Source organism: Hyphococcus sp. D3-15 (assembly GCF_055809375.1).
Genome location: NZ_CM147910.1, coordinates 1,513,054 through 1,569,925, shown reverse-complemented (window position 1 = coordinate 1,569,925; position 56,872 = coordinate 1,513,054). Strand labels below are relative to the sequence as shown.

General features: G+C 59.3%; 56 protein-coding genes and 2 pseudogenes (1 of these 58 cut by a window edge). 17 read left to right on the top strand and 41 right to left on the bottom strand.

Annotation, left to right across the window (positions count from 1 at the left end):
- Window positions 1-35: 35 nt before the first annotated feature.
- From AC0L8G_RS07735 to AC0L8G_RS07710, 6 genes are all read right to left on the bottom strand, one after another.
- Window positions 36-659 carry an N-acetylmuramoyl-L-alanine amidase gene (locus AC0L8G_RS07735; protein ID WP_473388146.1) on the bottom strand — a complete coding sequence of 208 codons (624 nt, stop codon included), beginning with the start codon at window positions 657-659 and terminating at the stop codon, window positions 36-38.
- A 4-nt stretch (window positions 660-663) separates the two neighbouring features.
- Window positions 664-1,566: a DMT family transporter gene (locus AC0L8G_RS07730; RefSeq protein ID WP_473388145.1), complete on the bottom strand. Its 903-nt coding sequence runs from the start codon at window positions 1,564-1,566 to the stop codon at window positions 664-666.
- A 133-nt stretch (window positions 1,567-1,699) separates the two neighbouring features.
- A complete protein-coding gene (locus AC0L8G_RS07725) occupies window positions 1,700-1,915 on the bottom strand; it encodes a hypothetical protein (RefSeq protein ID WP_473388143.1) in 216 nt (71 codons plus the stop codon).
- A 108-nt stretch (window positions 1,916-2,023) separates the two neighbouring features.
- Window positions 2,024-2,707: a TerB family tellurite resistance protein gene (locus AC0L8G_RS07720; RefSeq protein ID WP_473388142.1), complete on the bottom strand. Its 684-nt coding sequence runs from the start codon at window positions 2,705-2,707 to the stop codon at window positions 2,024-2,026.
- 62 nt (window positions 2,708-2,769) lie between these two features.
- Window positions 2,770-3,105 carry a hypothetical protein gene (locus AC0L8G_RS07715; protein WP_473388140.1) on the bottom strand — a complete coding sequence of 112 codons (336 nt, stop codon included), beginning with the start codon at window positions 3,103-3,105 and terminating at the stop codon, window positions 2,770-2,772.
- Window positions 3,106-3,117: 12 nt separating this feature from the next.
- A complete protein-coding gene (locus AC0L8G_RS07710; protein WP_473388138.1) occupies window positions 3,118-4,074 on the bottom strand; it encodes an ArsR/SmtB family transcription factor in 957 nt (318 codons plus the stop codon).
- Window positions 4,075-4,286: 212 nt separating this feature from the next.
- On the opposite strand from AC0L8G_RS07710, the gene AC0L8G_RS07705 reads away from it, so the two are divergent.
- Complete coding sequence (locus tag AC0L8G_RS07705; RefSeq protein ID WP_473388136.1) at window positions 4,287-5,084, top strand: MlaA family lipoprotein; 798 nt, start codon at window positions 4,287-4,289, stop codon at window positions 5,082-5,084.
- A gap of 28 nt (window positions 5,085-5,112) precedes the next feature.
- Window positions 5,113-5,745: an MlaC/ttg2D family ABC transporter substrate-binding protein gene (locus AC0L8G_RS07700; protein WP_473388134.1), complete on the top strand. Its 633-nt coding sequence runs from the start codon at window positions 5,113-5,115 to the stop codon at window positions 5,743-5,745.
- 10 nt (window positions 5,746-5,755) lie between these two features.
- Here the strand turns inward: AC0L8G_RS07700 and AC0L8G_RS07695 are convergent, their stop codons facing one another.
- The 12 genes and pseudogenes from AC0L8G_RS07695 to AC0L8G_RS07640 all read right to left on the bottom strand — a co-directional run bounded on the left by AC0L8G_RS07695 (window position 5,756) and on the right by AC0L8G_RS07640 (window position 18,080).
- The gene (locus tag AC0L8G_RS07695) at window positions 5,756-6,529 is read right to left on the bottom strand and encodes a hypothetical protein (protein WP_473388132.1); all 774 of its coding nucleotides are present in this window, start codon (window positions 6,527-6,529) and stop codon (window positions 5,756-5,758) included.
- A 145-nt stretch (window positions 6,530-6,674) separates the two neighbouring features.
- Window positions 6,675-9,662, bottom strand: coding sequence for a TonB-dependent receptor domain-containing protein (locus AC0L8G_RS07690; protein WP_473388130.1), 2,988 nt, complete (start codon window positions 9,660-9,662; stop codon window positions 6,675-6,677).
- A gap of 34 nt (window positions 9,663-9,696) precedes the next feature.
- Window positions 9,697-9,879 carry a hypothetical protein gene (locus AC0L8G_RS07685; protein ID WP_473388129.1) on the bottom strand — a complete coding sequence of 61 codons (183 nt, stop codon included), beginning with the start codon at window positions 9,877-9,879 and terminating at the stop codon, window positions 9,697-9,699.
- A 282-nt stretch (window positions 9,880-10,161) separates the two neighbouring features.
- Window positions 10,162-10,779, bottom strand: coding sequence for a 30S ribosomal protein S4 (gene rpsD, locus AC0L8G_RS07680; protein ID WP_473388127.1), 618 nt, complete (start codon window positions 10,777-10,779; stop codon window positions 10,162-10,164).
- Between the two features lie 195 nt (window positions 10,780-10,974).
- Window positions 10,975-11,538, bottom strand: coding sequence for a VPLPA-CTERM sorting domain-containing protein (locus tag AC0L8G_RS07675; protein ID WP_473388125.1), 564 nt, complete (start codon window positions 11,536-11,538; stop codon window positions 10,975-10,977).
- A 183-nt stretch (window positions 11,539-11,721) separates the two neighbouring features.
- The gene (locus tag AC0L8G_RS07670) at window positions 11,722-13,233 is read right to left on the bottom strand and encodes a flavin-containing monooxygenase (RefSeq protein ID WP_473388123.1); all 1,512 of its coding nucleotides are present in this window, start codon (window positions 13,231-13,233) and stop codon (window positions 11,722-11,724) included.
- Window positions 13,234-13,326: 93 nt separating this feature from the next.
- Window positions 13,327-13,923, bottom strand: a pseudogene (locus AC0L8G_RS07665) (malic enzyme-like NAD(P)-binding protein); the annotation flags it as partial.
- Window positions 13,812-14,708, bottom strand: a complete 897-nt coding sequence (locus tag AC0L8G_RS07660) for a hypothetical protein (RefSeq protein ID WP_473388122.1) — start codon at window positions 14,706-14,708, stop codon at window positions 13,812-13,814. The pseudogene AC0L8G_RS07665 and the gene AC0L8G_RS07660, both read right to left, overlap by 112 nt.
- Window positions 14,709-14,753: 45 nt before the next feature.
- The gene (locus tag AC0L8G_RS07655) at window positions 14,754-15,503 is read right to left on the bottom strand and encodes a queuosine precursor transporter (protein ID WP_473388121.1); all 750 of its coding nucleotides are present in this window, start codon (window positions 15,501-15,503) and stop codon (window positions 14,754-14,756) included.
- A gap of 23 nt (window positions 15,504-15,526) precedes the next feature.
- Entirely contained in the window at window positions 15,527-17,245 is a 1,719-nt protein-coding gene (locus AC0L8G_RS07650) for an N-acyl-D-amino-acid deacylase family protein (protein WP_473388120.1), read from the bottom strand.
- Between the two features lie 36 nt (window positions 17,246-17,281).
- On the bottom strand, window positions 17,282-17,629 hold the full coding sequence (locus AC0L8G_RS07645; RefSeq protein ID WP_473388118.1) for an RNA methyltransferase: 348 nt from the start codon (window positions 17,627-17,629) through the stop codon (window positions 17,282-17,284).
- Between the two features lie 7 nt (window positions 17,630-17,636).
- Window positions 17,637-18,080 carry a TrmH family RNA methyltransferase gene (locus AC0L8G_RS07640; RefSeq protein WP_473388116.1) on the bottom strand — a complete coding sequence of 148 codons (444 nt, stop codon included), beginning with the start codon at window positions 18,078-18,080 and terminating at the stop codon, window positions 17,637-17,639.
- A gap of 162 nt (window positions 18,081-18,242) precedes the next feature.
- On the opposite strand from AC0L8G_RS07640, the gene AC0L8G_RS07635 reads away from it, so the two are divergent.
- The 3 genes from AC0L8G_RS07635 to AC0L8G_RS07625 all read left to right on the top strand — a co-directional run bounded on the left by AC0L8G_RS07635 (window position 18,243) and on the right by AC0L8G_RS07625 (window position 21,003).
- Window positions 18,243-19,457: an NADP-dependent isocitrate dehydrogenase gene (locus AC0L8G_RS07635; RefSeq protein WP_473388115.1), complete on the top strand. Its 1,215-nt coding sequence runs from the start codon at window positions 18,243-18,245 to the stop codon at window positions 19,455-19,457.
- Window positions 19,458-19,626: 169 nt separating this feature from the next.
- A complete protein-coding gene (locus AC0L8G_RS07630) occupies window positions 19,627-20,298 on the top strand; it encodes a GIN domain-containing protein (protein ID WP_473388114.1) in 672 nt (223 codons plus the stop codon).
- A gap of 54 nt (window positions 20,299-20,352) precedes the next feature.
- Window positions 20,353-21,003, top strand: coding sequence for a head GIN domain-containing protein (locus tag AC0L8G_RS07625; protein ID WP_473388112.1), 651 nt, complete (start codon window positions 20,353-20,355; stop codon window positions 21,001-21,003).
- Between the two features lie 13 nt (window positions 21,004-21,016).
- Here AC0L8G_RS07625 and alaS read toward each other — a convergent pair whose 3' ends face one another.
- The 4 genes from alaS to AC0L8G_RS07605 all read right to left on the bottom strand — a co-directional run bounded on the left by alaS (window position 21,017) and on the right by AC0L8G_RS07605 (window position 26,703).
- Complete coding sequence (gene alaS / locus AC0L8G_RS07620) at window positions 21,017-23,674, bottom strand: alanine--tRNA ligase (RefSeq protein WP_473388110.1); 2,658 nt, start codon at window positions 23,672-23,674, stop codon at window positions 21,017-21,019.
- Window positions 23,675-23,867: 193 nt separating this feature from the next.
- Window positions 23,868-24,242: a VOC family protein gene (locus tag AC0L8G_RS07615; RefSeq protein WP_473388109.1), complete on the bottom strand. Its 375-nt coding sequence runs from the start codon at window positions 24,240-24,242 to the stop codon at window positions 23,868-23,870.
- A 186-nt stretch (window positions 24,243-24,428) separates the two neighbouring features.
- Window positions 24,429-25,511 (bottom strand): recombinase RecA, encoded by a 1,083-nt coding sequence (recA, locus tag AC0L8G_RS07610; RefSeq protein WP_473388107.1) that lies wholly within the window; start codon window positions 25,509-25,511, stop codon window positions 24,429-24,431.
- A 268-nt stretch (window positions 25,512-25,779) separates the two neighbouring features.
- Window positions 25,780-26,703, bottom strand: coding sequence for a hypothetical protein (locus tag AC0L8G_RS07605; RefSeq protein WP_473388105.1), 924 nt, complete (start codon window positions 26,701-26,703; stop codon window positions 25,780-25,782).
- Window positions 26,704-26,939: 236 nt separating this feature from the next.
- Between AC0L8G_RS07605 and AC0L8G_RS07600 the strand changes: the two genes are divergently transcribed.
- Window positions 26,940-29,036, top strand: coding sequence for an AsmA family protein (locus tag AC0L8G_RS07600; RefSeq protein ID WP_473388104.1), 2,097 nt, complete (start codon window positions 26,940-26,942; stop codon window positions 29,034-29,036).
- A 67-nt stretch (window positions 29,037-29,103) separates the two neighbouring features.
- Here AC0L8G_RS07600 and AC0L8G_RS07595 read toward each other — a convergent pair whose 3' ends face one another.
- The gene (locus AC0L8G_RS07595) at window positions 29,104-29,478 is read right to left on the bottom strand and encodes a hypothetical protein (RefSeq protein ID WP_473388102.1); all 375 of its coding nucleotides are present in this window, start codon (window positions 29,476-29,478) and stop codon (window positions 29,104-29,106) included.
- A 230-nt stretch (window positions 29,479-29,708) separates the two neighbouring features.
- On the opposite strand from AC0L8G_RS07595, the gene AC0L8G_RS07590 reads away from it, so the two are divergent.
- The 8 genes from AC0L8G_RS07590 (at window position 29,709) to AC0L8G_RS07555 (ending at window position 38,154) form a co-directional block, all read left to right on the top strand.
- Window positions 29,709-30,335, top strand: coding sequence for a YfbR-like 5'-deoxynucleotidase (locus AC0L8G_RS07590; protein WP_473388101.1), 627 nt, complete (start codon window positions 29,709-29,711; stop codon window positions 30,333-30,335).
- 122 nt (window positions 30,336-30,457) lie between these two features.
- Window positions 30,458-30,949, top strand: coding sequence for a hypothetical protein (locus AC0L8G_RS07585; RefSeq protein WP_473388099.1), 492 nt, complete (start codon window positions 30,458-30,460; stop codon window positions 30,947-30,949).
- 18 nt (window positions 30,950-30,967) lie between these two features.
- Window positions 30,968-31,981, top strand: a complete 1,014-nt coding sequence (locus AC0L8G_RS07580) for an NUDIX hydrolase (protein WP_473388097.1) — start codon at window positions 30,968-30,970, stop codon at window positions 31,979-31,981.
- 276 nt (window positions 31,982-32,257) lie between these two features.
- Complete coding sequence (nadA, locus tag AC0L8G_RS07575) at window positions 32,258-33,370, top strand: quinolinate synthase NadA (protein ID WP_473388096.1); 1,113 nt, start codon at window positions 32,258-32,260, stop codon at window positions 33,368-33,370.
- Between the two features lie 103 nt (window positions 33,371-33,473).
- Window positions 33,474-35,015, top strand: coding sequence for an L-aspartate oxidase (locus AC0L8G_RS07570; protein WP_473388095.1), 1,542 nt, complete (start codon window positions 33,474-33,476; stop codon window positions 35,013-35,015).
- Window positions 35,012-35,869, top strand: a complete 858-nt coding sequence (gene nadC / locus AC0L8G_RS07565) for a carboxylating nicotinate-nucleotide diphosphorylase (protein WP_473388094.1) — start codon at window positions 35,012-35,014, stop codon at window positions 35,867-35,869. Before AC0L8G_RS07570 ends, nadC begins: the two co-directional genes overlap by 4 nt.
- Before the next feature lie 70 nt (window positions 35,870-35,939).
- The gene (locus AC0L8G_RS07560; RefSeq protein ID WP_473388093.1) at window positions 35,940-37,151 is read left to right on the top strand and encodes a phage tail sheath family protein; all 1,212 of its coding nucleotides are present in this window, start codon (window positions 35,940-35,942) and stop codon (window positions 37,149-37,151) included.
- Window positions 37,152-37,197: 46 nt separating this feature from the next.
- On the top strand, window positions 37,198-38,154 hold the full coding sequence (locus tag AC0L8G_RS07555) for an MBL fold metallo-hydrolase (protein ID WP_473388091.1): 957 nt from the start codon (window positions 37,198-37,200) through the stop codon (window positions 38,152-38,154).
- An 11-nt stretch (window positions 38,155-38,165) separates the two neighbouring features.
- On the opposite strand, the gene AC0L8G_RS07550 is transcribed toward AC0L8G_RS07555, so the two are convergent.
- From AC0L8G_RS07550 to ppdK, 3 genes are all read right to left on the bottom strand, one after another.
- On the bottom strand, window positions 38,166-38,900 hold the full coding sequence (locus tag AC0L8G_RS07550) for a DUF2490 domain-containing protein (protein ID WP_473388090.1): 735 nt from the start codon (window positions 38,898-38,900) through the stop codon (window positions 38,166-38,168).
- A gap of 18 nt (window positions 38,901-38,918) precedes the next feature.
- Window positions 38,919-39,659: a cell wall hydrolase gene (locus AC0L8G_RS07545; protein WP_473388089.1), complete on the bottom strand. Its 741-nt coding sequence runs from the start codon at window positions 39,657-39,659 to the stop codon at window positions 38,919-38,921.
- Between the two features lie 283 nt (window positions 39,660-39,942).
- Entirely contained in the window at window positions 39,943-42,633 is a 2,691-nt protein-coding gene (gene ppdK, locus AC0L8G_RS07540) for a pyruvate, phosphate dikinase (RefSeq protein WP_473388088.1), read from the bottom strand.
- Between the two features lie 300 nt (window positions 42,634-42,933).
- On the opposite strand from ppdK, the gene AC0L8G_RS07535 reads away from it, so the two are divergent.
- A complete protein-coding gene (locus AC0L8G_RS07535) occupies window positions 42,934-44,406 on the top strand; it encodes a hypothetical protein (RefSeq protein ID WP_473388086.1) in 1,473 nt (490 codons plus the stop codon).
- Window positions 44,407-44,422: 16 nt separating this feature from the next.
- Here AC0L8G_RS07535 and AC0L8G_RS07530 read toward each other — a convergent pair whose 3' ends face one another.
- The 15 genes and pseudogenes from AC0L8G_RS07530 to AC0L8G_RS07460 all read right to left on the bottom strand — a co-directional run bounded on the left by AC0L8G_RS07530 (window position 44,423) and on the right by AC0L8G_RS07460 (window position 56,053).
- Window positions 44,423-45,001, bottom strand: coding sequence for a hypothetical protein (locus AC0L8G_RS07530; protein ID WP_473388085.1), 579 nt, complete (start codon window positions 44,999-45,001; stop codon window positions 44,423-44,425).
- 101 nt (window positions 45,002-45,102) lie between these two features.
- Window positions 45,103-45,555: a DALR anticodon-binding domain-containing protein gene (locus tag AC0L8G_RS07525; protein WP_473388836.1), complete on the bottom strand. Its 453-nt coding sequence runs from the start codon at window positions 45,553-45,555 to the stop codon at window positions 45,103-45,105.
- A 54-nt stretch (window positions 45,556-45,609) separates the two neighbouring features.
- Window positions 45,610-47,333, bottom strand: a pseudogene (gene glyS, locus AC0L8G_RS07520) (glycine--tRNA ligase subunit beta); the annotation flags it as partial.
- Between the two features lie 116 nt (window positions 47,334-47,449).
- Window positions 47,450-47,896 (bottom strand): PaaI family thioesterase, encoded by a 447-nt coding sequence (locus tag AC0L8G_RS07515; RefSeq protein ID WP_473388083.1) that lies wholly within the window; start codon window positions 47,894-47,896, stop codon window positions 47,450-47,452.
- A 5-nt stretch (window positions 47,897-47,901) separates the two neighbouring features.
- Complete coding sequence (locus tag AC0L8G_RS07510; protein ID WP_473388082.1) at window positions 47,902-48,450, bottom strand: DUF6438 domain-containing protein; 549 nt, start codon at window positions 48,448-48,450, stop codon at window positions 47,902-47,904.
- Between the two features lie 52 nt (window positions 48,451-48,502).
- On the bottom strand, window positions 48,503-48,826 hold the full coding sequence (locus AC0L8G_RS07505; protein ID WP_473388081.1) for an antibiotic biosynthesis monooxygenase: 324 nt from the start codon (window positions 48,824-48,826) through the stop codon (window positions 48,503-48,505).
- A gap of 9 nt (window positions 48,827-48,835) precedes the next feature.
- Window positions 48,836-49,588, bottom strand: a complete 753-nt coding sequence (gene mtgA / locus AC0L8G_RS07500) for a monofunctional biosynthetic peptidoglycan transglycosylase (protein WP_473388079.1) — start codon at window positions 49,586-49,588, stop codon at window positions 48,836-48,838.
- A 93-nt stretch (window positions 49,589-49,681) separates the two neighbouring features.
- Window positions 49,682-50,089 (bottom strand): DUF1761 domain-containing protein, encoded by a 408-nt coding sequence (locus AC0L8G_RS07495; protein ID WP_473388078.1) that lies wholly within the window; start codon window positions 50,087-50,089, stop codon window positions 49,682-49,684.
- Window positions 50,090-50,210: 121 nt separating this feature from the next.
- Window positions 50,211-50,681, bottom strand: a complete 471-nt coding sequence (locus tag AC0L8G_RS07490) for a GFA family protein (RefSeq protein ID WP_473388077.1) — start codon at window positions 50,679-50,681, stop codon at window positions 50,211-50,213.
- Between the two features lie 3 nt (window positions 50,682-50,684).
- Window positions 50,685-51,623, bottom strand: coding sequence for a glycine--tRNA ligase subunit alpha (locus AC0L8G_RS07485; RefSeq protein ID WP_473388076.1), 939 nt, complete (start codon window positions 51,621-51,623; stop codon window positions 50,685-50,687).
- A 70-nt stretch (window positions 51,624-51,693) separates the two neighbouring features.
- Window positions 51,694-52,977 carry an APC family permease gene (locus AC0L8G_RS07480; protein ID WP_473388075.1) on the bottom strand — a complete coding sequence of 428 codons (1,284 nt, stop codon included), beginning with the start codon at window positions 52,975-52,977 and terminating at the stop codon, window positions 51,694-51,696.
- Window positions 52,978-53,085: 108 nt separating this feature from the next.
- Window positions 53,086-53,883 carry an arginine deiminase family protein gene (locus tag AC0L8G_RS07475; RefSeq protein ID WP_473388073.1) on the bottom strand — a complete coding sequence of 266 codons (798 nt, stop codon included), beginning with the start codon at window positions 53,881-53,883 and terminating at the stop codon, window positions 53,086-53,088.
- 18 nt (window positions 53,884-53,901) lie between these two features.
- Entirely contained in the window at window positions 53,902-54,516 is a 615-nt protein-coding gene (locus AC0L8G_RS07470) for a glutathione S-transferase family protein (RefSeq protein WP_473388072.1), read from the bottom strand.
- Between the two features lie 84 nt (window positions 54,517-54,600).
- Window positions 54,601-55,593, bottom strand: a complete 993-nt coding sequence (locus AC0L8G_RS07465) for a tetratricopeptide repeat protein (RefSeq protein ID WP_473388070.1) — start codon at window positions 55,591-55,593, stop codon at window positions 54,601-54,603.
- 163 nt (window positions 55,594-55,756) lie between these two features.
- Window positions 55,757-56,053 carry a hypothetical protein gene (locus AC0L8G_RS07460; protein ID WP_473388069.1) on the bottom strand — a complete coding sequence of 99 codons (297 nt, stop codon included), beginning with the start codon at window positions 56,051-56,053 and terminating at the stop codon, window positions 55,757-55,759.
- A 6-nt stretch (window positions 56,054-56,059) separates the two neighbouring features.
- Here AC0L8G_RS07460 and AC0L8G_RS07455 point away from each other — a divergent pair, with 6 nt between their 5' ends.
- Both AC0L8G_RS07455 and AC0L8G_RS07450 read left to right on the top strand, forming a co-directional pair.
- Complete coding sequence (locus tag AC0L8G_RS07455) at window positions 56,060-56,845, top strand: hypothetical protein (protein ID WP_473388067.1); 786 nt, start codon at window positions 56,060-56,062, stop codon at window positions 56,843-56,845.
- Window positions 56,823-56,872 carry the beginning of a hypothetical protein gene (locus tag AC0L8G_RS07450; protein ID WP_473388065.1) on the top strand. It continues 139 nt past the right edge of the window, so only the first 50 of its 189 coding nucleotides appear in the window; the start codon lies at window positions 56,823-56,825; its stop codon lies beyond the right edge, outside the window. The genes AC0L8G_RS07455 and AC0L8G_RS07450 overlap by 23 nt, the downstream gene beginning before the upstream one ends.

Here is a 56,872-nt window from a genome sequence, read left to right as displayed (position 1 = left end):
CAGCGCCGCGCGCGTGCGCGGATCAAATCCCTGCCCTAACGATTGCGGACAAAACCGCCGCTGAAAAGCAAGCAGCCCCGCTGCGTAATCGCCGAGATTTGCGTCATAGCCGATATCTGACAGCGCCTGCAGCGCGTCCTCGAATGACACGCCTTCTCCGGATTTCGGATCGCCGTCGAATGGCGCCAGCGCCAGCCCTTCATCGGCGAGTTTTTCCAGGGAAATTTTTCGCCCGGATCTTCCTTGCGGCGTGGCGCCACATCGGAATGGCCGATGACCCGCGCTGGCGCGATATTGTGGCGTGTGCAGACTTCTTTCACCAGTTCGATCACCGATGCGATCTGCGCGTCGGGAAAATCGCGATAGCCCAGTTGATGGCCCGGATTGACAATCTCAATCCCGATGGAGCGCCCGTTCACTTCAATATCGCCGCCCCAGAAAGAAACCCCCGCATGCCATGCGCGTTTTTCCTCTGCGACGAGCTGGTAGACATCGCCATTTTCCTCAACGAGGTAATGGGCGCTGACATGGGCGTCCGGATCGCGCAGGCGCGCCAGCGCCGCTGCTCCGGTCGCCATGCCCGTATAATGCAGGAGCAGCAGGTCAATCGGGACCTTGCGGTCGTCGAAATTGGGCGACGGCGCGTCAATGACTTTCATGGGTCTACCCTTGGGGCTCGATCAAGGCATTATTATCAGCCTGTTTCTTTACATTCCGCAAAAGCACCAGACCAACGCCCGCAAGCGTCATCAATCCCCCGATCACCATGCGCATGCCAATCGGGTCGCCCAGAATGAGCACGCTGGAAAAAACCGCTATCACCGTCGTAAACAGGACGCTTGGCGCGACCACGCTGATCGGCAGCCGCTGCAGCAGCCAGTAATAGGCCGTATGCGCATATAGGGACGCCCCCAGCGCCGAATATAACAGCGCGCCAACCATCAGCGTCGGGTCCGCCGCCTGCCATGCCGCCCCCTGCCCCTCTTCCATGACGAAAGACAGGATGGACAGCATGATCACCCCGACCAGAGCGAACCACGCCAGCAATTCATGGGGCCTTAGCGAGGTTGTACGCTTGACGATCACCGCGCCCATCGCCTCGGAAAAAGCCGCCCCGGCGACCAATCCGACGCCAATGCCGATGCGGGTGTCATCACCCATGCCGGAACCGCCAAGCGCGATCACCGCCACGCCGGCGAAAGCCAGCGATATGCCGAGCAATCGCCGCCAGCCCGGCCGGTCGCCCAAAAATACGACAGCGAGAATAGTCGCGAATGGGACATTGAGCTCAATCGCAATCGCCGCCGCAGACGCCGTCGCATATTTCAAGCCGCTGAACATCAATGCGTAATTGATGGCGCCAAGGCAAAGCCCGCCGAGCAGCACAATCTTCATTTCGCCTTTTCGCCATTTAAGGAACGGCGACAGGATCAGCGCCACCAACGCCATTCGTAATGCCGCGTAGAAAATCGGCGGCACGGTTTCGACCACCACTTTCATGACGACAAAATGCATGCCCCAAAGCAGGCATATTGAAAACAGAGCTGTGAGTTCGCGTACAGACAATTGAACGTCGCCTTTTATGGGGGGCCGAAGGGAAGGACGTGCCTACCGCCATAGAACCCGTTGTCCATAGACGGCAATCGAATTTATCTCATATGAGGAAGTGAATTTTGGCGACTTCGCGCCAGCGCGTCGCCTAGGCTTCGGCGGCGCGCCATGCGCGCGGCGCTGCGCCCTTGGTGAACAACCCGGCAAGCGCTGAAAAACACAGTACAAATGGCGCCGCGAGCGCCACAGCGATGAGCGCGAAACATGAGAACAAGACGACGCCGATGAATAGCGACGCTTCACCAAGGGCCTTGGCCAGGCGCCGAATTAACGGCGCGGGCGCCCCCGATTTCTCAGATTTCACGACCAGCTTTTCCAACAGAAACCCACTCAACGCGACTTAACATCGGCCATCAGATCAAATTCCGGGCGCGCCGTCCAGAGACCGGCGCACACGATGCGCTGTAAATGCCTAGCGATATTCCGTTAACATCTGCTCATAGGCGTTGTTGATCGCCGCCATCCGGCCCTCGGCGATTCGCACGAGATTGGCGGGCACCCCCCGCGCAATCATGGCGTCAGGGTGATGATTGCGGGAAAGCGCCCGATAGGCGGATTTGACCGCCTCAAGGCTCGCCCCCGGCTCGATTCCCAAAATGAGATGCGGATCCTCGGCGCCAAGCCCCAAATGAGTCGCCTTGAGGCGATGGTAAGCGGGCTTGGAGATATTGAAGGCGGTCGCGGCCTGGTCCAGCAATTCCAGCTCGCGCGGATGCGCAACGCCATCGGCGACCGCCACATGGAACAGGCAATCGACCACATCCTCAAGGACTTCCGGCGCATCTTCGAAAATTCGCCCGACCTGCCGCAAATATTCGCCAAATCCGGCAACATCCTGCTGGGCGAGCTGGTAGACCATGCGGACTTTTTCGGCTTCTTTTTCCGGAAACTGGAAAAAGTCCCGAAACGCGCCGATTTCATCATCTGTGACGACGCCGTCGGCTTTGGCCATTTTCGCCGACAAAGCAATCAGCGCGATCGAGAACACAGCCTCGTTGCGGCGCTGTTTTTGGGCGGCGAACGCTTCCAGCAGCGCTCCCAATGTGCGCTTGCGGGCCTCGGCGATGCCGGCCTCAATTCGGTCCCATATAGACATGGGCGGGGTACATAAGTCCCGCTGACCTGAAAATCCACCTCACGCGGCATTTATTGCCGTTTTCATGTCGGAATATTGTGGAAAAATAGCCGGGAAAATTTTTTCCCGAACCAGAGCAGGCTCTTACCCCCCATCGCGCGCACTCGATGCGCTGATGTGCAGCCGTTGCGCTTTGCCAAGTGCGCTTTTTCATAGTCAAAATTCAGTCGCATTAACCATCGGGCGATGGACCGACAGGCGGGGGCTAAATCGGGATGGGGCAGACAGTTCAACAGCTGGGCGTTTTGGTAAGCGGACTTTGCTGCGGCGTTGCCTTCACGGTGATCCTGCTGGCGATCGCCGGCGTGTTGAACTAACCGCGCCGCCTCACTCACGCATTGCGAAAGCCTGATCGGCAATCGTCACGCCAGTCAGGCGAGACAGCGCCAGATCTTCACTGTCAGTTTTTGCTTTTCGCCCGAGGCCGGCGACAGCGTTTCCACCTTGTCGAGCTTGAGACCCGACGCCGCACACCATCCCTTTACTTCCGCATCGGAAAACCCGAGCCGGCGATGAGCGTGTTCTTCACGCAGGAACTCCAGCTCATGCGGCGCAAAATCCGAAATGATCAGCACACCATCCTTTTTCAAAATGCGCGCAGCCTCGCCCACCGCCGCACCCGGCTCTCCCAGAAAGTGCAGAACCTGGTGCAGACAGACTGCGTCGGCGCAGTTGTTCTCCAGGGGCAGCGCAAACAAATCGCCATGGCGGACCTGCGCGCCGGGAATGCCCGCGCGGTCGAGATTGGCGCGCGCAATAGACAGCATGTCGTGGGAAAGGTCATAGCCGATCGCCGCCAGATAGCGCCCGGCGAAAATCTCAAGCATGCGCCCAGTGCCGGTGCCCATATCGACAAAAAGCTCCATCTTCTTGTCGCCCGCAAGCGCCAGAATGTGAGCTTCGATATCCTGCTCGGGCAGGTGCAGACTTCTCAGCCGGCTCCATTCCTGCGCATTGGCTTCAAAATAGGCGCCGGCCTGAGCCGCCCGGGCCTGACGCGTCTGTTCAAAGCGCTCGCCATCGCGCGCCAGCAGCCGGTCGCCTGAGGCCGCCAGCGCTGCGGCGGCCTCAACCACCGCCTTCCGCGCGGCTTCGTCCTCTCCGGCGGCGGTCGCCCGGTAGAACATCCAGGCGCCTTCCCGGTGGCGCTCAGCCAGCCCCGCATCCGCTAGAATTTTCAAATGCCGGCTCACACGCGGCTGGCTCTGCCCGAGAATGGTGGTGATTTCGCTCACGGTCAGCTCCCCCAGAATCAGGAGCACCATGATCCGAAGCCGGGTTTCCTCGCCGATGGCGCGAAATACGTTGAGCGCAGCGTCTAGCGCCATGACAGCCCTTTGCAGAATGAATCAGACAATGCCTTGAAACATAAAGATATATTTATGCCCCGGCAATTGAGCCATGCCGCCACAGGGCGCAAACTGGGGTCGATCTAACGTGTTTGTTCATTGTTCCGCCGCGCCGAAGCCTTATATGGTCTTCGCGTTTAGACATAAGGCCGGGCCGGCAAGGCCCGCATGCGCCAGGGGGCGTCCGTATTATGAGAGTTTTTGGGTTAATCGCCGCTTCCTGTCTGCTCCTCGCCGGCAGCGCCCACGCGCAGCTATCGGGCGATCCGGACGAGGTCGCCCGTGAGCTTGAGGCGACAGAGCCTGTCGCTTCGGACGCTGACGCTGACCCATGGGAAGGCTTCAACCGGAAAATGTTCTCGCTGAATGACGGCCTCGACCGGCATGTCATGGTTCCGGCGGCAAAGGCCTATCGCGCGGTGACCCACAAAAAGCAGCGCAAGGGCCTCAGGAATTTCTTCGCCAATCTCAGAACGCCGGTGATTCTCGTCAACGACATTCTACAGGGCGAATTCGGCCGCGCCGGTGAAACCATGAGCCGCTTTGTCGTCAACTCGACCATTGGCTTTGGCGGCATGGGCGATCCTGCCGAACGGCTGGGTATTGAACAGCATTCTGAAGATTTCGGTCAGACGCTCGCTGTCTGGGGCATCGACTCCGGCCCCTATCTGGTGCTGCCGCTGATGGGGCCAAGCACGGTTCGTGACGGGTTCGGCTCTGCGGTCGATCTTACCGCCGATCCGGCGTTCTGGATCAGAACGGACCCCGCTCTTTATTACCGGTTGTCGCGCGCCAGCGTAAATCTGCTCTCCGTGCGCGAACCGCTGATCGAACCCTTGGCCGACATCAAAACGGACTCGCTCGACTATTACGCGTCCATCCGCAGCTTTTATCTGCAGTCGCGCAAGCGCGAGATAAATAACGGGCGCACCAATTTCGACGACTTGCCGGATATTGGCGAGTTCGAAGAATTCGACGAGCTAGAATAGTAATCCCCGCCCCCGCAGGAGCCATGTGATGCGCAATTTCACCCGCCGTTCCGCTTTTCATCTCGCCGCAGCCTTCGCCAGCGCCAGCATGCTCGTGCTCGCTTCGCAGCCGGCCGCCGCCGACCAGGCTTCCGAAACCTATATGCAGTCGATCCTCGACGAAGCCGAACCGCTATTAGCGCTTGGCGATCACGACGCCATGCTCGATGGCATTGAAAAATTGGTGGGCGAATATGTGGATATGCGCCGCATCGGCCGCTTTGTGCTCGGACAATATGCAAGGCAGATGACGGACGAACAGGCGGCGCAATATTTTCCGCTCTTCACCCGTTATGCAACGCTGATCTATCGCAACACCCTCTCCGACTATGCGGGCGAGCGCCTGACGGTGACGGGCTCTGTCGACCGGTCCGAGCGCGACATCATCATCAACTCGAAACTCGCCAACCCGGAACCGGGCTCGGCATACGCAAACACAGTGATCCATTGGCGCATCTATCGCAGTCGCGACGGGGAATTGAGCGTCGTTGATGCCGGCGCTGACAATGTCTGGCTCGCTATTGAACAGCGCAGCCAGTTCGCCTCAATCATTTCCAATAATGGCGGCGGCGTAAAAGGCATCGATGCGCTGATTGCGGAAATCAGGGACCGCGTAGAATAGCAGCGGCGCCTTATTCGTAGCCCAGAATCTTGCGCAAGCCCGGCGCCATGAATTCGATCAGCTTTTTCTGATGGTCCGGCAGCTCATTCGGGATCTCGACTGAAAGGCCGGACAAGTTTTCGCGCGCCGTTCCGCTCTGTTTGCGGTCGGCGCCCACCTTGATGCGCTCACGCCAGTCATCAGGAATCGGATCAATGCCGCAGGCGCCGAGCAGCTTGCGGAAGTAGACTTCGGCTTCCAGCGTATCCACGGTTTTCACCGCCTGTATGAGTTCCTCATATTTCACCATCGCATCGACGGTGCCGATCCATGCAACCGCATTATGGGTGTACAGATCGAGCATGGACGGCACCTTCTGATAGATGCCGACAATCATCAGATTGAGCAGTTCCTCAACGGATATCCGCCCGCCCTTCACATGGTCGATATTGCCGGAGAACTCGTCCGACAGGAAAAACCGCGCCCGCGCCAGCACCCAACTATAAGGGTCGCGATAAAGGACAAGTTTTCTGACGCCGGTCAGTTCAATGGCCGATGCGTCCGAGAACAACAAATGCCCCCAGCTCAACTGGCATTTCTGCTGATCGAAGGCCTCGAGATGTTGTTGCAGGTTTGGGTGCTGAATGAACTGCTCATGATATTGCTGCTCGACGGGCACGAACATCCGCACGATATTGCGGAGGAGATGCGTGCCGCTTTTGGGGACCGAGTTAATGAAAGCCGGCTGACGCAAGGACGTCTGCGGGAATTTCCGGTTTTCGATATTCAGCGTGTCCGGTTTCATGGAAACTCTGGGCATAACTGAACCTCTTCATCTCTAAATTCTCGGCGAATTGCAGGTCTAATTCCTGCGCCAGCCTGGGGCAAGGTTAAAAAAAACGGGCGATGGATTGCGCCATCGCCCGTTTCTGCATGATTTGGGCCGCTAGCTAGAACGACGCTTTTAGGTTCAGGAACGCCCGGCGCCCGACAAAGTCATATTGCGACGCATAAGGCACCGACCCGAGATTGGTGATCGAGCCGTAGTTCGCCCCATATTCGGAAACGCGCGGCGGCTCTTTGTCAAAGACGTTCGCGACGCCAAAAATAACCGTGAACTTCTCGTCGCTAAAGGTCTTGGAGAGCGAGACGCTATGGTAGATCGTTCGTTCAGCGACCAGATCAACGCAGTAAGGCCCATCATGAAGAACGTCTGTTAGACCACAGGCGCTATCAAGGCCGGTCTCGTTACGGAAGTCTTCGAGATCGCTGGTCTGGCCGAAATAGTCAATCGACCAAAGGAAGGACCAGTCGTCTTTGTCCCAACGAACATTGAGATCGCCGGTGAACTTCGGCTCTCCCTCTTCGCCATTGACGTCTTCGACCGTTCCTTCAAAGAGCGCAATTGTATCTTTCAACTGCACCGTCATCTGCGACATGATCTGAAGATCGCCCAGCTCGCCCGGAAGCTCTTGATCAAACCGCACGGTGAAGTCGAGGCCACGGTTCTTCTGACTGTTCACGTTGATGAACTGGTCAGTTACAGTCGCGATATTGCTCGGACTACCCTGACCGTTGCGTTCGAAAAGATCGCATAACGGATCGTCCGGAAAATAGTCCGATGTCAAACACCCGTAGATAATGTTCGCCGGGCCAAGCTGCGCAATTTCGCCGTTGACCTCAATGTCGAAATAGTCAGCCCGGATGCTGAAGCTTGTGGACTCCGGCAAGATCGGATCGAAGAACACCGTGACACTGGCTGTTTTCGCCTTGGATGTCTCCGGATCAAGCGCGCCGAGCCCGCCGCTGGTGATAATGGTCGAGGAGATGGGACCAGCGATGTGATTGTCCGGTACGCCTTGCGCCGCGCAGTTATCCGCAAGCCGTTGCGAGATGCTGCCGTTGGCAAGCGCCGCGCCCCAACCCGCGCACGGCTCAAGGAGGTGTTGACTCTCGTAAGATGTCTGGTTCGCCAGATAGAGCTCGAACAAGGCTGGCGCACGGAACGAAGTACCCATTGTGCCGCCGAGGCGCAACCAGTCGGTGACCACCCAGTTGGCGCTGACTTTCCATGTCTGCGCCGTGCCGGACACCGTGCTCACATCCGTATGGCGACCGGCGACGCCGACTTCGAAAAACTCGACGCCTGGCAGGTCTTTCAGCAGCGGAATGCTCAACTCACCGAAAAATTCCAGCGTTTTACTTGATCCCACCGTGTGCCCGGAGGCGCTGCCGGTCCAGGAGTTGTTGATAAAGGGCTCGGAGTCCGGATCAGACGGATCATAGTACGGATTTTCCGAATAGGTGATGTCGCCGGGAATGTCGTCAAGCGAGTCCCGTCGATAGGTCGCGCCGAACGCCGCGCCGAGTTTGCCCGCCGGCAATTCCATCACGTCGCCGGTCAGGATCGCTTCAACATAGGCTTGCGTATAGACGGTTTTCCCTTCTTCCGTGCCGAAGAGGTAATCGCGGACATTCTGCGGGATGTTCCCGCGCAACAGTTCCGGATCCCACCAGTCGATGGTCACGCAGTCTTTGCCGCTGACCGGCGTGACGTTGCCTTCGCACCCGTCCGGAAAGTAGCCGTAGCCGACATAATATTGGTAATCGATCGAGTCCTTGTAGATTTGATCGTTGCGATAAAGGCCTTTCGACCGGCTGTATTGGGAGTACACATCCCACGCCCATCCATTGAGGCCGCCACCTTCAAACTCACCACGAAAACCGCCGACACCGCGGAAGTAATCGACCTGTTGCGACGCATCCGCATGGTTGGTGATTGGCGTCGCGCTGGTCAGATAAGGGCCCGTCGCTGCATTGAACGGGTTAGGTCCCGCCACGCCGAGATAAGGAGAATTCAAAACCACCGGCCCGGGATCGGACGTGACGCTGAAATCCCAGAACTGGACCCAATTGTTCTGATAGGTTTCGCGGCGGTTATAGAGGAACTCCCCATAGGCCTCGATATTGTCGGTGATTTCGTAAGAGCCTTCGACATAGGCGGTGTAGCGCGTTGTCTCCGGAATGACTGTTACTTCCGGTATGAACGGCGATTGCTGATTGAACAGGGCGTAAGAAATCGGATCATATTCGACCGGGAAGAATCCTTCCGGAACGGTCAGGTCAGATCCGTCGCGCGCCGCTGCAAGCGCCGGGATGTAGTCCTGGAGGTTGTCGCCAGCATAATTGTACTGGAACTTGGTCACGACGCCTGGGCCACTGCCGGGAATGTTCGAGTTGGGGTTGTTCGTCAGACCGCCATAATTGTAGCCGTAGTTGTAATCATAATAATGCAGGTCGTAGATCCAGATGTGCCCCCAGGGCAGGTCATCGGAACATTTGTAATTTCCCGTACGCGGATCAATCAGATCGACGCGGTTGCCGCCTGGCGAATCGAAAATGCGCTCTTCACCACATTCAAGATATTTGGGGCGCTGGCCGCGCGCCAATTCCTTGCGCTTGTAGTAGTCGCCGGAGACAAGCAGATGGCCGCGATCGAAGGTTTTGCCCCAGGTGGCGCTGGCGCGATATTCTTCGCCGCCCGACGTGAAAGGCTGCGATGCGAAGGCGTCGAACTCGATGCCGTCCGTGTCGCGCTTGGTGATGATGTTCACAACGCCGGCGACAGCGTCGGAGCCGTAGATCGAAGAGGCGCCGTCTTTCAAAATTTCGATATTGCCGATGATCGAGGTCGGCAGCACGTTCAAGTCAAAGGAACTGACCGCACCGCGCGTCCCGGCCGGGCCGGCGCGGCGGCTGTTGAGCAGGACCAGCGTGCGTTCTGCGCCAAGACCGCGCAGTGATACGGTGGCGGCGCCGGCGCCGCCATTGGAGACGAAATTGGAGGAAATCGCGGATGTTGTCTGCGCCGAGCCCGAGGCGACGGAGGAAGACTGAATCAACGAGGCTGCGTCAATCGTCCCCTGCAGTTCGCCCAATCGCGGATCAATGACCTGGACCGGTCCGGCGCTGCTAAATTCGTCGCGCCGGATCTCGCGAGCCGGTGACCACGACAACGTCGCGCTCAGCATCGTCATCTTCAACCGCGTCGGGAATCGTTTCCACATCCTGCGCATATGACGCCGACGTGATCGCTCCCGCCGAGGCGCTCGACAGCAACGCAATCAAGCCTTTGCGCATCAATTTCTTCGACATTTTATGCTCCCATTGCCCAAAATCAGACCGATGAAGGAGCGCCCCTCGCCTACCGCTGGCAGAAAATCTCCAGCACGCCCCTTGCTGACGCGCCGAGGCTATATCGCGCTTGCGGAATTCTCACGCGAAATTGTGATCACGGCGTACTAAACGGGGCATTGAGCGCGCTCCTGTTGCTGCAAAGCAACAAGATTGCAAAAAAGAATACTGTAATTCCAATGCCTTATGACAAAAAAAGGCCGCCCCAAGGGCGGCCTTTCCGGTAAGTCCTGTGTCGCCAGCTTATGACGAGTAATATTCGACGACCAGATTCGGCTCCATCGTGCACTGGTACGGAACCTCGGCGAATTCCGGCACTCGCAGGTAAGTCGCGGTCATTTTCTTCGGGTCAACCTCAATATAATCAGGAATGTCCCGCTCGGCGCTCTGCAGCGCTTCGAGCACCAGCGCCATGTTTTGCGACTTCTCTTTAATCTCGATCACATCGCCCGGCTTTACGCGGACCGAAGGAATATTGGTGCGCACGCCGTTCAGCTTCACATGGCCATGATTGACGAATTGGCGCGCAGCGAAAACCGTCGGCACGAATTTCGCGCGATAGACGATGGCGTCCAGACGGCTCTCCAGCAGGCCGATCAGCAGCTCTGCAGTGTTGCCTCGGCGGCGCACAGCTTCGTTATAGGTGCGCTCGAAATGCTTTTCGGAGATGTTGGCGTAGTAGCCTTTCAGCTTCTGTTTCGCCATCAGCTGCAGACCGAAGTCCGAGGTTTTGCCCTTCCGGCGCTGGCCATGCATGCCCGGGCCGTAATCGCGCTTGTTAATCGGAGATTTCGGCCGGCCCCAGACGTTTTCGCCAACCCGGCGGTCAAGCTTATGCTTGGCCTGAATACGTTTAGACATGAGTATCCTCAAATTCTGGCGCGGCCCGGCGCGCGAGGCCAATCCCCGGCGCAATCTCAACGGCGGTCCACGCGCCACCCGTTAGAAGCGGCGGGAAGTACTCAAGCGGGCCGGAGCTGTCAAGAAAGCCCCGGCCCGAAATACAAAAAACCCGCCTGAACAGGCGGGTTTTTGCAAATAATCGGATCAAGCGGCCTATTCGGCGGCTTTTTTCCGTCCGGCGAAGCCGAGACCGCCAATGCCTGCAATCATCAGCCACGCTGCGGCCGGGAGCGGCACGTCGGAAACGCCGCCGAACTCGGTGTAATGGCTGAGGCCAGAGCCAGCGCCCGGGAAAGATGTGTAATCAATGGTCAGCGATCCGCCAGACGTGTTTTTCACGAAAATGGCGACTTGTCCGATCTTCAAAACCACATATTCCGCAAGTGTCGAGAATGACATGCTGCCGCTATTGCCAACGGTGCGGGTACCGTCCGTGCCGGCGAACAGACCCGTTGACCCGGTAGCCAGAATGCTGAGGCGGTTTGCTTCCGCTGTTTCGTTGGACGGCGTGCCGTCATAATAGTCCGCTAGCGTACTGGAAAGGACGCCCGCGCCCGTGGGTTGCGCGCCGTCGCCGCCGGCGCCGGTAAACGCTTCACAGCTGGCTGTGCATTCAATAGTGCCGAGACCGTCATCGATGGTGATGACATTGGCGTTCGCCGCACCGAAACTAAGCGCCGCGACCGCAAAAAACGCAGATACAGACTTGATAATCACTTCAGTCCCCCTTGGACAGTTACTTGAATTTGCGGGTGGAAAAAGCACGATGTGATAATGTTCGCAAGCGGGTTTGTCATCGCGCGCCCAAGAATCTTTGCGACCTGCATGCAAAAGCAATTTTACGCGGCGCGCGCCAAACGCGCACAACCACAGCGGGAATTGAAACCGCACGCCGCCTGCTCAGCCTGTCATCGCGTGAATGCTATATTCTGAATAGTCAGGCGATTTCATCTCTTTGAGATAGGTCCGCACATCATGGGGATAGAGCGTGAAATTCCGTCCATGCTCATCAACATACCAGGCGCCGCATCGGGCGGCCCAGACTTTTTCCTGAAGATCGTGCTGCACTTTGTTGTCATAGGCCTTGGCCGCCTCCGGGCGCGGTTCGATCAAGGCGCCCTCGCCGGCTCTGCGAATAAGGTCGATGACGTAGTTCACCTGCGCCTCAATCATCAGCACCACCGAATTATGCCCAAGCCCGGAGTTTGGCCCGAGCAGCAAAAAGAAATTCGGAAATCCGGGGACAGCAATGGTGCGATGTGCTGCGATGCCGTGGCTCCAGACATCGCGCAGGCTTGTGTTCGAAGGGCCGGTGACATCGATAGATTCGAGAATGTCAAAAACCTTAAAGCCGGTCGCATAAACCAGAATATCGGCCTCGCGCAGCGTACCGTCTTTGGTGCGTACGCCCGCAGGCGTAATTTCGGCAATGGGGTCCGTCACCAGATCCACATTGGCTTTCTGGATGGCCGGGAAATAGTCATCCGAAATCAGAATCCGCTTGCAGCCCACCGGATAATCCGGCGTCAATTTTGCGCGCAATTGCGGATCGGCCACATGGGTTTCCAGATGTTTTTGAAAAATCCGGCGCACCATCGCCTTGACGCGGTTTTCGTCTTTTTTGAACGCGCCAAAGCGCCATTCTGCGAGCGTAAAATAAAAACCGCGATAGGCGCGCGCGAGCAAAGGCGCCTTTTCGAACAGCGCTTGAAGCCATTTCGGATAAGCGTAACTCTGGCGCGGCATCACCCAGTTTGGCGTGCGCTGATAGACATCTAGATGGGCGACTTTGCTGGCTATTTCTGGGATCACCTGAACCGCGCTCGCCGCTGAGCCGATCATTGCGACGCGCTTTCCGGCCAGGTCCACATCGTCGCGCCATTGCGCGGTGTGGAAGGCCGGCCCTGAAAACTGCTCCTTACCCGGAATATCAGGAAAGTTTGGTTCATGCAGCCCGCCGAGTCCGCTGATGACGTAGTCTGCCGTCACCGCGGCGCCGTCACTGAATTCAACTGTCCATTCCTTGCCGTTATGGCGGACCGAGGTGACTTTTTTGCCGAAACAAATTTTTGGATAGAGATCATATTTGCGGGCGCAGTGCTTCATGTAGTCCCAGATCTCGCCGCCCGGAGAATAACGCCGGGACCAATGGGGATTGGCTTCAAAGGAAAAGGAATAAAGATGCGACGGCACATCGCAGGCGACCCCGGGATATATATTCTCCCGCCAGGTGCCGCCGACTTCGTCAGCCTTTTCATAGATGGTGAAGTTCTCGAAGCCTTCCTGACGCAAGCGGATCGCCATCCCCATGCCGGAAAATCCGGCCCCGAGTATTGCAATGCGCGGCCCCTTGCCGCCCCCGGTCGAGAGCGGCGCTGGATTGTCGAGAGTCGCTCGGTGGTCGTCAGCCATAGGGCCCCGCTGGGTTGGTGGGGCTTTACGCGCCCGCCACTACACTGACCAGTTTACTGTAATGGCGCCCCAACCATCAAGGGCGTCCGGCAGCTATAGCGCCTGTAGCGAAAGAGCGAGTTTTTCGAGCCGCGCCCGGTAGGCCGCCATGTCCTTGATCGGCGCTTCGGCGACCCCTTCAGCGATGGCCGCTTCCGCCACCGCGCTCGCTACTTCCGGCAGGAGGCGCGGATCAAAGGCTTTGGGAAGAATATATCCCGGACCAAACTCAAACTTCTCATCCGGATAGGCCGCCCGCACAGATTGGGGCGTCTTCATTTGCGCGACCGCGCCAATCGCCCTGGCGGCGGCAAGCGTCATGCCCCGCGTAACCGTCTTTGCGGCCACGTCGAGGGCCCCGCGAAACAGGAATGGAAAACAAAGAACGTTGTTGACCTGGTTTGGATAGTCGGACCGGCCCGTCGCGATGATTGCATCGGGCGCGGCGGCGGCCGCATCTTCCGGCCAGATTTCAGGCTCGGGATTGGCGAGCGCAAAGATAATCGGATTGGGGTTCATGGTTTTGACCATGTCCGGCGTCAGCAGACCCCGCCTTGAAACGCCAAGAAAGAAGTCTGCGCCCTCCACCGCATCGGCGAGCGTGCGCTTGTCAGTCTTGACCGCGTAATTGGCTTTCTGGCCCGACAGGCCGTCCTTGCGGCCCTGATAGACGACGCCGGTACTGTCCGTAAGCAGAATGTTTTCTTTTTGGCGCCGCCGGCGATGAGCAACTCAACGCAGGCGATCGCCGCCGCGCCAGCTCCCGACACGGCGATCTTTATGTTGGAGATCTTGCGGCCGCTTAGTGTGAGCGCATTCAACAATCCCGCCAGCACGCAAACACCCGTGCCGTGCTGATCATCGTGAAACACCGGCACGCTTGCGCGCTCGCGGGCCAGCCGCTCGACTTCAAAACATTGCGGCGCCTTGATGTCTTCGAGATTGAAACCGCCAAAGCCCGGCTGCAGGGCGACAATCAGGTCAGCGAGTTTTGCGGGGTCTTTTTCGTCGACGCATAAATCCACAGCATCGACCCCGGCGAAGCGCTTGAACAACGCCGCCTTGCCTTCCATGACGGGCTTGGCAGCCTCGGCGCCGATATCGCCAAGCCCAAGAACCGCCGTGCCATTGGTGACGATTGCGACAAGATTGGAACGGTTGGTGTAAAGGCGCGACGTCGCACTGTCTTTTTCGATCTCGCGGCAGGCGGCGGCGACCCCCGGAGAATAGGCGAGCGACAAATCGCGCTGCGTCGACATCGGCTTGGTCGGCAAGCATTCCATTTTGCCCGCGGGCGCTTGGGCGTGATATTCAAGCGCAGCTTCATCCAGTGAGCGCGATGGCGGCGCTTTTTCCTTCGCCCGCGCATCATAAAGGCTCGCATATGACGCTTTCGCCTCACCCTTGCGACCTGCGCCAAACAGTTTTCTGAACATGGAACGCCCCCAACTCTCCGCGTCATCCCCCGCGGCCGGCGCCAGTTAAGACCGAATGGAGAAGGGCGTAAAGGCCGTATCCGTATCATATACGTCAACGCCCTCGGCTTTTTTGAGTGCAGCGACGACCCGATAGGTCACAGGCGTCAACACCGCTTCCCACAATACTTTCAGAACGTAATTGGTGATCAGAACTGTAAACACCTGCTCAAGCGACCAGACGCCCAAAAATGCGATGGGATAGAAGAGGATGCTGTCGACACCCTGCCCGACTACGGTGGAGCCGATCGTTCTTTGCCACAAATGCTTGCCGCCCGACGCGACTTTCATGCGCGCCATGACGAAAGCATTGGCCAGCTCGCCCGCCCAGAACGCCATGATCGATGCGAGCACAATGCGCGGCGTAAGGCCGAACACCGCTTCATAGGCGCCCTGCCCCTCCCAGCCGGGCGCCGGCGGCATGGAGACCACCGCCCAGGCCATGAAGGCCATGAACAGGACAGCGGCAAAACCCGCCCACACGACCCGGCGCGCACGAGCATAGCCGTAAACCTCGGTCATTACGTCGCCGAGCACGTAAGACAGTGGAAAGAAGAGAATGCCGGCGCCGAACATGCCGACATTCCAATCGCCGATCCTGAATTCGAAAAACTGCACAAGCTTTGCAGCGCCAATCAGGTTGGAGCAAATCAGGATCGCGACAAACGCCGCCATGGCGAAGTCATAATATTTGAACCGGTGCAAGCTCAATGCATCCGGATGGTCAATGCGTTCAATAGTGTCTTTCGCCGTCAAGGAATCGCCTTTCCGAAATTTGTTTACTGACTGGCCGCTTCGTTCCAGCCTGTCCAGCCGGGCCCGCGAACGACGCGGCCGGCTTTGACGCCGGTATGCACGCCATCTTCTATCGTATGCGCGCCATTGACGAATACCTGCTCGACGCCAACCGCAAGCTGGTGAGGTTCGGCGAATGTCGCTTTGTCCTGAATGGTCGCCGGGTCGAACACGACGATGTCGGCATAGTAACCCGGCGCCAGCATGCCGCGGTCTTTGAGTTTCAGATTTGTCGCAGGCAGCGAAGTCAGTTTGCGAACCGCCTCTTCGATGGTCAGCACATTTTCGTCGCGAACGTATTTGGCGAAAATGCGCGCGAAGTTTCCGTAAGCGCGCGGGTGCGTGCTTTGTTCAAGAAACACGCCTTCCGGCGCCATGGAGCCGCCATCAGAGCCGAAACTGACCCATGGCAGCGCCGCTTTTTTTGCGATGTTGGCTTCCGACATGGAGAAATAGACAACCTGCACGCGGCTGCCGTCTTCTATAACCAGATCCATCGCCGTGACCGGGTAAGGCGTGCCGCGCTCTTCGGAGACTTCCGCCAGCGTCTTGCCGATATATTTGCGAAGCTCCGGATTGCGGAAGCCGACCAGCAACACGCCCTCCGGCCCGCCGGCATTGGTGATTCCGCTGACGAATTCGCCCGATCCGTTGAGAATTTCATCGGAAACTTTGGCGCGGGTTTCGGGATCCATCAGCCGTTCGGCCCATTTTTCATAGCCGCCTTCCTGCACCCAGAGCGGCATCGCCGCATCGAGACCTGTTGAGCTTGCCGGATAGGCGTACATATCGGCGGTGACTTTCAGGCCTTCCGCCTGCGCCGCCTCAACCTTGGCGATCACGTCGTCGAGCTTGCCCCAATTCGCCCTACCGCTCGCCTTCAAATGATAGATCTCCGCCGGCGCATCGCTCGCCCGTGCGATTTCGATAAGTTCATCGACCGCCTCAAGCAGCTCCTCATCTTCAGAGCGAATGTGAGAAATATACATGCCGTCATATTCGCTCGCAGCGCTCATCAGCGCGATCAGCTCTTCGGTGTCAGCGAAATTCGCCGGCGCATAAATCAGCGACGAGCCAACGCCCATGGCGCCCTCGCGCATGGCCTCGCGCACCATTTCCTGCATTTCGCTGAGTTCATCCGCCGTCGCCTGCCGGTTGTCATAGCCAATGACCGACGCGCGCAAAGTCGTGGCGCCGACGAAAGACGCGACATTCGGCGACACGCCGCGCCGCTCCAACGACTCCAGATATTCCCCCAGCGTTGTCCAGTCGATGTCATATTGAATATCGCTCTGACGCTCTTTCGCCTGGCGCTTTATTTCATCCGACCACGGACCATAAGATATGCCCTCGCCGAACACTTCGAGGGTGACGCCCTGAGAAATATCCCCAAGGCTGCGCCCGTCTTCGATCAGATCCTCGACCGCCCAGCTCAACATGTTGATGAAACCCGGCGCCACGGCGAGCCCTTCTGCGTCAATGACGCGAGCGGCGGCGCCCTCATCGAGATCGCCAATCGCGGCAATGCGGTCGCCGGAAATCGCGATATCGGCGACTTCACCCGGCGCGCCCGATCCATCATAGATCGTCCCGCCGCTAATGATCACGTCATAAGACGGCTGATCGGCGGTCTTGCCTTCAGGACTGCCGCCACAAGCCGATATAAAGGCGGCCATCATCAGGGCGGCCAAAAATCTCTTCATGCTTTCATCCCTCGCTTCAAACGCCGTCAGCCGGCTCTACTGTTTGGGCCCCTGGACAAGCGCCTTGATGACCCCGCGAAAGGTGCGCACTTCCGCCTCGGTCATGCCCGCACGCATCAGAGCGGCCTTGATATTGCGCTCAACCGTAGGCCGCTTTTCGGGAACCAGGAAATACCCCGCTTTATCGAGCTCGGTGATCAGGTGGTCGATGAGCCGTTCGAAGTTTTCTTTCGCGGCGGGAATGGCGGAATAAAGTTCCGACGCCAGCGCGGTTTGCCCCTGCGCCTTGGCCCATTCATAGCCGATGATCAGCGCCGCCTGGCCGAGATTGATCGAGGCGAAGGCGGGATTGACCGGAATCGAGACAATCGCGTCCGCGCGCATGACATCTTCATTCGCAAGGCCGGACCTTTCCCCGCCGAACATCACTGCGCATTGCTCGCCGCGGTCGATTCTGCGCCTTCAGCGCCGCGGCCGCTTCTGCAGGCTCCAGAACCGGCAGTTGGGCCTCGCGCGGGCGCGCAGTCGTCGCCAGCACATATGTGCAATCGGCCAAGGCCTCCCCTGACGTCTCAAATACCCGCGTCTGGTCGATGACCATGCTCGCGCCAGCCGCCATCGCCCCGGCCTTCTCATTGGGCCAGCCATCGCGGGGATTGACCAGCCGGAGCCCTGAAATCCCGAAATTCAGCATCGCCCGGGCCGCCGCGCCGATATTCTCCCCCATTTGCGGCTCAACCAGCACGAAGAGCGGCGCCGGGCCCAGGGCGCTTCGCCCATCCCGGCGGGCGATTCGGGCGGGCGACGGGACGCCCTGGTCAGATTTTTGGTTCATATTGCTGTTTTCACTTCATCGGCGATGTTGGTGGCGAAGTTGGGCCGGCAGCCTCTTTTCATTAGCCCCCGCCCGATGCTAAGAGCCCCGCAACACCCATTCAGATTAGTCTCTCGCGTGCATCTGTTCAAAGCGCGCTCAATAGGTCCGGTAGGAAATTCCATGCAAAAAATCAAAGTCGATAATCCCGTCGTTGAAATGGACGGGGACGAGATGACCCGGATCATCTGGCAGATGATCAAGGACAAGCTCATCCACCCCTATCTCGATCTCGACCTTAAATATTTCGACCTAGGCATGGAGGCCCGCGACGCCTCTGACGACCAGATCACTATTGATGCGGCGGAAGCCACCAAAAAATACGGCGTCGCTGTCAAATGCGCCACCATCACCCCGGACGAAGCGCGGGTTGAGGAATTCGGCCTGAAAAAGATGTGGCGCTCGCCCAACGGCACGATCCGCAATATTCTTGGGGGCGTCGTCTTCCGCGAGCCCATCATCATGCGCAACGTGCCGCGCCTGGTGCCGGGCTGGACCCAGCCGGTGATCATCGGCCGCCACGCCTTTGGCGATCAGTACCGCGCCTCGGACATGCTGTTCCCCGGCAAGGGCAAGCTGACCATGAAATGGGAAGGCGAGAACGGCGAAGTGCAAGAGCAGGAAGTCTTCGACGCGCCTTCCGCCGGCATCTACATGGGCATGTACAATCTTGATGAGTCGATCAACGATTTCGCCCGCGCATGCTTCAACTACGCCTTGCAGCGCAAATTCCCGCTCTATCTGTCGACGAAGAACACGATCCTCAAGAAATATGACGGCCGTTTCAAAGACCTCTTCGCCGACATGTATGAAAACGAATTCAAAGAAAAATTCGCCGAGCACAATCTGACCTACGAACACCGTTTGATCGACGACATGGTCGCCGCCTGCCTCAAATGGTCCGGCGGATATGTCTGGGCATGTAAAAACTATGATGGCGACGTGCAGTCGGACACCGTGGCCCAGGGTTACGGTTCGCTGGGGCTGATGACGTCTGTGCTGATGAGCCCGGACGGCAAGACGGTGGAAGCCGAAGCCGCCCATGGCACGGTGACGCGCCACTTCCGCGCCCATCAGCGCGGCGAGGAAACCTCCACCAACTCCATCGCCTCGATCTACGCCTGGACGCGCGGCCTCGCCCACCGGGGCAAGCTCGACAGCAATGACGCGCTGATCAAATTCGCCACTACGCTGGAGCAGACCGTGATCAAGACGGTTGAGAGCGGCTATATGACCAAGGATCTGGCGCTCCTCATCGGGGCGGAGCAAAAATGGCTCACCACCTCCGGCTTCCTTGAAAAGGTTGACGAAAATTTCCGCAAGGCGATGTCGGCCTAGCAATTTCTCCTCTAGCCCGGGCGCAGTAAAAGCGCCGGAAAATGACGGCGCACCGCCCTTCCCCGCAAATTCGGGGCGGTTCGCCGCATATGGCTCGCTTTGGCGCGCTCTGCGTGGCAGCATGGACAGCTCAGGGGCGTTGCGTATTAACCCCTTCGAGGAGCTCAAAATGACACGACCCGCTTCCGCGTTGCGCCTTGCCGCATGCCTGTTCGCACTGACCGTTTTCGCCCAACCGGCCATGGCGGAAACCAAGACATATGATCTGGACAAATTCGAACGCATCAAGGTGTCGACCGGCCTGCGCCTCACCGTTACGGCAGGCGCTGCGCAAACCGTGACGGCGGAAAGCGATAGCGGCGACTTCAGCGAACTTGACATCAAGGTGAAAGACGGCGTCCTCGTGCTGTCGCGCGACTGGAATCGCCTGAGCTGGCATCAGAAAAAAAACGACTACAAGATTTCCGTAACCGCGCCAAAGATCGAGGCCATTGATGCGTCGGCGGGCTCACATTCGACGCTTACGAAAATCGATTCCGGGCGCTTTATTCTCGATTTGTCGAGCGGCTCCCATGTCGCCATTGACGGCCGCAGCAGCGACTGCCGCGTCGACATTTCAAGCGGCGCCAATCTGTCTGCGCGCGCGCTGAACTGCGAGGTCGCGAATGTTGAGGTTTCAAGCGGCGGCCATGGCGAATTATCGGTGCTGAAGGCGCTTGTGGGGGATGCATCAAGCGGCGGCCATTTGGCGGTGTTTGGCGCCCCGGAGCGGGTGAACATTGACCGTTCCTCCGGCGGCCGCATTAAAATCGTCGCGCCGGCCACGGCGACGCGCGACTAAGCCGCTTCAAAACAAGAATGCCGGAAAGCGGCACAGACCGAAAGAAAGGGAAAAATGATGAACCGGACAATGAACACCCTTGCGTTGACGGGCGCGGCGACAATGCTCGCTCTTGGCGCGGCGCATGCCGAATCAAACAGCTACGACCTGAGTGGTTTTACGGTGGTTGAAGCTTCCGCCGGGGTCGATGTGGAAATCACCGTCGGGGGTGATTACGCCGTGCGCGCCGAGGGCGATGCGGATGCGCTTGAGAATCTGCGCATTGAACTCGACGGAGAAACGCTGGAAATCGGCCGCGAAAATAGACGTGGGTTTTTTAGCGGCATGCGCCGGGGGAAACTGACCATTTATGTAAGCACGCCGTCGCTAAACGGCGTCAGCGTCTCCAGCGGCGCGGACCTCGAGGCGAGCGGTATTGATGCAGGCGACTTCAGCGCTTCCGTTTCAAGCGGCGCAGATGCGGAATTGAGCGGAACCTGCGGCAAGCTGAAAGCCGACGGCAGCAGCGGCGCCGATCTGGACGCGGAAAATCTGCAATGCACGGATGTGGCCGCCAGCGTGTCGTCCGGCGCCGATCTGATTGTCTACGCTTCACAAAGCATCAATGCGAGCGCCTCCAGCGGCGGCGATGTCGTCGTCTTCGGCGACCCGCAAAACACAAACGTAAGCAAGTCGTCCGGCGGCGGCGTTTCAATCAACAAATAGCGTCAGCCGGGCATCAGGCGCCAAGCGCGCGTTCGATCGATTTGATCGCATCGGCCGCGCGCGACCCGTCCGGCCCGCCGGCTTGCGCCATGTCCGGGCGCCCGCCCCCGCCCTTGCCGCCAATCGATTCAGCGCCGGCGCGCACCAGATCAACCGCGGACAATCGGTCCTTCAAATCATCGGTGACGCCAACGGCAAGCGCAGCCTTGCCGTCATTGACGCCGACAAATGCAGCGACGCCCGAGCCGATTTTCTGTTTCGCCTGATCCACCAAACCGCGAAGATCTTTCGCCGCGACACCGTCGAGCACGCGGCCGATGAATTTGACGCCGCCGATTTCGGCGACTTCGTCATCTGCAGCCGCCGCGCCGCCACCGCCCAAAGCCAGTTGTTTTTTCGTTTCCGCCAATTCTCGCTCAAGTTTTTTGCGCTCGGCGACAAGCGCTTCAATCCGCGCCGGCAATTCTTCCGTCGTGGTTTTCAGCGCGTCTGACGCCTTACGTGCAAGCGTCGCCTGGGTTTCGAGATAACGCCGCGCAGCTTCGCCGGTCAGCGCCTCAATGCGGCGGACGCCAGCCGAAACGGCGCTCTCCCCGATAATCTTGAACAGCGCAATATCGCCGATGCGGCGCACATGCGTGCCGCCGCAAAGCTCGACCGAATATGGTTTGCGCGCATCGCTCAATGACTGTCCCATGGTCAGCACACGAACGTCGTCATCATATTTTTCGCCGAAAAGCGCGATGGCGCCCGACTCGACCGCATCATCATAAGACATGACGCGCGTTTCGACGGGCGTGTTCTGGCGGATGACGGCGTTCACCCGGCGCTCGACTTCTGCGATTTCGTCGGCGCTGATGGCTTTGGGATGGGTGATGTCAAAGCGCATGCGTTCCGGCGCCACAAGCGAACCTTTTTGCGCCACATGCGATCCCAACACGTCTCGCAGCGCTGCGTGCGCAAGGTGCGTGACCGAATGATTGGCGCGGATACGGTCGCGGCGCTCAACATCAATCGCAAGATGGACCGTGTCGCCGGCCCGGATCTCGCCCTTTTCAACTTTGCCAATATGCCCATGCAGCACGCCAGCGCGCTTTTTTACATCCTCGATGACGATCACGGCGCCCTCATCGGTGGTGATGCGCCCCGCATCGCCGACCTGCCCGCCGGACTCCGCGTAGAAGGGAGTCTGATTGACGATGATCTCGACCTTGTCGCCAGCTTTTGCGGCGTCCGCAGGTTTGCCGTCGACGACAACAGCCTGCACGACGCCTTCCGCAACATCGTGAATGTAACCGAGGAACTCGCTGGCGCCGTGCTCTGAACGGAGGTCGAACCAGACGCTTTCATCAGCGGCGTCGCCAGACCCGGCCCAGGCGGCGCGCGCCGCGGCCTTTTGCGCCGCCATGGCTTTATCAAATCCGTCGACATCAACGGCGCGCCCATCGCGGCGCAGCGCGTCCTGCGTCAGGTCGAGGGGGAAGCCGAATGTGTCATAGAGCTTGAACGCCGCTTCGCCGGGCAGCGGCGCGCCAGCGGGAAGATTAACGGTTTCCTCTTCAAGCAGCTTCAAACCGCGCTCAAGCAGGGAGCGGAATTTTTCTTCTTCCGACTTCAAGGTTTCAACGATCAAGCCTTCCGCGCGAACAAGTTCGGGAAAGGCGCCGCCCATTTCACGCACCAGCACCGGCGCGAGACGCGCCATAAGCGGATCGCGAACCCCCAGGCCATGCGCATACCGCATGGCGCGGCGCATGATCCGCCGCAACACATAACCGCGGCCTTCATTTGACGGACCGACGCCATCGGCGATCAGGAAACTCGTCGCGCGCAAATGGTCTGCGATCACGCGATGGGCCGGCTTGTCGGCGCCTTCCGCTTTGCGGCCGGTCATGTCCACCGATGCGGCGATCAGCGTCTTGAACAGATCCACGTCATAATTGTCGTGCACGCCTTGCAGCACCGCAGCGATGCGCTCGAGCCCCATGCCAGTGTCAATGGATGGCTTCGGCAGGTCAGACTGCTTGCCGCCAGCAAAACGCTCATATTGCATGAAGACGAGGTTCCAGATCTCAACGAACCGGTCGCCGTCTTCATCGGGCGAGCCCGGCGGTCCGCCGGGGATATGATCGCCGTGATCATAGAAAATTTCAGAACACGGTCCACATGGGCCGGTTTCGCCCATCGCCCAGAAATTGTCATTCGTCGCTATGCGGATGATCCGCTCTTCGGGCAAGCCGGCGATCTTGCGCCAGAGGTCAAACGCCTCATCGTCAGTGTGGTACACGGTTACGGTCAGGCGGTCGGCCGGCAAGCCGAAATCCTTGTGGACCAGCGTCCATGCTGCGTCGATCGCCTCTTCCTTGAAGTAATCGCCAAAGGAAAAATTGCCGAGCATCTCGAAAAAGGTGTGATGGCGAGCCGTGTAGCCGACATTGTCGAGATCATTGTGCTTGCCGCCAGCGCGCACGCATTTCTGCGAAGACGCGGCGCGGACATAGTCGCGCTTTTCGACGCCCGTGAACACGTTCTTGAACGGCACCATGCCCGCATTGACGAATAACAAGGTCGGGTCGTTTTGCGGCACAAGCGGCGCTGACGGCGCGACGACATGATCGCGCGCGGCGAAGAAATTCAAAAATTGCGACCGAATGTCTTTCAACGACGTCATTTCTGGGCCTGCCTGTTTCATTCCCGCAAAATATTGTTCGGGAACCGCCAATATAGAAACCGCGCCGGCTCAATGAAAAGAGCCGGCGCGGCAAGGTCTTAAGCTGTGGAAGGCCGCCCGTCTAGGCGGGCCGGACCAGGGCGCTGCGTCCTGCAGGGGATGGCTTTGGCCCGAGGCCCGGGCCGCCTCCGATTTAGCCTTGGGTCATGCAGAAAGCATTGAGCTTGTTGCCGTCGGGATCGCGGAAATAGCCCGCGTAAAAGGTATCGCCGCGCGGGCCCGCCGCGCCCTCATCCTTGGCGCCGAGTTCGATCGCCTTTTTGTAGAGCTTGTCGACGGTTTCCGGCTTGTCACAGGCAAGCGCGACCATGGTTCCATTGCCGATCGTCGCGACCTTGCCGTCATGCGGCTTGATGACGCCCAGGCCCGGCGTATCCATGCTCGCCCCCCAGGCGATGAATGTCTCGCCTTCCATTATGCGCTTGGCGCCAAGCTCGGCGAGCAGCGCATCATAGAATTTCGCGGCCTTGTCCATGTCATTCGTGCCGACAGTCACATACCCAATCATCTCTCTCTCCCATAATGAATGTTTCCACGACGCCGGCCCGTGACGGCTTCTCATGACGGCCGGCATTCAACAGCTGGTCGAACGCACTGCCGGCAAATGATGGCCGGCTGACGGCGCGCATGAAAGCCTCATCGGCAGTCAAAAGCGCGACGTCACAGTGAAGTGAATGTACGAACCATCTGACGCTTACGCTTCAGCGGCGATTCCGTCCTCATCATCCTCGCTGGTTTCGCCAGTGAGCATTTCCTCAGCAACGAGGCCGGCATTGGCGCGCACGGCCGTCTCGATCGACGCCGCCATGTCAGGATTTTCCCGCAAGAACTGCTTGGCGTTTTCACGGCCCTGGCCGATGCGTTCGGAATTATAAGAGAACCAGGAACCCGATTTTTCGACCACATTGGCTTTGACGCCAAGATCGATCAGTTCGCCCATTTTCGATACGCCTTCGCCATACATGATGTCGAATTCGACCTGCTTGAATGGCGGCGCGACCTTGTTCTTCACGACTTTGACGCGGGTCTGGTTGCCCACCACCTCGTCGCGATTCTTGATGGCGCCGATGCGGCGAATATCGAGGCGCACGGAGGCGTAGAATTTCAGCGCATTGCCGCCAGTGGTGGTTTCAGGCGAACCGAACATGACGCCGATCTTCATGCGAATCTGGTTGATGAAAATCACCAGCGTATTGGATTTGGAAATCGACCCGGTGAGCTTGCGCAAAGCCTGACTCATCAGGCGCGCCTGCAATCCAGGCAGTGAGTCACCCATTTCGCCTTCAAGTTCAGCGCGCGGCGTCAGCGCGGCCACGGAATCGACGATCAACACATCAACCGCGCCGGAGCGGACCAGCGTGTCAGCGATCTCAAGCGCCTGCTCGCCCGTATCCGGCTGGGAGATCAGGAGATCATCAAGATTGACCCCGAGCTTTTGCGCGTAAATCGGATCAAGCGCATGCTCTGCGTCGATAAAAGCGGCGGTCCCGCCCTTCTTTTGAGTTTCGGCGGCAACATGCAGCGCCAGCGTCGTCTTGCCCGAACTTTCCGGCCCGTAAATTTCAACGACCCGGCCCTTGGGCAGTCCACCGATCCCAAGCGCGATGTCGAGACCGAGTGAGCCGGTCGAAATCGATTCAATATCGACAACCTCGCGGTCGCCCAAGCGCATCAGCGAGCCTTTGCCGAAGGCCTTATCAATCTGAGAAATCGCCGATTCCAGCGCTTTTGACTTATCCATGCCGCCCGTCTCCACTACCCGCAATCCGCTTTTCATTACCGCCGCCTCCGTTGCCTACAGGGACCCGCCCTGTCAATGAGGCGCATATGTACGCTATTTGTTCTCGTTTTGCAATATCGATAGTAAACTGATTTTATTACAAATTTCACATTTGTTCTATTTATGTGCCCGCCCGTAACCTATCGGGATTATACCCGCTCAGCAAAACCGGACTGAGGGCCGTCTGCGTAAGAATACCGATTCGGCCGGGCCCCGCGACAGCTTGTTTTCACTCCCCCTCCTGCTTGCGCCTTGAAATGGCGGCTCAGGCTCCCCGCCCGCGCTCCTGGCCGGAAAGGTAACGATAAGCGACGCCGCCCGCGACGCTCGAAAATGAAATGCTGATGATCATGTAAAGGTAAGTGGCGATGGAATAGGTCCAGAAGCCGGGCTTGGACATGTCGTAAAGCTCCATCTGCATCTCAAGCATGCGCTGCTCCAACTCCTTCATCATCGCCTCATCCGTGCCGGCCGCGATCACTTCCGGCAGCATGGCGAGCATGTTTCCGGCGCCGAAGACCGCGTAGATACCGGCGATAAAGGCGAGCACCACGCCCCACAAAATCCAGTAAAGGAACAGGCTCCAGACCGCGCCTTTCGTCACCTGCCAGGAGCGTCCGATGCCGATTTCGCGCTCCGCCACAGTGGCGGGAAAAATCAGGGACATGCGCAAGGCGAACCATAACAAAGCAATGAAAAACACCGCCGTAAGCAAGGCGATCACGATTCCGCCAACCGCCGGCGCCGCCAGGGAAGACGCCAATCCCGCGACGATAACGCCCAGCATCCCGGCAAAGCTTGCGACCGAGAGCATGACCACCCAAATGATGTAGCAGGCCAACACGCGAAACTCGTCGGCGCCGAACCAGAGATAAAACGGCAGGAAGCGCGGACCATCGCCGCGCATGACATGGCGCAGCACGCCGGCGACAAGCATCGGGTACAAAATCGCCGACGCCAGATAGACATAGCCGGAGGATTTTACGCTCTGACCGAGCGTCACCAGCACCGCTTCATCGCCGTCGCTTGCCGCGAGGCTCAACTGCGCCTCAAGCATTGTCGGCATCACATACGCCATCACCGCCATCATCAGCAGCGCCGGCAGCCAGGTGATGCGCAACAGGGTCAGGAAATGCGCTGCGATATAGGAGATCGACGCCCCAAAGGCGGTGAACACAGGCAGTTTCATGGCTCGCCCCTCACGTCGCTTGGCGCCGCTATTACGGCCCCGGATCGCCAGTGATGCGGGAAGCCTAGCTTGGAAGATCGTCACAAAACAACCGTAAAAAAAACGCAACAAATACGGGCGGAAACGCTAAAACGCCCCTATCTATGCCGCAGTGCAAACCGGTTCTCCTGGACCGAAAAATCCGCTATGACGCGTGCGTTGCCGTCATACCCTGCAAATGAGTTTTGGAAGGCGCTATGAACCGTTTTTTCTTCGTGATTATTGCTTTGATCTCCGTCGCGCTGGCGGTTGTCGTTTTCATGCCGGGCCTGCTTCCCGTCGCCGCCTTCAAGGGGCAGATCGAAACCAAGGCCTCTGAGGCGCTTGGGCGCGAGGTCACGATCGGCGAGAACCTGTCCTTCCGGATTTTTCCGCGCACGGCGTTTCACGTTGAGAATCTCGAAATCGCCAATGCAGATGGATTTGACGGCGACTATCTCGCCCGGGTCGAGGAAGCCGATATCGGCGTGAAGCTGTTGCCGCTGCTGTCGCAAACCGTCGAGATCGACCGGTTCGTGCTGACCCGCCCTGACATCCGCCTCATGCGCGCGAAAAGCGGCGCCATCAACTGGAACCTTGCCCGCGAAGAAAGCGCAGGCGATGCGGGGCAACAAAGCGGCGAATTGCGCGAGTTGAAGCTCGGGGATGTGCGTATTGTTGACGGCGCTGCGCGCTATCAGGACGGCGCGTCGGGACAAAATTATGCGGCGAGCGACATCAATCTCGCTGTCGTGCTGAAAAGCCTCGCCGAACCGCTCGAAGCAAAGGGCGCGATGATCTTTCAGGGCGAACCGACCGAAATAGATATTGTGCTGACCAGCCTCGCCAACATCATGGCGAAGGAGCCGAGCAATCTGAAGCTCAACCTCAAAGTCGGCGACGCTGTCGCCGGCGCCGATCTCGCCATCGCTACCAAAGACGGACTGCGCTATTCCGGCCCGGCGACGCTGAACGCGCCAGACCTGCCTGCATTCGCGGCGCTGGTCGGCGCTGAGCTTGCAGACGCGCCGGGCTTCGACAACCTGTCGGTTAAGGGCGATCTTGACGGCGACGACGCCAGCTTGCGCCTGAACAACTCGTCAATCGTCTTCGACGCAATCGCCGCACAGGGCGCCGTCTCGCTCAATTGGGCCGGCGCGCGCCCGAAAGCCAGCGGCGTTCTGTCTACGGACAAACTTGATTTGCGTCCCTATATGCCGCCGCCATCGCAAAGTTCGGAAGGCTTTCCCGCCTGGTCCGAAGCGCCGATGGATTTTGCGAGCCTCAATAATATTGACGCGAATTTTGACATCTCGACCAATTCGATTTTCATCAACGATCTGGAATTCGGCGAGAGCCGGGTAAAAATGACGCTTGATGCAGGCCGGATGACGGCGGAAATTCCTGAGCTGTCAATGTATGGCGGACAAGGCTCCGGCCGCATGGTCGTCAATGCGCGCGGCGCCACCCCCTCCTTCGCCGGAAACTTCGATGTGGGCGCGGTGAGCGCGCAGCCATTTTCTGCAGACCTCTTCAAAACCGACAATCTGCTCGGCATTGGCGCGTTCAAGCTGAATTTCACGGCGTCGGGCAAAAGCCAGGCCGCGATCATGAAAACCATCGACGGCTCCGGCGGTTTTGACCTCGCCGATGGCGCGCTGAAGGGCGTGAATATTGCTGGCATGGTGCGCGCCGCAGGCGAATTTACCGAGGGCTTGAACCCCGCCGCCTTGCAACGCGCGGTCGCCCAGGCGCGCGGGCCATCACAACAAACGGACTTTTCCGAATTCCTGTCGGATTTCACCATCGCCAATGGCGTCGTTAGCGCGCCGACGATTACGCTCAATGGGCCCTATCTGAAAATGACCGGCAAAGGGACCGTCAACCTTTCTGCGCAAACGATAGACCTGCGCCTGTCCCCGCGCGCCACCTCAACGATTGACGGTCAGGGCGGGCGCGTCTTCACCGCGCCGGTAAAGATCGGCGGGACATTTTCAAAACCAACAATCGGCGTTGATGCGGAATCGCTGGTGCGCTCCGGACTCAAAAACACGCTGGAGAAAGCCCTGACACGGGACAAGGAAGACGAAGACGGGGAAACGACGGAGCAGGATCCGGCCCGCACAATTCTCGAGGGCATTATCGGCGGCAAACCGAAATCAGGCGATGAAAATAAAACCGGTGATGAAGCAAGCGCTCAGTCATCAAAAGATGTGCTGATCAATGAAGGCCTGAATGCGATCTTCGGAAAGAAAAAGCCTGCGGCGCAAGAGCCGACCGAAGACCCTGCCGACGAAAAAGAGCCGCAACAATAAAAAAACCGCCCGCTTAAATAAGCGGGCGGCCTAAACGTTTCCTACGCTGCGCGCGCGGAAGGCGACTCTATTGATGCGCCGCCGGATCGGGACAATCTGACTTTGAACGCCGCATCAGCAAAACGATCAGGATCAGCGCGATAATCGGCGATCCGATAATAAAGAGCGTCAGCGCCACCGCGCCGCCCGCCGCAACAATGCCGATCAAGGCGCCGATGAGCGCGACAATCAGGCTGAACACTGCTCCGATAAGACCGAGGATGAGGCCGGCAAGGCCGCCAAACCCTGCAGCGATCGCTTCGGCGATCGTCAATTGCGTGTCAGCATAAAAATATGCCCCAGCGGAAAGCGCCGCGCCCAGAAACAAAATCAATACCACCGGCGCAACAATCCATCCGACGCCGCCAGACCGTCTGGTTTCTTGATAATCAGAAGTCGTCATTTTCGCACCCCGTTTTCGAACAGTGAACCGTTCGCCTTTTCTTTGATGATTTCTAAAACGCGAGAACTGTTCTGATAGTGGGTGCTTTTTCCGAAGCGCTCAAGCCGGTCCAGCGCAGGAATTGGGCGGCTCGTCGCGTTCACCGGTGGAAATCAGCGGCCTTGCCGCATCGCCAGCGCTTTGCTAGGCGATGCGCCCGTCATTGAACGGTCAACCCGGGAAGGAACAAAATGGCGCGCAAAGCCGCATTGACCGCCGAGGCCGCGCCACGCGCCTGGCAACGCATGCTGTCAGGCCGCAGGCTTGACCTGCTGGACCCGTCGCCTATGGATGTAGAGATCGAAGACATCGCCCATGGTCTCGCCCGCGTCGCGCGCTGGAACGGACAAACCAAAGGACCGATCCCGTTCAATGTCGCTCAACATTCGCTCATCGTCGAAAGTTTTTGCGGCGAGCTGAAACCCGGTTGGCCGGTGAAATGGCGCCTCGCCGCCTTGCTGCACGATGCGCCGGAATTCGTCATTGGCGATATGATTTCGCCGTTCAAAGCCCAGCTTGGCGAGCAATATAAAGCCATTGAAAGCCGGCTTATGCAGGCGATCCATTTGCGTTTCGCCCTGCCTGCGCATCTGCCGGATGCGGTCGAAAAGCTGATCAAGCGCGCCGACCGGGCCAGCGCCTATTTCGAAGCGGTGCAGATCGCCGGGTTCGAGGTCGAAGAGGCAGGTAAATTCTTCTCCAATCCGCGCGGGGTGACGCCGCTGACGCTCAAGGCGATGACCTCCGTCGATGCGCAGGAAGCCTATCTCGAGCGGTTTTTCGAGCTTTATGAAACCCATAAGAGTGCGACCGGGTAACAATTCCGGCAAATCAAGCGGCTGTGAGCCTCAGGTCCATTCCATCACGGGGCCGAAACACCTATGTTTTGGGACGAACCGCACGCTAGGCGGTCTGAAATTCGTTAAGCCAGCATGTCCTAATGCCACACGTCGTTATCAGTTCTCTCGAAGCCGCACCCGCCGCCTGCGATCATTGCGATCCCGGCTTCGTCGTTTCAATTCTCGACAAAGACGACACCGCACCCGAACGATTTGAGTGTTTGCCGAAAGAGCGGCATTTGAAGCTCGATCCCACGGCCAGCGAAAACGACATGGCGCCGGCGATCATCGCCCTGGCCAACGCCTGGGCCAAGACAGAAGATAATGTCCTTATCCATTGTCACCGCGGCGTCGCCCGCTCCACCGCCATCGCCTATATCATGATGTGCGTGCGCGAGCCTGAAATGTGCGAGCAGATGATCGCCCGGCGGTTACGCATGGCCGCGCCTCACGCCGACCCCAACCTGCTTTTGGTGTCGGAGGCTGACGCATTGCTCGGCCGCGAGGACAGGATGGTCGGGGCGATACTCGATCTGTGCCCATGCTGCTCGACTGTCTGCGCGCCGATTGTGACCTTGCCTGTAGGCCCGTAAATCCTCCATAGAAAGCATGTGAGGAAACCACCCGCCCCTTCGCTCGCGACCAATGTCGCCATTGCACTCAATGCAGTGATCGCCGTGGTCGACGGCGACCGCCCGAAAGTCCTGTGCGTGCGTGCGCCAAGCGCCGGCGCCTCACCAGAGAAGAAGCGCCACCTCGCGCTGCCCTATGGACCCTTCGATCCGGAACGCCACCGGACCTTTGAAATCGGCGTGCGCGAATGGGTCGAACGGCAAACCCATGTTTCGCTTGGCTATGTGGAGCAGCTCTACACATTCGGCGACAAGGGCCGCGAAGCGCCCGCCGCCGCGCTATCCGGCGGCGATGGCGAACGTGTTGTCTCTGTCGGCTATCTCGCTTTGGCGCCCGCCCCTGCTGACATTCTCGCCGAGGATGCGCTCTGGGCGGACTGGTATTCGTTTTTTCCCTGGGAGGACTGGCGCGCCGGCGAGCCGCCTATACTTCGTGACCGGATCATTCCGGGCCTCAACGCATGGGCCAATCGCGGCGCCAGCAAGGATCAAAAAGCTGCGCGCATCGCGCGGTTCAATGTCGCCTTCGGCATTGACGGCTTTGGCTGGGAGGAAGAGCGCACGCTCGACCGCTATGAAGTCATGTATGAAGCCGGCCTTGTCTTCGAAGCCTTGCGCGATCAGGCCGACGCAAAGGCCGCCCCCTCCGACGCCGGTATCGCCATGATTTCCGATCACCGCCGCATACTCGCCACGGCGATCGGGCGCCTGCGCGGCAAGCTTAAATACCGGCCGGTGATTTTCGACATGGTGGCGCCAACTTTCACCCTGTTGCAGCTTCAGCGCGTGGTGGAGGCGATTGTCGGCTTTGAGTTCCACAAACAGAATTTCCGGCGCAGCGTGGAAAAGTCCGGCTTCGTCGAGGCGACAGGAGAAAGCACCGGCGAAACCGGCGGACGCCCCGCCGCCCTTTTCCGCGTTGACCGAGCTGGGCTGAAAGACCGCGCTGCGGCGGGCCTTGCTATTCCACGCCTGCGCCGGCCCAGCGAATAGTCATTACGAAAAACACAGGGCAATGTCGCGAATCGTGATCAAGCCAAAAGCGCAATTGGTGCGTATTTGACCCAAAGCGAAACCTTTTGCCCCTATTTCGCGTCGCATCGTCACGATTCCATGACAGTCAATTGACCCGTATAGGTTTTTCACTAGGGTCTGGCGCTTAAAGCCCTTGCGGACTGATTTTTCCGCCCTATATATGCTCTAGTTGAGCATAATAGTTCTTCTGAGGAAGCCTGACCCTTTCAGGCGACGAACGCTGGAGACGACGACATGCCGGATTCTTCTGGAGCCGTGATTGGCGAGCGCGCAAACGCACTCCTTCCCTATACCGACGAGGTCAAAGCGAAGACTGATCACCTCTATCCGAAAGTCGCGAAGCTCATTCCCGAAATCGAGTGGCGCACGCATGCGCCCTATATCGCCGCGATCAACGATCTGAAGAAACAGAAAAACGCGGTGATCCTGGCGCACAATTACATGACGCCGGAGATCTTTTTCTGCGTCGGCGATTTCGCCGGCGACAGCTTGCAACTCGCCAAGGAAGCCGCGCGTTCAGACGCAGATGTCATCGTGCAGGCGGGCGTTCACTTCATGGCGGAAACCTCGAAAATTCTGTGCCCGGAAAAAACCGTGCTGATCCCCGATCTGCGCGCCGGCTGCTCCCTCGCCGCCTCAATCACCGGCGCCGATGTGCGTTTGCTGAAACAGAAATATCCGGGCGCACCGGTCGTCACTTATGTGAATTCGACCGCCGACGTAAAAGCGGAAACCGATGTGTGCTGCACCTCGTCAAATGCGGTTGAGGTCGTCGAATACGCGGCGCGCGAATGGAACTCAGACATCGTGCTGTTCCTGCCTGACCAGTATCTCGCGAAGAACGTCGCGGCGATGACTGATGTGAAGATCGTTACATGGGCCGGCGCCTGTGAAGTGCATGAGCGCTTCACCGCCGAAGACATTCGCGAAATCCGTGAAGGCAATCCCGGCGTTCTTGTGCTAGCGCACCCTGAATGCCCGCCGGACGTGCTCGCCGAAGCGGACTTCGCCGGATCGACCAGCGGCATGAGCAACTACGTCAAGGACAATCAGCCGAAAAACGTCGTGTTGATCACCGAATGCTCCATGTCGGACAATGTTGCGCTGGAAAATCCGAATGTGAATTTCGTCCGGCCCTGCAATCTCTGCCCTCATATGAAGCGGATCAGCCTTCCCGCAATCCTGCGCTCGCTGCAGACCATGGAGCATGAGGTGTTGATTGATCCGGACATCATCGACAAGGCGCGCCGCCCGATTGAGCGCATGATCGCACTGCCGTTAACCAGACAGTCCATGTATGACCACCAGCATGCGCCGGAAGTGTTCGCGCTAGAGGCGCGGGCTTAGAAAAAACATGAGCGAAACATCAACTCCGCTCATCCCGGCGCAAGCCGGGACCCAGTAGAAAAAGGATCTGGATCCCGGCTTGCGCCGGGATGAGCGGGCATAAATGGATCAACAGTCAGACATCCTCATCATCGGCGCGGGCGTTGCGGGGCTTTATACCGCGCTAAAGCTGGCGCCGCGCCCGGTCACCATCATCACCGCGCGCCCGCTCGGCAAGGGCGGCGCAACCCCATGGGCGCAAGGCGGCCTCGCGGCCGCCGTCGGCCCCAACGACACGCCGAACCTGCATTTCGCCGACACCATGCAAGCCGGCGCCGGCCTGGTTGATCCGGAAGCGGCGCATATTCTCGCTGTCGGCGGACCCGAAGCGGTCGAGGATTTGCTGCGCTTCGGCGTAAAGTTCGACCGCGACGAAAACGGAAATCTGAAAGTCGGCCGCGAAGCCGCCCATTGCCGCGACCGCATCGTCCACGCCACGGGCGATCAAGCGGGCGCCGCGATTATGGAAGCGTTGATCGCCGCCGCGCGCGCGTCAGAACACATCACCATCCTCGAACGCATCGTTGTTGAGGATCTGCTGGTTGACGACAATGGCGTTGTCGGCGGCGCGCTGGTGTTTGATGTCGCCGCGGGCGAGCGCGAAGCCTATGAAGCTGCGGAAGTCGTGATGGCCACTGGCGGGCTTGGCGGTCTATATGCCGTCACCACCAATCCCGTCCCCGCGCAAGGGCACGGCTTGGCCTTCGCCGCGCGCGCTGGCGCGGTGATCCGCGATCCGGAATTCGTGCAATTCCATCCGACCGCGCTCAATATCGGCATCGACCCCGCGCCGCTCGCGACCGAAGCCCTGCGCGGCGACGGCGCCGTACTCGTCAACAAAGACGGCAGGCCCTTTATGACCGGTTATCACCGCGATGGCGATCTCGCCCCGCGCGACATTGTCGCTCGCGCGGTTGAGGCGGAATTGAAATCCGGGCGCGGCGCCTTTCTCGATGCGCGCGACGCCATCGGCGCGAAATTTCCCGGCGCCTTTCCCACGGTCTTCGCCTCCTGCCAGGCGGCGAATATCGATCCGCGAACGGAACTTATGCCCGTCGCCCCGGCGGCCCATTACCATATGGGCGGCGTTGAAACCGATCTTGACGGACGCACCAATGTGGACGGGTTATGGGCGGTTGGCGAAGTCGCCTCCACCGGCGTGCATGGGGCGAACCGCCTCGCCTCCAACTCCCTGCTTGAGGCCATTGTATTCGGCGCCCGCATCGCCGACGAGTTGCGCGATGCGGAGCTGGAGTCCACGCAAGACGCCGGCGCGCCGGGCGACCGCATGGAGCTTCCCTCCAAGCCGGCGCCCGCAACAGAGATGGCGCGCCTGCGCGCCGCCATGAGCGAACATTGCGCCCTGATCCGAGACGGCGAAGGCCTCGCCGATCTGCTCGAAATCATTCACGAGATGAACGCGGCGGCGACCATGACCAGCGGCCTGAAAAGCGCGCTGGTTTCCGCAGAGCTGATCGCGCAAGGCGCATTGGCGCGAGAAGAATCCCGCGGCGGACATTTCCGCAGCGATTATCCGAATCGCGCCGAAGAGCCCTATCACACGGAAATTGCCGCCACTTATATCTACGACGAGGATGGAGAATGATCGCCCGCCTTTCGCCGCTAATCGTTGAAGACGCCGTCGCGCGCGCGCTGAAGGAAGATTTCGGCGACGCTGGCGACATCACCACCAATGCAACTATTCCGGCGGACGCGAACACAAAAGCGGTGATCGCCGCGCGCAAGCCCGGCGTCGTCGCCGGTGTTGACGCCGCGCTCGCCGCCTTTCGCCTGACCGATCCGGCGATCACTATCAGCGTTGAAAAAGACGATGGCGCGCGCGTCGCAAAAGGCGACGTCATTCTATCCATCAACGGCCCCGCACGCGGCGTCCTTTCCGCTGAACGGGTCGCGTTGAATTTCATGGGGCATTTGTCTGGCGTAGCGACTGCAACCGCTGACCTTGTTGATGCGGTGCACGGCACCAACGCCAAAATCGTCTGCACGCGCAAAACCCTGCCCGGCCTGCGCGCCTTTGAAAAGCATGCGGTTCGCTGCGGCGGCGGCCACAACCATCGTTTCGGCCTCTATGACGCGGTGATGATCAAGGACAACCACATCGCCGCATCTGGCGGCATCACCAAAGCGCTCGCTGCTGCGCGCGCCGCAGTCGGCCACATGGTCAAAATCGAAGTGGAAGTGGACGGGCTGGCGCAACTCGAAGACGCCCTCGCCCATGGCGCCGATGTTGTCCTGCTCGACAATATGACGCCCGCGGACCTGAAGCGCGCCGTCGAGATCAACAATAAAGCTAATGGGGGCCGCGCCGTCCTTGAAGCCTCCGGCAATGTCACAATCGCCACTGTCCGCGCCATCGCGGAAACCGGCGTCGATGTGATCTCTTCAGGCTGGATCACCCATTCCGCGCCAAATCTCGATCTCGGCCTCGACTTCCTCTAGGCGCCGCATTCGGCTGGGCGATGATTTGTGTTAGCCTTACGGGGCGTGTGAATCATCAGGGGGAAATCGCATGACAGACAAGTTTTCACGAAGACTGTTTCTTGCGGGCGGCATCGCAGCCGGCGCCGCAACGCCAGCCATGGCGCAAAAACGGGCAGCGCCGCGCTATCAGACGCCAGGCGTTTATGTGGAGGAAATCCCCTCAGGGGTCCGCGTGATACGGGCGCCGGAAACATCAACCACGCTTTTCGTAGACGTGTTTGGCGGCAGCGATATTGAAACGGTCACCAGCATTTCAGATCTGCATACGAATTTAGCCAGCCGTCCCGGCGTCAGCGCCGAAGCGCTGGAAACCGTCACCATGTATTTTCGCAATGGTGGTCGCAAGGCGCTGATCGCCAGCGTCGATAATAACAGCGCTAGCGGCATTCTCGGCGCCGCCGGCGGCAATGGTTTGCGCGCGCTATTAAATGGCTCCGCGCTCGGCGTCGACTTCATCTGTGTGCCACCCGCCGCCGCCCTCACCGTTGCGGAAGCCGCGAATATCTACAGCGAAGCGCTGCTGCTCGCGGTCGAGCAAAAAGCGATGCTGCTGATGGATGCGCCGCCAACCGCAACCTTTGATACGAGTGACTTCATTGCAAACTGGCGCGGCCTGCTCGGCGTCAATGACCGCAATGCTGCGCTTTTTGCGCCGCGCCTGACGGTCGGCGGATTTGCAAATTCTCTTTGCGCAAGCGCCGCCGCCGCCGGGATCGCCGCACGCATTGACTCCGCGCGCGGTGTCTGGAAAGCGCCGGCTGGCATGCAGGCCGCGCTTGCAGGCGCCGCGCCAGCTAACGCCCTGACCACCGCCGACACCGAACTGCTGAGCCAGGCCAATGTGAACGCCATCCGCACCTTTCCGGGCCGCGGCGCAATGGTCTGGGGGGCGCGCACCTTGTCGAGCGATCCCGAATGGAAATATTTGCCCGTGCGACGCACCGCGCTGTTCATCGAAAAAAGTCTCGACAGCGGATTGGAGTGGGCGGTGTTCGAACCCAATGCGGAGCCGCTTTGGGCGCAGATCAAATCGGCCATTGAGAATTTCATGCAAGGCCTGTTTCGGCAGGGCGCCTTTGCCGGCGCCATCCAGCGAGACGCTTATTTCGTGCGCTGCGACCGGTCGACCACAACGCAGAGCGATATCGACAACGGAATCTGCAATATCGAAATCGGCTTTGCGCCCTTGAAGCCCGCAGAATTCATCATCCTCCGCCGCGCGCAGCGGGCTGCCGCGTGAATGCCGTTTTCGATGCCAATTTCGGATTAACCCAGGCTCGCCGCCAATGAAAAAAACCATCGCCCTTGCCGCCGCGCTCATGCTCGCCGCCTGCACACAGGTCAGTTCCGATGCGCCCGCGCGCAAACAATGCGATGTATCCCTGCTTGTGCTTGGCGTCGCCCAAGACGCGGGCAAACCGCAAATCGGCAATCCGGGCGACCCTGCCTGGGACGATCCTTCCCTGCAGCGGCAGGCGACGTCGCTTGCGTTGATCGACCGGCGCGGAGAGCAGCCCATACGCTGGCTGTTTGACGCAACGCCCGACATCAAAACACAACTGCACCAGCTCAACATATCCGCACCGACAGACAACCCAGCCCGCGTTGACGGCGTGTTTTTGACCCATGCCCATATCGGTCACTATGCGGGCCTGATGATGTTTGGCCGCGAGGCGGCGGGCGCGCAAAACATCGAGGTTTTCGCCATGCCCCGCATGGCCGATTTTCTGACCGGCAACGGCCCGTGGTCGCAATTGCTTGTGCTGCACAACATCTACCTCGCTATTATGGAAGATGGGGAACCGGAGCCGCTCGCCACAGGTCTTTCCGTAACGCCGTTTCTTGTGCCGCACCGGCAGGAGTTTTCGGAAGTCGCCGGTTTTATCATTCAGGGGCCGAAAAAATCCGCGCTGTTTCTCCCCGATATCGACAGTTGGGATGACTGGGACAAAGAAGGCGTGCGCATCGAAGCGAAGATCGCCGATGTTGATTTCGCCTTTGTCGATGCGACTTTCTTTTCCGGCGAGGAGTTGCCGGGCCGCGACATGTCAAAGATTCCGCACCCGACCGTTAGTCATTCCATGGCGCGGTTTTCTTCGCTGGCCGAAAGCGAAAAAACCAAGATCCACTTCATCCACATGAACCACACCAACCCGTTGCACAATTCAAAAAGCCCGGAGCGCGCAGCAGTGAAAAAAGCGGGTTTCAATGTCGCCCGTGAAGGCGCGGAATTCTGTTTGTAAGAACCGCTGCGCTAGAGCGGCAGCCGCAAATTGACCGTTAGCGCATGATTGATGCGGGTTTCCGCATTATCGCGTGGTTGAATTTGCGCTTGGTAGCCGAACTCAACCTTCAAATCTTTTGCAATCGGAAAGCCGGCGCCGCCGGAAAGGCGAACTTCCTCAAAACCTTTTCGGCTGCCCCAATCCGAATTATTCAGCACAAAGAATGACTCGCCGGAGCCGAACAAGTAAACGCCATCCGACTGCCCGGCAGGTTTGGTGAACCTCACCATTTGCCGCGCGCGCCAGACCGTGTCGTCACCCGTATCGCGAAATCGTTGTTCAACACGAGCCCGCACCTGCAATGCGCCGCCCAAAACATCTTTTGAACGCCAGGTGACCTGCTGCATCAGCCGATGCTCTCTTGCGTCTTTCGCATTATTTCGATCTGCGAGAATGTACCAGTACCCCGCCCCAAGGCTGAGCGACGGGCTGAGTTGATAGTCCGCGCCGCTGCGAAAATGAGTCTGCAGCAAACGCTCAAGCCCATCGCCATAGCGCATATGGACGTTAAACGAACCAGACCATCGATCGCTCAGTTTGGCGCTGACCCCGGTTGTGGTCCAGATTTGCGCATCATGATCCGCCGCCAATGAAGGCGCGGCGCCAAATGCCGAAGCGCAACATAAAGCCGCTATCAGGCTTTTCCGGTGCTTCATCAAGATCACTCTGGATTTTCCGGATGCGTTGTCGTCAGGACGCGGCATGCCCCGCCCCAAGCAACGCTACATCGCCGCCGGCGCGGCCGCGATCGTGCGGCGGCTCGGGAATTTGTAAAATTTGTGCGTGCCGATGGTTGCGGTCGGCGTCAGCGAGTCTGCCCAATGGGGCGTCACGTAATTTGCGTGATAATGCGTCGCATTCCGGCTGACCGGCGCGCGCACGCCAGCGAGGATCGCGCCGGCGAGTTCTTCCGACTCTTTCCATTTGCGCTTGTTGAGTCGCGCCTGCATGGAGCCGTCGCATGTAAACGAGAACTGGCAACCGGTGCGCCGTTCTGATCCCTGAAACACAACGCCGCAAATCGAGCCCGGATAAACGGCGCTCTTAACGCGGTTCAAGATAACGTCCGCCACGGCTAGCTGGCCGATGCGCGGCTCTGACCGGGCTTCGTAGTAAATCGCCTGCGCCAGGCATTTGCGCTCATCGGCATCGAGCTTGGCGACAGTCAGATCCGTGAAATCAAACGAGGCGAGCCCTGCAGTGAGGTCTTCCGCATTGAGCAGTTCGCCCGTAGCGAGCGCTGGCTTCAAGCGCGGCCCGTCAAGCGCTGCGCGCGTGGCCGCTGTCTCCGCCGCAAGATAGGTGGCGAGGTCGGCGACCAGATCAGCTTCCTGCGCCAGCGCCACTTCCGCCTTGCGCTGCTCTTCTGCGCGGCTTGCATTGACCGTGGCGCTCATTGCGCTCGCAACGGCGCATACGGAAAGGAGGCCCGCCGCCATCAGGCTGCGCAGCGTCCAGTTCACGTCCAGGCCGTGTGCTGGCAGGCCGTGTGCTGGCCGATTTATGTCACGCCGGTCTTTCAATTCTCGCCTTCTCTTCTTGCGCGTCTCACCTGCTGGCCGGAAGACCATCGGAAAGACGCAAAAAACGCGCCGTGGAGCGCGCTTCCTCCGCCGGAATATGGCGCCCGCGAGAGGCTTTCGCAATTGAAATAAGGCTGCGTTAACCCTTTGTTAACCTTATCGAGGACGGAATAAGTCATTGTTTTTACAACGACTTATTTTTTCTCGCGTTAATGTTAACCTTTTAGGCGGTTGATCCGCCGGAGGTTTTTTCTAGTTTTGCTTGTGCTGCGGCAAGTCGCGCAATCGGCGTCCGATAGGGCGAACAGGACACATAGTCGAGCCCCGCCCCCTCTACGAAGCGGATCGAGTCCGGATCGCCGCCATGCTCGCCGCATATGCCGAGCTTGATGTCCGGGCGCGTCGCCCGGCCTTTTTCCGCCGCGATATGGATCAACGCGCCGACCCCTTCGGGGTCGATAGTCACAAACGGATCGCGTTCGAAAATACCCTGCCGCAGATAATCCGGCAGGAACGCCGCCGAGTCATCGCGCGAAAGACCAAAAGTGGTTTGCGTGAGGTCATTGGTGCCGAAGGAAAAGAATTCCGCGTCCTTGGCGATCTCATCGGCGGTCAGCGCCGCGCGCGGCAATTCGATCATTGTACCGACCAGATAGTCGAGCTGCACATTGTTCTCTTTCAGCACCGCGGTCGCGATCGCATCAACGCTCGCCTTCAAGAGCGTAAGCTCTTCGCGCTTGGCGACGAGCGGGATCATGATTTCCGGCGTCACCTTCTCGCCGGTTTCCTTGGCGACATTGCAGGCCGCTTCGATGATCGCGCGCGCCTGCATCTCGTAGATTTCCGGGTAGGAAACGCCAAGACGGCAACCGCGATGGCCGAGCATCGGATTGAACTCATGCAGCTTGTGCGCGCGATCTTTCAGCTTTTGCGCATCCATGCCGGACGACTTCGCCACTTCCTCAATCTCGTCATCGGAATGCGGCAGGAATTCATGCAATGGCGGGTCGAGCAGACGGATCGTCACCGGCAGGCCGGTCATCACCCGGAACAACTCTTCAAAGTCCGAACGCTGCATTGGCAGAAGTTTAGCGAGCGCGGCTTTGCGGCCCGGTTTGTCTTCGGCCAGGATCATTTCGCGCACGGCGATAATCCGGTCCGCTTCAAAGAACATATGTTCCGTGCGGCAAAGACCGATGCCTTCCGCGCCAAAATCACGCGCGACCTGCGCGTCATGGGGCGTTTCCGCATTGGCGCGCACCTTCATCCGGCGCACCTTGTCGGCCCAGCCCATCAACTTGGCGAAGTCGCCGGAAAGTTCCGGCTGCACTGTCGGCACCGCGCCGGCGAAGAGCCGCCCCGCCGCGCCGTCAATAGTGACGAGCTCGCCTTTCTTCACCTGCCGACCAGCGACGGTGAAGAACTCTTCGCTCTTGTCGATCTTCAATTCGCCCGCGCCGCAAACGCAAGGCCGGCCCATGCCGCGCGCCACAACGGCGGCGTGGCTGGTCATGCCGCCGCGCGCGGTGACGATGCCTTTCGCGGCGTGCATGCCGTGAATGTCTTCCGGGCTGGTTTCAACGCGCACCAGAATGACCGGCTTGCCTTCCTGGGCGAGACGCTCGGCCTCATCGGAATTGAACACCACTTCGCCGGATGCGGCGCCGGGCGACGCCGGCAGACCGGACAAAAGCTGATCGCGCGGCGCATCGGGATCGAGCGAAGGATGCAAAAGCTGGTCAAGCGAATGCGGATCGACGCGGCCAATCGCTTCTTCTTCGGTGATCAGGCCTTCCTCGCACATATCGACGGCGATCTTCAGGGCGGCCTTCGCCGTACGCTTGCCGTTGCGGGTCTGCAGCATCCAGAGTTTCTCATCCTGGATGGTGAACTCGATATCCTGCATGTCGCGATAATGTTTTTCGAGCTTGTCGAAGACATCCGCCAGTTCGGCGAACGCCTTGGGCATCGCCTCTTCCATGGACGGCGCGTCGTCGCCCATGGTTTCGCGGGAACGCTTGGTCAGCGCCTGCGGCGTGCGGATGCCGGCAACCACATCCTCGCCTTGCGCGTTGATGAGGAATTCGCCGTAATAATAATTGTCGCCGGTCGACGGGTCGCGGGTGAACGCAACACCGGTCGCTGAGGTGTCGCCCATATTGCCGAACACCATGGCCTGCACATTGACGGCCGTGCCCCAGCTTTCGGGAATATGGTGCAGACGGCGATAGGTTTCCGCCCGGTCATTGCGCCATGAACCGAACACCGCGCCAATCGCGCCCCAAAGCTGTTCATCCGGGTCCTGAGGAAATGGCTTGCCCAGCGCGTCGGCGACAAGTTTCTTGTAGCCTTCGATGATCTTTTTCCAGTCCCCGGCATTCATCTCGGTGTCGAGGAAATAATCCTGCTCTTCCTTATAGGTCTCGAGCAGTTCCTCGAAGGAATGGTGATCGAGTTCGAGCACCACATTCGAATACATCTGGATGAAACGGCGGTAGCTGTCATAGGCGAAGCGCTCGTCGCCGGAGAGCTTGGCGAGCCCTTCAACGGTTTCGTCGCTGAGACCGAGATTCAACACCGTGTCCATCATGCCCGGCATGGAGGCGCGCGCGCCGGAGCGCACGGAGACGAGCAAAGGCCGCGACTTGTCGCCAAAGCCCATGCCGACCGCGTCGCCGACTTTGGCGAGCGCTGCGTCGACCTGTTGTTTCAGCTCTGCGGGATAGGTGCGGTCATTGGCGTAATAGGCCGAGCAGAGTTCAGTCGTGATCGTAAAACCCGGCGGAACCGGCAAGCCGAGGCTCGCCATTTCCGCAAGGTTCGCGCCCTTGCCGCCCAACAGATTGCGCATGGTGGCGTCGCCTTCAGATCCGCCTGCGCCAAAGCTGTAAACCCATCTTGTCGTAACACTCATGGGGACTCCCGCCCTCTTCTTTGCCTGCTATCGCGCGTCTCCGATTGGGACGCGGCCCTGCCTTAGGGCGCCGCACCGCAACATCCAAGCCGGAAATTGCCGCAGCGGCGCCTTTGGTCATTTCTTTCAAGGCCCTACTATAAGCCGTCCCGGGAAGCCGGGGACAACTATCCACCATATTTTTTTCCGTGTTAGGATGGGCGACCAGCTGACCTGCGCCCGCTTTTTGGCCCGCGCAGGAGGGACAGCGGGAGGGGCGCAATGGGACAGGACGAGCGCAGGCCAGTGCGGGGACGGCCTATGCGGAACCGAAGCGGTTTCGCCGTCGCCATTCTGTCCGCCATTGCAGGCTTTTCCGGCGCCATGGCCCAGGATGGGCCAGATCCCTTGTCAGCAGAAATCGCAGGGTTCCCGGTATCGGCCATAGCCGGGGCCAGCGCCGTCATCGCTTTTCTGGGCGCCGTGCTCTACGCGGTGCTCACCTCAAAGCGGCTCGACGGGTCGTCGCTCTTCAACCGGCTGTTCATCGTGGTAGCGGTCACATCCGGTTTCTTCAGCGCCGTCAGCTCCGCCATCGGCTTTGGCCTCATCACCTCGCAGGAGGAAGCGGATTTCTTCCGCAACGCCATTCTGCCGCCCGCCTTTGGCGTCTTCGTCTTTTGCCTGGCGCTGGCGATCTGGGTCGGCGGCGCGGATTTCGTACGCCATCGCGACTGGTTCCGCGGGATCGCCTCCGGCTTTGGCGCCGATGTGCTGTTTTTCATGGAACGCGCGATCAAACTGTTCATCATCGTGCCGTTTCTGGCGCTGATCCTGTTTTTCGTCTCGACCTGGACAACCGTGGTCGGCATCGGCGGCGTCGACGCGGTGCGCCACACCTACACATACGAGATCAACCGCCTCGCTGCTGAATGCGCCGGCCTCACCACATGGCGGCAGCGGGATTTTCTGGTTCTCGCTGACCTGGAACTGTCTGTCGAGGATGTGAAACGCGTCGCAGGCGCAGAGGAAAGCGGGGGCGCGCAATCGGGCTCTGCCGGGGGCGGCGCGGTCACCGATTACATCAACAGGCTCGCAACCTGGTATGGCGGGCTTTATGACAGCGTCGCCAAGATCATCGCGGAGCAGGAAGATGCGGTCGAAAACCCTTACGATCCGGACGGCTGCGCGGCGCATACGGACGAACTGAAACGCATGCTCGCCCGCAACGCTTATGACAATGTGGACCGCTGGAACCGCGAATTTGAAACCGCATTCGATGATTTCGCAGCAACGCTCAATCGCTGGCGACGAGACAAGCGCATTGAACGCCTGCTCGATCAGCAATTGGACGCCTTTGCCCGCGCCAATCCAAAACCGAGCGACGGACGCATGTCAGTGCGCCAGCGCGAGGCGATCGACCGTTACGCCGCGGAAGTGGAAAGCGCGCTGCAATCGACCATCCGCTCGCAAAAACTTCAAAAGCCGGATGTTCCGATCAAATCTGCGGCGGAGCTCGCCCCTGCCCGCGGGCTCGATATTTTCCGGGAGATTTTCAACCCGCCCCCGCCGCCGGAGGAGCCGGAACGGATTTCCCGCGCGCAATCGGTCGTCGATTCGGAGTTCATTCCGGGATTGTCGACCATGTCGCCGCGCGATGCCGTGTTGAAGCACGCCAACATCTTTTCCGATGTCTGGGCGCTCGCCATCGCGTGGGACTACGCGCCATACATCTTGATGCTGGCGTTTCTGTTCTTCCCGAGCGCCGAACGCGCGGCGGGGTTTAAGGATTAAGTGTAGAAGTTCTTTTCTACACTCTCTCCTCTAAAAGGTTTGTATATTCTGTCTGTATAAGAACTATAAAATAATAAATTCGCTGTTGTAGCTCGGATGTTTGCCTATCTAGCAAATCAAGCACCTCTACTGGCACAACATCGCCCTCATCCGAAGAAAGAAGAGTTTGCTTAGCCTTTGCAAGATTCTCTCCTAACGGAATAAACCCGCCTAAATGAATGTCTTGTGAGAACATTCGGTAAGCGTTATCAGAAAAAACAATATCGACTTCGGCGAGATATGTGTTTAAATTCGCATTCCACTCCCAAAGCTCATCGCTATATCGGTCAAACTGCTCTCTCGTGAGATTTTTATCTTGTGCGGCGATTGCCACTTTCAGGCGATACATCGCGTACATTCGCGCATCAAGCGAGTGAGATATGCTTTCTCTAAGCTTATCTGCGCGAGCTATTTTATAGTCGAGCTTACGCAACTCCCACGCATGCAAATTCGCTCTTTGCTGAAACTTGTAAGATACAATCCCGCCAACAATCCCGGTCAGAGCAAACCCGATAACTAACAAAAACAGCTTAGATTTAATGTCTTTCCAGTCCATAAAAGAATCCCCAATCCACCAGAGTAATTAAATATAGAGTACATCTATACTGTATTCACTCAAGTTGATAATCTTTGCAGAAACAAAAAACGTACCGGCTATTACCCCTCTAACTTCGAGAAGTCCGCGACTTTCGCCGTCGCAGCGCGCAGGCGCGCAAGCAGCGCGAGGCGGTTCAGGCGCAGTTTCGGATCATTGGCGTTGACCGTGACTTTTTCAAAGAATGCGTCGAGGGGGCTGCGCAATGCAGCCAGCGCCGACATCGCCGCTTCGAAATCTTCCGCCGCGACGGCCTTTTCGGTTTTACTTTCCGCATCATTCAACGCCGCGTGCAGCGCTTTTTCTTCCGCGTCCCGCAGCAGTTTTTCGTCCACGCTGTCTGAAGCGGAAGCCTTATCTTTCTTCTCTTCAGCCTTGAGGATATTCGCCGCGCGCTTATAGGCCGCCGCGAGATTGGCGCCGTCATCGGTTTTGAGAAACGCGGCCAGCGCTTCGAGTTTGGCGACGATGAGGACGAGATCGTCCTGAAGATTACCCTCCGCATCGGTCAGCACCGCATCAATCTGGTCGTGCTTGTGGCCTTTGTCTCGGAGGTAAACTTTCAGGCGGTCGTGGAAGAAGTCCCAGAGATCCCTTACTTGGGCTTCATATTTCTTTGCGCGGTCTTTGTCTTTCACATCATAATCTTGATGTGAAAGATCGAGTTCTCCTGACTTAAGTTTATCTTTTTGCTCTCTGAGCAACGGGATTAATTTTCCATATATTTCATTTCGGTCCTTGCCAAAATGCTCGTCAACAAAGCGCTTTGCATCGCCAGCTAAATACTGATTTAAAAATCTTGGCAGTGCGGTCATTTGATGGTCAACAATATGTAAGACAGCCGCTAACACGACGGCATACGCAAATTCCACTCTCTTAGTTGAACATAAAACGATCTGAATCACGCCCAACGCAGCGCGCCGGAGCGCAAACGGATCACTCGATCCTGTCGGCTTTTTGTCGATGGCCCAGAACGCCGTCAGCGTGTCGATCTTGTCTGCTAATGCTACAGCAACACTTACCGGCGCGGTCGGGACTTCATCATCCTGCCCGGCGGGTTTGTAGTGATCGCGGATGGCGTCAGCTATCTCCGCCGGTTCGCCCTGCGCCAGCGCATAATAGCGGCCCATGACGCCTTGCAGTTCCGGAAACTCATAGACCATGCCAGTGACGAGATCGGCCTTCGCCAGCATAGCCGCACGTTCCGCCGCCGCGGGGTCGGCGCCGACTGCGGGCGCAATTTCCTTGGCGAGCGCTGCGATACGACGCGCCTTGTCGCCGACGCTGCCGAGCCCTTCGAAGAAGGTTACTTTATCCAGATCTTCAATCCGGTCGGCGAGTTTCTTTTTCAAATCCTGATTATAGAGATACCAGGCATCGGAAAGCCGCGCGGTCAGAACGCGCTCATAGCCGGTGCGCATGGCTTTGCCGCCATCGGGCGATTCAATATTGGCCACATAGACAAACTTGTTGGCGAGGCGACCGGACTTCGGGTCACGCACTGAGAAATATTTCTGGTGCCCGCGCATGGATGCTGTCAGCACTTCGTCCGGTACGGAGAGAAACTTTTCGTCGAACGAGCCGACCATGGGGATCGGAAATTCGGAAAGTCCAGCCACTTCGGCAAGCAGCCCGGCGTCTTCCACCAGCTCCAAACCCTGCGCCTTGCACAAAGTCGCCGCGTCGCGGGCGATCATTTCCTTGCGTTCATCCGCATCAAGAACGACTTTGGCTTTCTTCAGCGCCGCTGCATAAGCTTCGAAAGAGCGCACTTGGATCGGCGCCGGCGCCATGAAGCGATGCCCCTGGGTTTCATCGCCTGATGTAATGCCGTCAATTTCAAAACTCACCACTTCGCCGTCGAACACGCATAGCACGCCATGCAGCGGGCGAACCCACTTCATGTCTCCGTCGCCCCAGCGCATGGACTTGGGCCAGGAAAAGCCGCGCACGATCTCCGGCACGAACTCCGCAATCAGATCCGCCGTGTCGCGGCCCTGCTGGTCGATCACCGCGACCCAATAGGCGCCCTTTTTGTCCTCGCGCTGCTCGCATTCATCAAGCGATGAAAGCCCGGCGGATTTCAGGAAACCCTCGACGGCCCGGTCAGGCGCGCCGACACGGGGGCCTTTTTCTCCTCCCGCCGGTCCGGCTGGCGCACGGGCAAGCCATCGGCCACCACGGTCAGCCGACGGGGACCAGCAAAACCCTTCACCCCCTCGGGCATATAGCCGGCGTCCAGCAACGCCTTATTGACCGCCTTTTCAAGGTCGGCGGCGGCGCGGGCCTGCATGCGCGCGGGGATTTCTTCGGAGAATAATTCTATGAGCAATTCTGACATGGGCGGGTTTCTAAGGGGGTTTTAAAGGGTGGCAATGGCCGGCGCGCGTGATGGGGGCCGGCATGCGCCTACCCGGTCATCCGCCGAACCTGCACCGCATTGATGCGCGCGGCGAGCTTTTCCTGCGCATTGAGGAAATCCGCCTCCACATGAATGAGCGTTTTCGAGGCGTTGACCACCCGCCCCTCAATCACCGCCAGCGGCATGGTCAGCGGGCGAAAATAATTGGTCTCAAGCCGCGAGGTGCGAAAGCGCTCATTGTCGGCGTTAAGCACCGTCATGGTCGCCAGCCCCGCCACATGGTCGGCGACCGAGGCGATATGCCCGCCAAACATCACGCCATCCGGCATGACGAAGCGGTCATCGATCTCCCAGCGCATTTTGATATGCCCGAAGGACCATTCTGTCAGCACCAGCTCGCCCAGCTTTTCGCGCGCCCAGTCATTGAAGCGCGAGGCGCCAGCCTTGTAGCCATTAAGAATGTCGGTGTGACGGTCGGACGTGGTGCGGATCAACTGCGCTAGTCCTTCTTGTCGTAGAAGTCTTCGCGCGGCCCGATCCAGTCATCGATCTCAAGCAAAGCGTCGATCTCGACAATCATCTCGTCCAGCCTTTCCCGGCCCTCAAATCCGACGCAGCCCTGATACAGGCTGACCGCGTGACTGAGCTTTTTAGCGTCAAAGGAAACATTCACGCTCGGCATGTCGGTCGCCCGCCGCGGACAGTTGGTTCCAGCCGCATTCGGATAGGACGTATCGAAAGACGCAAAATCATGGGCCTTGGCGATGGCGATCAGCTTTTTAAACGAGCCTTCGGGCAGGCGTTTGCTGACCGTGCCGTCTGCTTCCGCCACAAAACGCTCGCCCTGAAAAACCAAAATATCGCGGTCATCGACAATGAGCTGATAGACCGGACAAAACCCGTAACACGCCGTGCGTTGCAGCTTGAATTGCTCATGCTTTTCGGGCGCGCCGGTGTTGAGCCCGCGCGTCACATAAGGCTCATAGTCGGTGCTGCATGCGGAGATCAGCAATGCCGCAAAAACCGGCAAAAGGATCGAAAATTTCATAATGCTCGTTTCACTAGATTATTTGCAGCCATTCTAACCGAAGTCCGCCCGTTCATGTAAGGGCGACCGGCGCAAAGGGCGAGAACATCTGCTTGGCCTCCGCCACATCGCCGATGGTCACAAAGTCGCAAAGCGCCGCATAGTCGCCCCACATTTTGAGGACAGCCTCATTCTCATGGGCGGCGTCGATGGCGGCCTGGGATTTCCAGCAGAAAACTTCGACAATCGTCCCGTCTGCGGCGCGCCCGCATAGCGACGGCGCATCCCCGACCAGCCCTTCGGCGCGCAAGACCGGCAAATGGGTTTTCATCAGGGCGAGCAGCTCTTCGTCCTTGCCCGGCTTTGGCTTGTAGCAGGCGATAACCATGACGCTCATGACTGGCTCCTATTTGCGGTTCAGGACGCAGGCGTCGAGCCCATCCCGGCGCACCTGGTTCATCCGAACCCGGACGGTGCCGACACGGCTGCGGACATAGGGTCCGGGCGGATCGACGCGCCATTTATGCGGGTTTGGCAGGACGCTCGCAAGCAGCGCCGCCTCATAGGCCGTCAGGTCTTTCGCGCTTTTGCCGAAACGGGCCTGTGCGGCGGCTTCGGCGCCGAAATGCCCGTCGCCCCATTCGGCGATATTGAGATAGACCTCAATGATCCGGCGCTTTGGCCAGATCGCCTCGATCAGCATGGTCATCCACGCCTCGCCGCCCTTTCTTAGCCAGCCGCCGCCATTCCAGAGGAAGGCGTTTTTCGCCGTCTGTTGGGAAATCGTTGAAGCCCCGCGCAGCTTTTTGCCCTGTTTGGATTCCTCCAAGGCCTTGTCGATCGCCTGCATGTCGATGCCGTTATGCAGGCAAAAGCGCGTATCCTCCGCCGCGATCACCGCCGTAACCAGATAAGGCGAAATGTCTTCAAGCCGCGCCCAGGGATGGATGATCACATCGCCGCTCATTTTCCGCTGCAGCATCAACAGCGTGCCTGGCGGCGCCGCGACGGCGTAGAGGCCGGCCCAAAGCACAGTGCCCGCAATCAACGTGGCGAGACCAATCAATCCCGCGCGCAGGGCGAAGCGGACGCGGCTTTGCAGCGTCTGCTTTTTTTGACGCGACTTGCGGCGTGTTTTTTTCGGCGCAAACAACGCCATATCTAATCCCAAACAACAGGACGGCAAAGAAAAAGGCGGCGCAGGGCCGCCCTTTTCCTAAAATGACGCCGCCATTCGTTTTTTTCAAGCGGCTTACTTCAGCAAAGCAAGCACAATCGCGGAAATGACCCAACCGACCAGCAGATGCGACGCATCAATCATCAGCAAGGTCGAGTTATGGGCGGCGTAGATATAAGCGTAGCAGGTAAAAGGCAGCGCCAGGAAAAACCACAGAGCGACAGCCGTCGTCACCGCGCCGCCAATCCCGACCGCGCCTTTCCATTTCAGCACCAGGCCGATGCCGATCACTTGCAACACCGTGATCAAAAACCCGCTCGCCATCCAGAGCGGGCTTTCAGCTTCTGCAGCGTCTGCGGAAATACCTTCCGCCGCCATCCAGACATCCTGAAACAGCATGCCGTACCAAACCCAGCCGACCAGAAAAAATGCAACCGATGCGGCGATGACCGCGACAAGATTCAAACCGAGAATTTTGGGCATCACGCCCTCCCTCTGTTGACTTGCCCGCGAGCATAGCGCGAAGCGCGGCCTGCGAAAATGAAGAAATAATCCGCGCACCGCACAATTCGATGCTGCGCCCGCGAAATGCTCCGGAGCCCGCCTATTGGGAAAAGATGCCGAAATTGCGAAAACGCGTCATGTAAGGCCCGTAATCCGTAGGCTGCGTATCGCAGAGCAGGTCATCTTCGGCGAATTTGACCCAGGGTTGCGCGCTTTTCACCCAGATATGACCGGCGAGACGCACCCAGGAGGTGTCGTCGAAACTTCCCGCGCGCAGGCTTAAAACCCCGCGCGAAGGCCGGTGACCATGGGCGATGCGCGCGCCGCAATCGCTGCAAAACCACCCGACGCGCATATTCCCGGCGTCGGACGCCCATTCGATTTCCTTCGGCGCGCCGGCGGTGAAATGAAAGGCATCTTCCGACACCATGGCGTTGACGGCGAATGCGCCGCCGCCGATTTTCTGGCAGTTTGTGCAATGGCAAGCCGCGATCGTCACCGGCGGCGCCGTCAGCTCATAGCGCAATCCGCCGCACTGACACCCGCCTTTGATGGGGAGCGCGACGGTCATGGCTCAAGCCTCCGCGTAATCGACAATGCCGGCGCCCTCGCCGCGCCCTTGCGGGCTTTCCAGCCACGCCTCGCAGCAGGCCTTGGACAATGTCCGAACCCGGAGAATATAGGATTGCCGCTCGGTCGCGGAAATCACCCCGCGCGCATCAAGCAAATTGAACAAATGCGAAGCCTTGATGCACTGTTCATAGGCTGGCAGCGGATAGGCTTTGCCATCGCGCTTTCCGGCTTTGATGATGGCGGCGCAATTTTCTTCCGCCTCCTTAAACTGACGGAACAAGATCTCGGTGTTCGCCAGTTCGAAATTGTAAGCGGACTGCTCCACTTCGTTTTGGTGGAAAACATCACCATAGGTGAAGGGCGAGCCGTCGGGCTTCTTGCCGCCATAGACGAGATCAAAGCCATTATCGACGCCCTGCACATACATGGCGAGACGTTCCAGCCCGTAGGTGATTTCGCCGGTCACCGGCTTGCAGTCAAAACCGCCCACCTGCTGGAAGTAAGTGAACTGCGTCACCTCCATGCCGTCGCACCAGACTTCCCAGCCCAGCCCCCAGGCGCCGAGCGTCGGGCTTTCCCAGTCATCTTCGACAAAGCGAATATCGTGGATCGCGCGATCGACGCCGATTGCGTCCAGCGAGCCGAGATAAAGCTCCTGAATATTGTCGGGGCTCGGCTTCAGCGCGACCTGGAATTGATAATAATGCTGGAAGCGGTTGGGGTTCGAGCCATGGCGCCCGTCTGTCGGCCGGCGGCAGGGCTGCACATAGGCAGCATTCCACGGCTTGGGCCCGAGCGAGCGCAAGGTGGTGGCCGGGTGAAAGGTCCCCGCCCCCATCTCCATGTCATAGGGCTGAAGGATGACGCAGCCCTGATCGGCCCAATATTCCTGCAAGGTCAGGATAAGGTTCTGAAAGGACTGTTTTTTCTGTTCGGCCATGGGGGTTCCGGGGTCAACGCGTTTCACAGCGTTGCACCGGAAAACGCGCAATCAGTCAAGGCGGCGGCGACTACTCGGCAATCGCGGGCGCAACCTGGCGCTTATAGCGCGCTTTCGACCAGTAATAGATCGGCAGGCCGGCGGCGAGCAGCAGCGCGCCCCACAGGAGCGTTTTGATCCCCGCCCCCGCCATCGCGATGATGGAGTAAACCAGCGCCGCCAGCGCGATCATCAGCCAGCCGCGCGCCGAGCGCCAGTCGGCTTTGATTTCGGCGAGCGCCGACAGGACATAAGGAGCAAGCGTCGCCAGCGTCGACATGGCGATCATGAATGTGAACGCCGCGACGAGACCTTCCGTATAGTTCATCAAGAGAATGACCGTGCCGATAACGCCGGTGACGATCAGCGCATCCGCCGGCGCCGCGCCGGTGTTTTTCTTAGCGAGAAATTTTGGCGCGCAGCCGTCTCGCGCAATCGCCATAGCGGTCTGGGCGCCGATAAAGACGCAGCCATTCAGCGACCCCGCGGTGGAAACCATGGCGCCGAGCGCAATGATGATCGCGCCTGCAGGCCCTAATAGCCGGGCGGCTTCAGCGAACGGCGCCTCGGACACCGCAAGCGTCTCCACCGGCAACAACATCATCACCGCCGCGGTCGACGCAATATAAAGCACCGCGACGCAAATGGTTGCGGAAATGATGGCGCGCGGGATGGTGCGCTTGGCGTCCACCACATCTTCGGCGGCGACCACCCCGGCCTCAATTCCGACAAACGCCCACATGGTGAGCAATGCGGTTGCCGCCAGGCCCTTGATAAAGGGCTCACCGGTCGGATTGAATTCGGGAATGTTCTCTGGCGCGCCGCAAAACACGCCGAGGCCGATGATCAAAAGCAGCGGCGCGATTTTCAAAAAGGTCATGGCCAGTTGCGCCCGCGCCGCCGAGTCAACGCCGCGAATATTGATAGCGGTAATCAGCCAGACCAGTGCAATCGCCACAAACATCTGCGCGATCATATTGCCGGCGAGCGGCGGAAAAACCGCGCCCGCATAACCGGCGAATGCAACGGCGATGGCCGCCGTCGCAAAGACGATGCTCAACCAATAGCTCCACCCCATCAAAAATCCGGCGAGATCGCCAAATGCGTCGCGCGCATAGACATAAAAGCCGCCGCTTTGATGAGTCCGGCCTGCAAGACGCCCGAGGGTCAGCGCGATGGTGATGGCGCCGGCGGTTGTGAACAACCAGCCGACGAAGCTGATCGAGCCATAAGACGACAGCACGGCGGGAAGCAGGAAAATGCCGGAGCCGATCATGACGCCGGCGGACATCGACCATACTTGCCAAAATCCCATGGAAGGCGGGCGGACCCCCTCGCCCGATTGATCAGAGGACTGATTCATCTGAGGAGCTTCGCGCGAGCGTCACGCGAATGTCAATCGCGAATCCGTTCGCGATTGATTTCAAACGCGCCGCCAACGCAGCGACATGCAAGACAGTCCCGCATCAATCAGTCCGATTTGCGTGGTTTTAAGCGGCAGGACTTTAAAGCCCAGCCCATCGAGAAGGTCGATGCTGCGCGGAAAATCAGCGCCGATCAGAATGACATCATTCACGCGCAGCGCATTCGCCGCCGCCTCTTCGCCTTCGGGAACAGTCACTATGTCAAAGTCCTCGAAGACGCCGGACCGGGCAAGCCGCGCAGTGGAGAACACCGTTTCCTCATCGAGCAGCGAACAGTCAGTCTTGAAATGCAACACGCCTTCAGGCGTTTCTACTATCTCGCTGGCGCGTCCCAGGGTTGCGAGACATTCCGCGAGCGCCTTGGCGCCGGCGAGATCGGTGCGGCTGGACAGGCCGATCATCACCTTGCTCGCGGTCGTCAAAATATCACCGCCATCCGCGTAGCCGCTTGCCGGCATCTCCAGAACAGTTTCGAAAGCCTCTTGCAAAACCGGCGCGATTTCCTTTGCTTCGCCCGCGCGGCTCGGGGCGCCGGGGCGCAACAAAACAGCCCCTTCGGAAAAGACCAGCGCCGGGTCCTCAACAAAAATTGAGTCCGGAAACGCTTCCAGCGCCGGCAGAACCGTCAATGAAACGCCCGCCGCCTGCATCGCTTCGAGATAGGCGTCATGTTCAGCGCATAGATCGGCATAGGAGGGATCGCCGCGATCATCAGCGCGCAAACCTTTGACCACGGACTTTGACGGGCGGCGAACAATCGCATTGGTGAAGCGATAAACGGGTCCATCAATGCTCATGGCGCAACGCCCTTATGATCAGAACTGCGGCGCAGTCTTTTTAAAGCCTTCGAGGTTCATCACGCGCTCGCCCCATGCCTTGACGTTTGGATAGTCATCCAGCGGCAAACGCATCGGCGCGGCATAGGTAAGGCCCGCCCCGACGGCGAAATCAGCCAAGGTCGGCGCATCGCCGACAATCCACTCTTTGCCTTCCAGCGCGGCGTTCAAAATCCCCGCTTCACGGCCGAACCGGACCAGGGCGTCTTCGCAAACCCCTTCATCGCATTCGCCCATTTTCAGCATCGGCTTGATGACGCGCTGAAACTGTACCGGCTGATAGGCTGGCGACCAATGCGCCAAGTCCCACATCAGCCACTGGTTCACTTCCGCGCGCTGTTGCGCATCTTCCGGGTAAAGACTGTTATTCGCCTTGCCGGCCAGATGGATCATGATCGCGTTGGATTCAGAAAGCTTGAGTCCGTTATCATCCATTGCCGGAATACGGCCTGCCGGGTTCACCGCCTTGATCGTCTCATCGCCAGGCGCCGCCATGACGGACTCCACATCAAGACCAAGGTGATGAGCCACCGCGAGCGGCTTTCTGACATTTTGCGACATGGGTGCGCCGACAATCTTGATGGGGTTCGCCATGGAAATCTCCTATTGTCCGGCCGGAACGCTACCGGCCGGCGCTGGCGCGAGCAAGCGGCCCCAACTCACGAAACTGTCATCGGCTTAAAGCGCCTGCATGGCCCTGACGATCTGCGTCGATTCCGCGATCGGCGGCGGCGCATCAAGCGCATTCTGGAAGTAGCGCCGGGCGACGCTCTTTTCACCAGCCTGCAGCGCAATCAATGCGCGCCCCACATAGGCCTCATAATTATCGGGCGTATATTCAAGCAAGCGCGACAACAGCGCGTCGCCTTCTTCGGGATTTCCGGCGGCGGCTTCGCAAAGCCCCACATCCACCATGGCGTCAAGCGCCCAGGGATCGGTCTGCAAGGTCGCCTTGGCGGAGGCGCAAAAGCCCGGCGTCAAATTTTTGCCGAGCAGGGTTTTTGCTTGCGCGGCGTAATTGAACGGTTTTTCCGCCGGTTGCGGCAGCGGGCGCTGTTCGCGGATGTCCGGCCGCGAAACTTCAACAGGCTTTTGGGCGACAGGGCGCACGCTGGCGAGCTGGGCGGGCTTGGGCGGTGCGAGCCGCTCAGGCGGGGCGAGCGAAGCGAAGCGCGAAAGACGCTCCGGCGCGCTTTCGCGCAATCCAGGCTTTGGAACCTGCGGCGGCGCTATTGTCGGTTTCGCCGCGAGGCTCGGCGTCGCCAGTTGCGCCTGGGACGGCTCTGCATCGGCGAAGAACATATCGATACAAGTCGCCGCCCGGCCGGAAATTTTGCACGGCTTGGCGTTCGCATATTCAAGGATGCGCCGCGTCTCGACGCGAAGCGCGCTACCCTGCGCTTCCGGGCTCATGGACAGGCCCGCAATATTTCGGCTGCGCGCAGTAAGATCGAGGGACATTTCCGACGCGACGCCGCGCAGCAGGAATTCAGATCCGCTGCGCTTTTCGATGGCGCAAGGCCCGTTGCAGATTAGCGCGATGCGGGTCTGAAGTTCCCGTTCGCCGACCTGCACATCTTCAAGGCCCGGCGTGTCGGGGCTGGCCAGCGCGGCGGGCGCAATGGCGGCGAGGCCCGCGCAGGCTGCAAAAATGGAAAAAAGGCGTTTCATCGGCCCCGGGGGAAACTGACCATGCGACAAGTGAATGACCGTTTCTTCTCTCTAGAGTCGGGGGCCGGGGTCAATCGAAACGAATCACCCAGAGGAAAACTATACACGCAAAACAAAACGGGCGCCGTTTCGGGCGCCCGTTTGCATCTGTGGAAAACCGCAATCAATAAGTGCGATAGACGCGTCGGCTGCCCGGTTTGATATATCCGTATCCCCAGGAGTCATAGCACAGCAGCGCCACTTCCTCATAGCGCCGACCGCGACGATAGAAGGTCTGCGAGACCACATCGCAATCGCGGAGATAGGATGGGCTGTAAAGGTCCCAGCCGAAACTCACATAGAGCCAGCCAAGCGGATCATAGCCTCTGTTATAGTGGAACAGATTGTGGCTTGAGCACCAATAGCCGTGACCGCGATGCGGCGCATGACCGTGCCCATAGTGACGCCCGCCATATCGCACGGACGGATGGCGATAGGAGCCGCTGCGGAAACGCCGGCCGTCGGCGCGGCGGTCGCGATTCTTGTAACGCTGGTCACGCCGGCCATCGCGATATCCATCGCGGCGACCGTCCCGGCGGCCATCGCGATAGGCGTCGCGGCGGCGGTCGTCATAGCGCGCTCCGTCGCGGCGGCGATCACCGTCCCGGCGCGCATCACCGCGCCGCCCATCACCACTACGAGCGCCATCGCGTCGACCTTCGCCGGCGCGGGCGCCATCTCTGCGCCGGTCGTTATTGTCCGCTACGCGGCGCTGATTGTTTTCGGCAACGCGGCGGCGTTCGCCCTCTTGTCGGCGCGCGCCTTCGCGGCGCTGACCATTATCCGCGGAGCGGCGGCGTTCGCCCTCCTGCCGACGGGCGCCTTCGCGGCGCTGACCATTATCCGCAGTGCGGCGGCGCTCGCCTTCCTGGCGACGAGCGCCCTCGCGACGCTGACCGTTATCAGCAGAACGGCGGCGTTCGCCCTCCTGCCGGCGGGCGCCCTCGCGACGCTGACCGTTATCGGCGCTGCGACGCTGTTCATTGGAATTACCGGAACTACGGCGCTGGCCATTGTCGCTGCTGCGCCGCTGATTGTCGCCGCGTTGCGCAGAATCATCACGGCGCGGCGCCTCGCGGCGGGCTTCACGGCGCTGGCCTTCGCTTCTTCGCCCTTCGCGCCGACTTCCGTCACGCCGTTGCGCTTCGCTACGGCGACCTTCGCCGCGGCGTCGCTCACGATCTTGCACCATGGCGACTTGCATAAGCGATGAAGCATCGCTCGCAATCACTGTTACTGA

Bases quoted from the DNA above. Each gene is read 5' to 3' on its own strand.
- AC0L8G_RS07640 (WP_473388116.1), bottom strand. From the start codon at position 18,080: ATGAACCAAAAATCTGACCAGGGCGTCCCGTCGCCCGCCCGAATCGCC.
- AC0L8G_RS07660 (WP_473388122.1), bottom strand. From the start codon at position 14,708: ATGTTCAGAAAACTGTTTGGCGCAGGTCGCAAGGGTGAGGCGAAAGCG.
- AC0L8G_RS07590 (WP_473388101.1), top strand. From the start codon at position 29,709: ATGGCGCGCAAAGCCGCATTGACCGCCGAGGCCGCGCCACGCGCCTGG.
- AC0L8G_RS07530 (WP_473388085.1), bottom strand. From the start codon at position 45,001: ATGGACTGGAAAGACATTAAATCTAAGCTGTTTTTGTTAGTTATCGGG.
- AC0L8G_RS07485 (WP_473388076.1), bottom strand. From the start codon at position 51,623: ATGGCCGAACAGAAAAAACAGTCCTTTCAGAACCTTATCCTGACCTTG.
- AC0L8G_RS07560 (WP_473388093.1), top strand. From the start codon at position 35,940: ATGACAGACAAGTTTTCACGAAGACTGTTTCTTGCGGGCGGCATCGCA.
- AC0L8G_RS07735 (WP_473388146.1), bottom strand. From the start codon at position 659: ATGAAAGTCATTGACGCGCCGTCGCCCAATTTCGACGACCGCAAGGTC.
- AC0L8G_RS07700 (WP_473388134.1), top strand. From the start codon at position 5,113: ATGCGCAATTTCACCCGCCGTTCCGCTTTTCATCTCGCCGCAGCCTTC.
- AC0L8G_RS07705 (WP_473388136.1), top strand. From the start codon at position 4,287: ATGAGAGTTTTTGGGTTAATCGCCGCTTCCTGTCTGCTCCTCGCCGGC.
- AC0L8G_RS07470 (WP_473388072.1), bottom strand. From the start codon at position 54,516: ATGGCGAACCCCATCAAGATTGTCGGCGCACCCATGTCGCAAAATGTC.
- AC0L8G_RS07710 (WP_473388138.1), bottom strand. From the start codon at position 4,074: ATGGCGCTAGACGCTGCGCTCAACGTATTTCGCGCCATCGGCGAGGAA.
- nadC (WP_473388094.1), top strand. From the start codon at position 35,012: ATGATCGCCCGCCTTTCGCCGCTAATCGTTGAAGACGCCGTCGCGCGC.
- rpsD (WP_473388127.1), bottom strand. From the start codon at position 10,779: ATGTCTAAACGTATTCAGGCCAAGCATAAGCTTGACCGCCGGGTTGGC.
- AC0L8G_RS07605 (WP_473388105.1), bottom strand. From the start codon at position 26,703: ATGAAACTGCCTGTGTTCACCGCCTTTGGGGCGTCGATCTCCTATATC.
- AC0L8G_RS07615 (WP_473388109.1), bottom strand. From the start codon at position 24,242: ATGATTGGGTATGTGACTGTCGGCACGAATGACATGGACAAGGCCGCG.
- AC0L8G_RS07455 (WP_473388067.1), top strand. From the start codon at position 56,060: ATGGCGATAGGAGCCGCTGCGGAAACGCCGGCCGTCGGCGCGGCGGTC.
- AC0L8G_RS07535 (WP_473388086.1), top strand. From the start codon at position 42,934: ATGCGGAACCGAAGCGGTTTCGCCGTCGCCATTCTGTCCGCCATTGCA.
- AC0L8G_RS07600 (WP_473388104.1), top strand. From the start codon at position 26,940: ATGAACCGTTTTTTCTTCGTGATTATTGCTTTGATCTCCGTCGCGCTG.
- AC0L8G_RS07510 (WP_473388082.1), bottom strand. From the start codon at position 48,450: ATGAAATTTTCGATCCTTTTGCCGGTTTTTGCGGCATTGCTGATCTCC.
- AC0L8G_RS07720 (WP_473388142.1), bottom strand. From the start codon at position 2,707: ATGTCTATATGGGACCGAATTGAGGCCGGCATCGCCGAGGCCCGCAAG.
- AC0L8G_RS07505 (WP_473388081.1), bottom strand. From the start codon at position 48,826: ATGAGCGTCATGGTTATCGCCTGCTACAAGCCAAAGCCGGGCAAGGAC.
- AC0L8G_RS07635 (WP_473388115.1), top strand. From the start codon at position 18,243: ATGCAAAAAATCAAAGTCGATAATCCCGTCGTTGAAATGGACGGGGAC.
- AC0L8G_RS07695 (WP_473388132.1), bottom strand. From the start codon at position 6,529: ATGAAACCGGACACGCTGAATATCGAAAACCGGAAATTCCCGCAGACG.
- AC0L8G_RS07490 (WP_473388077.1), bottom strand. From the start codon at position 50,681: ATGACCGTCGCGCTCCCCATCAAAGGCGGGTGTCAGTGCGGCGGATTG.
- ppdK (WP_473388088.1), bottom strand. From the start codon at position 42,633: ATGAGTGTTACGACAAGATGGGTTTACAGCTTTGGCGCAGGCGGATCT.
- AC0L8G_RS07465 (WP_473388070.1), bottom strand. From the start codon at position 55,593: ATGAAACGCCTTTTTTCCATTTTTGCAGCCTGCGCGGGCCTCGCCGCC.
- recA (WP_473388107.1), bottom strand. From the start codon at position 25,511: ATGAAAAGCGGATTGCGGGTAGTGGAGACGGGCGGCATGGATAAGTCA.
- AC0L8G_RS07585 (WP_473388099.1), top strand. From the start codon at position 30,458: ATGCCACACGTCGTTATCAGTTCTCTCGAAGCCGCACCCGCCGCCTGC.
- mtgA (WP_473388079.1), bottom strand. From the start codon at position 49,588: ATGGCGTTGTTTGCGCCGAAAAAAACACGCCGCAAGTCGCGTCAAAAA.
- nadA (WP_473388096.1), top strand. From the start codon at position 32,258: ATGCCGGATTCTTCTGGAGCCGTGATTGGCGAGCGCGCAAACGCACTC.
- AC0L8G_RS07630 (WP_473388114.1), top strand. From the start codon at position 19,627: ATGACACGACCCGCTTCCGCGTTGCGCCTTGCCGCATGCCTGTTCGCA.
- AC0L8G_RS07475 (WP_473388073.1), bottom strand. From the start codon at position 53,883: ATGAGCATTGATGGACCCGTTTATCGCTTCACCAATGCGATTGTTCGC.
- AC0L8G_RS07480 (WP_473388075.1), bottom strand. From the start codon at position 52,977: ATGGGATTTTGGCAAGTATGGTCGATGTCCGCCGGCGTCATGATCGGC.
- AC0L8G_RS07595 (WP_473388102.1), bottom strand. From the start codon at position 29,478: ATGACGACTTCTGATTATCAAGAAACCAGACGGTCTGGCGGCGTCGGA.
- AC0L8G_RS07570 (WP_473388095.1), top strand. From the start codon at position 33,474: ATGGATCAACAGTCAGACATCCTCATCATCGGCGCGGGCGTTGCGGGG.
- alaS (WP_473388110.1), bottom strand. From the start codon at position 23,674: ATGACGTCGTTGAAAGACATTCGGTCGCAATTTTTGAATTTCTTCGCC.
- AC0L8G_RS07650 (WP_473388120.1), bottom strand. From the start codon at position 17,245: ATGAAGAGATTTTTGGCCGCCCTGATGATGGCCGCCTTTATATCGGCT.
- AC0L8G_RS07555 (WP_473388091.1), top strand. From the start codon at position 37,198: ATGAAAAAAACCATCGCCCTTGCCGCCGCGCTCATGCTCGCCGCCTGC.
- AC0L8G_RS07670 (WP_473388123.1), bottom strand. From the start codon at position 13,233: ATGGCTGACGACCACCGAGCGACTCTCGACAATCCAGCGCCGCTCTCG.
- AC0L8G_RS07645 (WP_473388118.1), bottom strand. From the start codon at position 17,629: ATGCGCGCGGACGCGATTGTCTCGATTCCGGTCAATCCCGCCTTCGCC.
- AC0L8G_RS07550 (WP_473388090.1), bottom strand. From the start codon at position 38,900: ATGCCGCGTCCTGACGACAACGCATCCGGAAAATCCAGAGTGATCTTG.
- AC0L8G_RS07495 (WP_473388078.1), bottom strand. From the start codon at position 50,089: ATGCCCAAAATTCTCGGTTTGAATCTTGTCGCGGTCATCGCCGCATCG.
- AC0L8G_RS07685 (WP_473388129.1), bottom strand. From the start codon at position 9,879: ATGTCGAAGAAATTGATGCGCAAAGGCTTGATTGCGTTGCTGTCGAGC.
- AC0L8G_RS07625 (WP_473388112.1), top strand. From the start codon at position 20,353: ATGATGAACCGGACAATGAACACCCTTGCGTTGACGGGCGCGGCGACA.